Origin of the sequence: Paenibacillus sp. EKM301P (genome assembly GCF_011800295.1) — a bacterium.
In the GTDB taxonomy this organism is placed as follows: Bacteria; Bacillota; Bacilli; order Paenibacillales; family Paenibacillaceae; genus Paenibacillus; species Paenibacillus polymyxa.
The window spans coordinates 115,344-173,014 of sequence record NZ_JAALFM010000004.1 but is presented as its reverse complement, the minus strand read 5'-3'; the positions used below and the strand labels follow the sequence as shown (position 1 = coordinate 173,014).

The 57,671-nt window shown below is 45.3% G+C and carries 58 protein-coding genes and 1 other RNA gene; 17 read left to right on the top strand and 42 right to left on the bottom strand.

The window, feature by feature from the left end; translation table 11 throughout:
- Positions 1 to 31: 31 nt before the first annotated feature.
- Positions 32 to 1,312, bottom strand: coding sequence for a DNA polymerase IV (locus HFD99_RS12215; protein WP_016819741.1), 1,281 nt, complete (start codon positions 1,310 to 1,312; stop codon positions 32 to 34).
- 292 nt (positions 1,313 to 1,604) lie between these two features.
- Between HFD99_RS12215 and cimA the strand changes: the two genes are divergently transcribed.
- Positions 1,605 to 3,221 carry a citramalate synthase gene (gene cimA, locus HFD99_RS12210; protein ID WP_039277020.1) on the top strand — a complete coding sequence of 539 codons (1,617 nt, stop codon included), beginning with the start codon at positions 1,605 to 1,607 and terminating at the stop codon, positions 3,219 to 3,221.
- A 56-nt stretch (positions 3,222 to 3,277) separates the two neighbouring features.
- Here cimA and HFD99_RS12205 read toward each other — a convergent pair whose 3' ends face one another.
- The 4 genes from HFD99_RS12205 to HFD99_RS12190 form a co-directional block, all read right to left on the bottom strand.
- Positions 3,278 to 3,907: a TlpA family protein disulfide reductase gene (locus HFD99_RS12205; RefSeq protein ID WP_031463246.1), complete on the bottom strand. Its 630-nt coding sequence runs from the start codon at positions 3,905 to 3,907 to the stop codon at positions 3,278 to 3,280.
- Positions 3,908 to 4,080: 173 nt separating this feature from the next.
- Positions 4,081 to 4,818 carry an exonuclease domain-containing protein gene (locus HFD99_RS12200; protein ID WP_031463245.1) on the bottom strand — a complete coding sequence of 246 codons (738 nt, stop codon included), beginning with the start codon at positions 4,816 to 4,818 and terminating at the stop codon, positions 4,081 to 4,083.
- Positions 4,815 to 5,897 (bottom strand): DUF294 nucleotidyltransferase-like domain-containing protein, encoded by a 1,083-nt coding sequence (locus tag HFD99_RS12195; protein WP_017425836.1) that lies wholly within the window; start codon positions 5,895 to 5,897, stop codon positions 4,815 to 4,817. The genes HFD99_RS12200 and HFD99_RS12195 overlap by 4 nt, the downstream gene beginning before the upstream one ends.
- 48 nt (positions 5,898 to 5,945) lie before the next feature.
- Positions 5,946 to 7,349, bottom strand: a complete 1,404-nt coding sequence (locus HFD99_RS12190) for an ammonium transporter (RefSeq protein WP_025364563.1) — start codon at positions 7,347 to 7,349, stop codon at positions 5,946 to 5,948.
- Between the two features lie 293 nt (positions 7,350 to 7,642).
- Between HFD99_RS12190 and HFD99_RS12185 the strand changes: the two genes are divergently transcribed.
- Both HFD99_RS12185 and HFD99_RS12180 read left to right on the top strand, forming a co-directional pair.
- Positions 7,643 to 8,074, top strand: a complete 432-nt coding sequence (locus HFD99_RS12185) for a MerR family transcriptional regulator (RefSeq protein WP_043886097.1) — start codon at positions 7,643 to 7,645, stop codon at positions 8,072 to 8,074.
- 42 nt (positions 8,075 to 8,116) lie between these two features.
- Complete coding sequence (locus tag HFD99_RS12180; RefSeq protein ID WP_016819733.1) at positions 8,117 to 8,788, top strand: zinc metallopeptidase; 672 nt, start codon at positions 8,117 to 8,119, stop codon at positions 8,786 to 8,788.
- Positions 8,789 to 8,885: 97 nt separating this feature from the next.
- Here HFD99_RS12180 and HFD99_RS12175 read toward each other — a convergent pair whose 3' ends face one another.
- Both HFD99_RS12175 and HFD99_RS12170 read right to left on the bottom strand, forming a co-directional pair.
- Complete coding sequence (locus HFD99_RS12175) at positions 8,886 to 9,815, bottom strand: LysR family transcriptional regulator (RefSeq protein WP_025364562.1); 930 nt, start codon at positions 9,813 to 9,815, stop codon at positions 8,886 to 8,888.
- 98 nt (positions 9,816 to 9,913) lie between these two features.
- Complete coding sequence (locus HFD99_RS12170) at positions 9,914 to 10,537, bottom strand: rhomboid family intramembrane serine protease (protein WP_123797074.1); 624 nt, start codon at positions 10,535 to 10,537, stop codon at positions 9,914 to 9,916.
- A 121-nt stretch (positions 10,538 to 10,658) separates the two neighbouring features.
- On the opposite strand from HFD99_RS12170, the gene tpx reads away from it, so the two are divergent.
- Positions 10,659 to 11,177, top strand: a complete 519-nt coding sequence (tpx, locus tag HFD99_RS12165; RefSeq protein WP_013370495.1) for a thiol peroxidase — start codon at positions 10,659 to 10,661, stop codon at positions 11,175 to 11,177.
- A gap of 93 nt (positions 11,178 to 11,270) precedes the next feature.
- On the opposite strand, the gene HFD99_RS12160 is transcribed toward tpx, so the two are convergent.
- The 4 genes from HFD99_RS12160 to HFD99_RS12145 all read right to left on the bottom strand — a co-directional run bounded on the left by HFD99_RS12160 (position 11,271) and on the right by HFD99_RS12145 (position 14,688).
- Positions 11,271 to 11,663, bottom strand: coding sequence for a DUF1499 domain-containing protein (locus tag HFD99_RS12160; protein ID WP_039277012.1), 393 nt, complete (start codon positions 11,661 to 11,663; stop codon positions 11,271 to 11,273).
- 215 nt (positions 11,664 to 11,878) lie between these two features.
- Positions 11,879 to 12,073, bottom strand: a non-coding RNA gene (gene ssrS / locus HFD99_RS12155) — 6S RNA.
- Positions 12,074 to 12,131: 58 nt separating this feature from the next.
- On the bottom strand, positions 12,132 to 12,893 hold the full coding sequence (locus HFD99_RS12150; RefSeq protein WP_016819729.1) for a YesL family protein: 762 nt from the start codon (positions 12,891 to 12,893) through the stop codon (positions 12,132 to 12,134).
- Positions 12,894 to 13,110: 217 nt separating this feature from the next.
- Positions 13,111 to 14,688, bottom strand: a complete 1,578-nt coding sequence (locus HFD99_RS12145) for a DEAD/DEAH box helicase (protein WP_013370492.1) — start codon at positions 14,686 to 14,688, stop codon at positions 13,111 to 13,113.
- 326 nt (positions 14,689 to 15,014) lie between these two features.
- Between HFD99_RS12145 and HFD99_RS12140 the strand changes: the two genes are divergently transcribed.
- From HFD99_RS12140 to HFD99_RS12125, 4 genes are all read left to right on the top strand, one after another.
- Positions 15,015 to 15,836 carry a YitT family protein gene (locus HFD99_RS12140; RefSeq protein WP_016819728.1) on the top strand — a complete coding sequence of 274 codons (822 nt, stop codon included), beginning with the start codon at positions 15,015 to 15,017 and terminating at the stop codon, positions 15,834 to 15,836.
- A 172-nt stretch (positions 15,837 to 16,008) separates the two neighbouring features.
- Positions 16,009 to 16,197 (top strand): hypothetical protein, encoded by a 189-nt coding sequence (locus tag HFD99_RS12135; RefSeq protein ID WP_014599634.1) that lies wholly within the window; start codon positions 16,009 to 16,011, stop codon positions 16,195 to 16,197.
- 217 nt (positions 16,198 to 16,414) lie between these two features.
- Positions 16,415 to 17,593 carry a putative glycoside hydrolase gene (locus tag HFD99_RS12130; protein WP_016819727.1) on the top strand — a complete coding sequence of 393 codons (1,179 nt, stop codon included), beginning with the start codon at positions 16,415 to 16,417 and terminating at the stop codon, positions 17,591 to 17,593.
- Positions 17,594 to 17,786: 193 nt separating this feature from the next.
- The gene (locus HFD99_RS12125) at positions 17,787 to 19,157 is read left to right on the top strand and encodes an MATE family efflux transporter (protein WP_019686907.1); all 1,371 of its coding nucleotides are present in this window, start codon (positions 17,787 to 17,789) and stop codon (positions 19,155 to 19,157) included.
- On the opposite strand, the gene HFD99_RS12120 is transcribed toward HFD99_RS12125, so the two are convergent.
- The 5 genes from HFD99_RS12120 to HFD99_RS12100 form a co-directional block, all read right to left on the bottom strand.
- Complete coding sequence (locus tag HFD99_RS12120) at positions 19,154 to 19,363, bottom strand: DUF3906 family protein (protein ID WP_017425844.1); 210 nt, start codon at positions 19,361 to 19,363, stop codon at positions 19,154 to 19,156. The two genes, HFD99_RS12125 and HFD99_RS12120, sit on opposite strands and share 4 nt — an antisense overlap.
- A 117-nt stretch (positions 19,364 to 19,480) precedes the next feature.
- Positions 19,481 to 20,452 carry a 6-phosphofructokinase gene (pfkA, locus tag HFD99_RS12115; RefSeq protein WP_016819724.1) on the bottom strand — a complete coding sequence of 324 codons (972 nt, stop codon included), beginning with the start codon at positions 20,450 to 20,452 and terminating at the stop codon, positions 19,481 to 19,483.
- Positions 20,453 to 20,475: 23 nt separating this feature from the next.
- Positions 20,476 to 21,555: a tetraprenyl-beta-curcumene synthase family protein gene (locus HFD99_RS12110; protein WP_016819723.1), complete on the bottom strand. Its 1,080-nt coding sequence runs from the start codon at positions 21,553 to 21,555 to the stop codon at positions 20,476 to 20,478.
- A 237-nt stretch (positions 21,556 to 21,792) separates the two neighbouring features.
- Positions 21,793 to 23,208 (bottom strand): MATE family efflux transporter, encoded by a 1,416-nt coding sequence (locus HFD99_RS12105; RefSeq protein ID WP_123797073.1) that lies wholly within the window; start codon positions 23,206 to 23,208, stop codon positions 21,793 to 21,795.
- Between the two features lie 208 nt (positions 23,209 to 23,416).
- Complete coding sequence (locus HFD99_RS12100) at positions 23,417 to 23,614, bottom strand: cold shock domain-containing protein (RefSeq protein ID WP_016819721.1); 198 nt, start codon at positions 23,612 to 23,614, stop codon at positions 23,417 to 23,419.
- Positions 23,615 to 23,787: 173 nt separating this feature from the next.
- On the opposite strand from HFD99_RS12100, the gene HFD99_RS12095 reads away from it, so the two are divergent.
- From HFD99_RS12095 to HFD99_RS12075, 5 genes are all read left to right on the top strand, one after another.
- Positions 23,788 to 24,021, top strand: a complete 234-nt coding sequence (locus HFD99_RS12095; RefSeq protein ID WP_014599632.1) for a hypothetical protein — start codon at positions 23,788 to 23,790, stop codon at positions 24,019 to 24,021.
- A gap of 7 nt (positions 24,022 to 24,028) precedes the next feature.
- Positions 24,029 to 24,217, top strand: a complete 189-nt coding sequence (locus HFD99_RS12090; RefSeq protein ID WP_016819720.1) for a hypothetical protein — start codon at positions 24,029 to 24,031, stop codon at positions 24,215 to 24,217.
- Between the two features lie 199 nt (positions 24,218 to 24,416).
- On the top strand, positions 24,417 to 26,213 hold the full coding sequence (gene pepF, locus HFD99_RS12085) for an oligoendopeptidase F (protein WP_123797130.1): 1,797 nt from the start codon (positions 24,417 to 24,419) through the stop codon (positions 26,211 to 26,213).
- Positions 26,214 to 26,269: 56 nt separating this feature from the next.
- Positions 26,270 to 26,692, top strand: coding sequence for a LapA family protein (locus HFD99_RS12080; protein WP_016819718.1), 423 nt, complete (start codon positions 26,270 to 26,272; stop codon positions 26,690 to 26,692).
- A gap of 13 nt (positions 26,693 to 26,705) precedes the next feature.
- Positions 26,706 to 27,743, top strand: coding sequence for a M42 family metallopeptidase (locus tag HFD99_RS12075; RefSeq protein WP_016819717.1), 1,038 nt, complete (start codon positions 26,706 to 26,708; stop codon positions 27,741 to 27,743).
- Between the two features lie 89 nt (positions 27,744 to 27,832).
- Here the strand turns inward: HFD99_RS12075 and HFD99_RS12070 are convergent, their stop codons facing one another.
- From HFD99_RS12070 to hemE, 9 genes are all read right to left on the bottom strand, one after another.
- The gene (locus tag HFD99_RS12070) at positions 27,833 to 29,782 is read right to left on the bottom strand and encodes an ABC-F family ATP-binding cassette domain-containing protein (RefSeq protein WP_016819716.1); all 1,950 of its coding nucleotides are present in this window, start codon (positions 29,780 to 29,782) and stop codon (positions 27,833 to 27,835) included.
- 121 nt (positions 29,783 to 29,903) lie between these two features.
- Positions 29,904 to 30,482, bottom strand: a complete 579-nt coding sequence (locus HFD99_RS12065) for a TetR/AcrR family transcriptional regulator (protein ID WP_123797071.1) — start codon at positions 30,480 to 30,482, stop codon at positions 29,904 to 29,906.
- 65 nt (positions 30,483 to 30,547) lie between these two features.
- Complete coding sequence (locus HFD99_RS12060; RefSeq protein WP_090887375.1) at positions 30,548 to 31,354, bottom strand: DUF92 domain-containing protein; 807 nt, start codon at positions 31,352 to 31,354, stop codon at positions 30,548 to 30,550.
- Positions 31,355 to 31,517: 163 nt separating this feature from the next.
- Entirely contained in the window at positions 31,518 to 32,141 is a 624-nt protein-coding gene (locus HFD99_RS12055) for a fumarylacetoacetate hydrolase family protein (protein WP_090887378.1), read from the bottom strand.
- A gap of 39 nt (positions 32,142 to 32,180) precedes the next feature.
- Entirely contained in the window at positions 32,181 to 32,951 is a 771-nt protein-coding gene (locus HFD99_RS12050; protein WP_090887381.1) for a glycerophosphodiester phosphodiesterase, read from the bottom strand.
- An 81-nt stretch (positions 32,952 to 33,032) separates the two neighbouring features.
- Positions 33,033 to 34,403, bottom strand: a complete 1,371-nt coding sequence (locus HFD99_RS12045) for a CapA family protein (RefSeq protein ID WP_090887384.1) — start codon at positions 34,401 to 34,403, stop codon at positions 33,033 to 33,035.
- A gap of 137 nt (positions 34,404 to 34,540) precedes the next feature.
- Entirely contained in the window at positions 34,541 to 35,986 is a 1,446-nt protein-coding gene (gene hemY, locus HFD99_RS12040) for a protoporphyrinogen oxidase (RefSeq protein WP_039276996.1), read from the bottom strand.
- Between the two features lie 7 nt (positions 35,987 to 35,993).
- Entirely contained in the window at positions 35,994 to 36,935 is a 942-nt protein-coding gene (gene hemH, locus HFD99_RS12035) for a ferrochelatase (RefSeq protein ID WP_016819709.1), read from the bottom strand.
- 32 nt (positions 36,936 to 36,967) lie between these two features.
- The gene (hemE, locus tag HFD99_RS12030; protein WP_025364552.1) at positions 36,968 to 38,014 is read right to left on the bottom strand and encodes a uroporphyrinogen decarboxylase; all 1,047 of its coding nucleotides are present in this window, start codon (positions 38,012 to 38,014) and stop codon (positions 36,968 to 36,970) included.
- Positions 38,015 to 38,245: 231 nt separating this feature from the next.
- On the opposite strand from hemE, the gene HFD99_RS12025 reads away from it, so the two are divergent.
- Positions 38,246 to 39,466 carry an MFS transporter gene (locus HFD99_RS12025; protein ID WP_016819707.1) on the top strand — a complete coding sequence of 407 codons (1,221 nt, stop codon included), beginning with the start codon at positions 38,246 to 38,248 and terminating at the stop codon, positions 39,464 to 39,466.
- Positions 39,467 to 39,571: 105 nt separating this feature from the next.
- Here HFD99_RS12025 and HFD99_RS12020 read toward each other — a convergent pair whose 3' ends face one another.
- Positions 39,572 to 40,216, bottom strand: a complete 645-nt coding sequence (locus HFD99_RS12020; protein WP_016819706.1) for an O-methyltransferase — start codon at positions 40,214 to 40,216, stop codon at positions 39,572 to 39,574.
- 156 nt (positions 40,217 to 40,372) lie between these two features.
- On the opposite strand from HFD99_RS12020, the gene HFD99_RS12015 reads away from it, so the two are divergent.
- Positions 40,373 to 41,533: a THUMP domain-containing class I SAM-dependent RNA methyltransferase gene (locus HFD99_RS12015; protein WP_013370466.1), complete on the top strand. Its 1,161-nt coding sequence runs from the start codon at positions 40,373 to 40,375 to the stop codon at positions 41,531 to 41,533.
- 186 nt (positions 41,534 to 41,719) lie between these two features.
- On the top strand, positions 41,720 to 43,702 hold the full coding sequence (locus tag HFD99_RS12010; protein WP_019686893.1) for an LTA synthase family protein: 1,983 nt from the start codon (positions 41,720 to 41,722) through the stop codon (positions 43,700 to 43,702).
- A gap of 91 nt (positions 43,703 to 43,793) precedes the next feature.
- On the opposite strand, the gene HFD99_RS12005 is transcribed toward HFD99_RS12010, so the two are convergent.
- From HFD99_RS12005 to HFD99_RS11945, 13 genes are all read right to left on the bottom strand, one after another.
- Positions 43,794 to 44,063 (bottom strand): hypothetical protein, encoded by a 270-nt coding sequence (locus HFD99_RS12005; protein ID WP_013370464.1) that lies wholly within the window; start codon positions 44,061 to 44,063, stop codon positions 43,794 to 43,796.
- 92 nt (positions 44,064 to 44,155) lie between these two features.
- Positions 44,156 to 44,377 carry a DUF1450 domain-containing protein gene (locus HFD99_RS12000; protein ID WP_013370463.1) on the bottom strand — a complete coding sequence of 74 codons (222 nt, stop codon included), beginning with the start codon at positions 44,375 to 44,377 and terminating at the stop codon, positions 44,156 to 44,158.
- A 23-nt stretch (positions 44,378 to 44,400) separates the two neighbouring features.
- Positions 44,401 to 44,703, bottom strand: a complete 303-nt coding sequence (locus tag HFD99_RS11995) for a heme biosynthesis protein HemY (protein ID WP_013370462.1) — start codon at positions 44,701 to 44,703, stop codon at positions 44,401 to 44,403.
- A gap of 207 nt (positions 44,704 to 44,910) precedes the next feature.
- Entirely contained in the window at positions 44,911 to 45,177 is a 267-nt protein-coding gene (locus HFD99_RS11990) for a hypothetical protein (RefSeq protein WP_016819701.1), read from the bottom strand.
- Between the two features lie 136 nt (positions 45,178 to 45,313).
- On the bottom strand, positions 45,314 to 46,567 hold the full coding sequence (locus HFD99_RS11985) for a M14 family metallopeptidase (RefSeq protein WP_016819700.1): 1,254 nt from the start codon (positions 46,565 to 46,567) through the stop codon (positions 45,314 to 45,316).
- 119 nt (positions 46,568 to 46,686) lie between these two features.
- On the bottom strand, positions 46,687 to 47,496 hold the full coding sequence (racE, locus tag HFD99_RS11980; protein WP_016819699.1) for a glutamate racemase: 810 nt from the start codon (positions 47,494 to 47,496) through the stop codon (positions 46,687 to 46,689).
- A gap of 210 nt (positions 47,497 to 47,706) precedes the next feature.
- Complete coding sequence (locus tag HFD99_RS11975; protein ID WP_017425863.1) at positions 47,707 to 48,030, bottom strand: YtxH domain-containing protein; 324 nt, start codon at positions 48,028 to 48,030, stop codon at positions 47,707 to 47,709.
- Positions 48,031 to 48,127: 97 nt separating this feature from the next.
- On the bottom strand, positions 48,128 to 48,775 hold the full coding sequence (locus tag HFD99_RS11970) for a helix-turn-helix transcriptional regulator (RefSeq protein WP_016819697.1): 648 nt from the start codon (positions 48,773 to 48,775) through the stop codon (positions 48,128 to 48,130).
- Between the two features lie 8 nt (positions 48,776 to 48,783).
- A complete protein-coding gene (locus tag HFD99_RS11965; RefSeq protein WP_102997816.1) occupies positions 48,784 to 49,218 on the bottom strand; it encodes a DUF86 domain-containing protein in 435 nt (144 codons plus the stop codon).
- A gap of 24 nt (positions 49,219 to 49,242) precedes the next feature.
- Positions 49,243 to 49,530 (bottom strand): Dabb family protein, encoded by a 288-nt coding sequence (locus HFD99_RS11960; protein ID WP_017425864.1) that lies wholly within the window; start codon positions 49,528 to 49,530, stop codon positions 49,243 to 49,245.
- Between the two features lie 81 nt (positions 49,531 to 49,611).
- Complete coding sequence (locus HFD99_RS11955; protein WP_016819695.1) at positions 49,612 to 50,037, bottom strand: phage holin family protein; 426 nt, start codon at positions 50,035 to 50,037, stop codon at positions 49,612 to 49,614.
- A gap of 332 nt (positions 50,038 to 50,369) precedes the next feature.
- Positions 50,370 to 51,506 carry a polysaccharide deacetylase gene (locus HFD99_RS11950; RefSeq protein WP_102997815.1) on the bottom strand — a complete coding sequence of 379 codons (1,137 nt, stop codon included), beginning with the start codon at positions 51,504 to 51,506 and terminating at the stop codon, positions 50,370 to 50,372.
- A gap of 1,019 nt (positions 51,507 to 52,525) precedes the next feature.
- Entirely contained in the window at positions 52,526 to 52,837 is a 312-nt protein-coding gene (locus HFD99_RS11945; protein ID WP_025364546.1) for a hypothetical protein, read from the bottom strand.
- A gap of 983 nt (positions 52,838 to 53,820) precedes the next feature.
- On the opposite strand from HFD99_RS11945, the gene HFD99_RS11940 reads away from it, so the two are divergent.
- Positions 53,821 to 54,405 carry a helix-turn-helix domain-containing protein gene (locus HFD99_RS11940; RefSeq protein WP_013370447.1) on the top strand — a complete coding sequence of 195 codons (585 nt, stop codon included), beginning with the start codon at positions 53,821 to 53,823 and terminating at the stop codon, positions 54,403 to 54,405.
- A 200-nt stretch (positions 54,406 to 54,605) separates the two neighbouring features.
- Here the strand turns inward: HFD99_RS11940 and HFD99_RS11935 are convergent, their stop codons facing one another.
- The 3 genes from HFD99_RS11935 to HFD99_RS11925 form a co-directional block, all read right to left on the bottom strand.
- Positions 54,606 to 54,854 carry a hypothetical protein gene (locus tag HFD99_RS11935; protein WP_225164868.1) on the bottom strand — a complete coding sequence of 83 codons (249 nt, stop codon included), beginning with the start codon at positions 54,852 to 54,854 and terminating at the stop codon, positions 54,606 to 54,608.
- 264 nt (positions 54,855 to 55,118) lie between these two features.
- On the bottom strand, positions 55,119 to 56,204 hold the full coding sequence (locus tag HFD99_RS11930) for a GntR family transcriptional regulator (RefSeq protein WP_123797069.1): 1,086 nt from the start codon (positions 56,202 to 56,204) through the stop codon (positions 55,119 to 55,121).
- 191 nt (positions 56,205 to 56,395) lie between these two features.
- Positions 56,396 to 57,547: a sn-glycerol-1-phosphate dehydrogenase gene (locus HFD99_RS11925; protein WP_123797067.1), complete on the bottom strand. Its 1,152-nt coding sequence runs from the start codon at positions 57,545 to 57,547 to the stop codon at positions 56,396 to 56,398.
- Positions 57,548 to 57,671 lie beyond the last annotated feature (124 nt).

Below are 57,671 nucleotides of genomic sequence, written 5' to 3'. Positions count from 1 at the left end.
TTACTGATACAACAATAACCCTCCCCGAAGTTCACTCTGGAGTGGGTAGATTGTCTTTTTGCAGCGAAGTTCCGCGCAACTTGGAATTACGAAGAAGTACCGAAGGATCATCTCCCAGCATCCCCGCAGTCAAAATCGCATTTTCACCAAACTTATCGCGCAGCGCATCCATCGTTTTCAGTAAACTTTCTTTTTTAGGCTGGTCCTGGTATTCAAATAGATCTAATTGAACAGCCGCTTCCTCCTTAGGGATGAGCTGTTGCAGCGTAATCCCCAACAAACGCACCGGCTTATCCTCTCCCCAATGGCGACGATACAATGCACAAGCTTCCTTATATATGTCTTCTGCACTTTCCGTAGGCGTACTCCTGACTTGAGAACGCGTAAAGGTCTTCATATCTGGGGTCCGAATCGTCAGTTGAATACCTCCTGCCAGCATACCGTGCCGTCGAAGCCGCCGGGCTACCTGATCACTAATGTTAAGCAGTACCCTTTGGGCTTCTTCGAGCTTTACTACATCCATAGGCAAGGTGGTGGTGTGCCCGATGGATTTGTTTGGCTCCCGCTCAGTGCTGACTGGAGAATGATTAATTCCGTTTGCCGCCAATTTTAACCAAGAACCCGTTACACCAAATATGCTAACCAGCATGTGTTCATCTGCCTTAGCCAGTTGCCCAATGGTACGAATGTTCATTTGTAGAAGCTTGTCTGCCGTTTTTCGACCCACACCAAACAACTGCCCACATGGAAGGTTCCACAAAATGTTGGGTACATCACGCAAACGTAGAACAGATATCCCGCGTGGCTTTTTCAGATCAGAGGCCATTTTGGCCAGTAGTTTGTTGGGCGCTACCCCAATTGAACAAGGCAAGCCTAGCTCTTCTTCTACTCTACGCTGGATTTCCTCGGCAATATCCAAAGGTGTTCCAAACTGCTTGGAACCGGAAATATCTAGATAACATTCATCAATTGAAGTTGCTTCCAGCATAGGCGTATACGAGTAAGCAATACTCATAAATGCTTTGGAATAACGACGGTATAAATGAAAATCAGGCTGTATTACGATGAGCTGCGGACAAATCCGGCGAGCCTGCTGAACAACCATCCCTGTTGAAATGCCCAATCGTCGTGCTTCATAAGAGCAGGTTACAATTACACCCTTGCGAAGCTCACTGCTGCCTGCCACTGCGGTAGGCAATCCTTTATATTTTTCCGGCTCCTCCGCTGCATGAACGGAACAATAAAATGCGTTCATATCCACATGCAGAATAACTCGTCCACCAACCGGATAATAAGCACTGACATCTTTCATGCTCAACCCTTCTTTTTAACTGTAATTCACTCGTTAGATCAGGAATATGTCCTTTGATTTTATACTTGGGTTACCCTTGAATGCTATTCCTATTTTACATAAAAAATATAGGTTTTGTGTTCAAAAAAGATAATTATATATTACATTTGAAGTCATTAGTTGTTATAATCGACTATCATACGAACACGACAAACTAACGCTTTCCTGTTTTTAAGCGTTAAACAACTAAATTAATGTGCTTAAAAAAGCAGAGCATCACCAATCTGAGCAATCCGCGAAGGAGGAGTCCCTCATGTCCACCGCTATTTCTATCTTTGACACAACGCTGCGAGACGGCACTCAAGGAGAAGGAATTAGCTTGTCTGCTGATGACAAATTGAAAATCGCCAAAAAACTCGATGATCTCGGTGTTCACTATATTGAAGGCGGGATTCCCGGGAGCAACAGCAAGGATATCGAATTTTTCAAAAGGGTACAAGAGCTGGGGCTTCAGGCAAAAATTGTCGCCTTCGGCAGCACGCGCCGCAAAGATAGCATCGCAGCGCAAGATGTCAATCTGCAACGGATTCTGGAATCCGGCGCTCAGGCCGCTACTCTAGTCGGTAAATCATGGGATTTTCATGTACACACTGCTTTACAGACAACATTGGAGGAAAATCTGTCTATGATTTACGACTCCATCGCCTTTTTAAAGCAAGGGGGCATGGAGGTTATTTTTGATGCCGAGCATTTTTTTGACGGATATAAAAACAACCCCGAGTATGCACTCGCCGTTATGAAAAAAGCTGAGGAAGCAGGCGCGGATTGGCTCGTGATGTGTGATACCAACGGCGGTACCCTGCCACATGAAATACAGGAAATTGTTAGTACACTGCAAAGCCAGGTAACGAAGTCACAGTTGGGCATTCATACACACAATGACTGCGAATTGGCAGTAGCCAACACACTAAGTGCAATTCAAGCAGGTGCAAGGCAGGTCCAAGGCACCATCAACGGCTACGGTGAACGATGTGGTAACGCCAACCTCTGCTCGGTCATTCCGAACTTGCAGCTCAAACTGGGCTACGACTGTCTAGATCCCGAGAAGCTAAAACAACTCCACAATACAGCTCGCTTTGTGAGCGAAGTCGCCAACGTTAATCTGCCTGTAAACCAGCCTTATGTTGGCAATGCTGCTTTTGCCCATAAGGGAGGCATTCACGTGTCAGCTATTCTGCGCGACTCACGAACCTATGAGCACATCGCTCCCGAACTGGTGGGGAACAAGCAGCGGGTCTTGGTCTCCGAATTGGCCGGACAAAGCAACGTTGTATCCAAGGCGCAGGAACTGGGCATCACCCTCGATCCGTCCAGTGATGAGGCACGTGGCGTCATTAGTCGCATCAAAGAACTTGAGCATCAGGGATATCAGTTTGAAGGCGCAGATGCTTCGCTGGAATTGCTTATTCGTGAAGCTGGCGGTGAAGTAAAGGAAATGTTCTCATTTGAATCCTTTAAAGTGCTAGTGGAAAAAACAGCGGGCCGATCGGTCGTCTCCGAGGCCTTCTTAAAGTTGAATGTTGCAGGGACAAGTGTCTATACCGCAGCTGAAGGGAATGGTCCTGTCAATGCACTTGATAACGCACTCCGCAAGGCTCTTTCTCAATATTTCCCAGCCTTGCGGGACATGCATTTGGCTGACTATAAGGTGCGTGTGCTTGACGAAAAAGACGCCACTGCCGCCAAGGTACGCGTGCTCATTGAGTCCAAAAATTACGAGGACGTCTGGAGTAACGTAGGTGTATCTGAAAATGTTATTGAAGCGAGCTGGGAAGCTCTCTTGGACAGCTTCCGTTACGCATTGCTGGAAGCACCAACTCCAAAAAATGAACAAACAGAGCTTACTCATCACGGTTTAGTTAACCACTAATCAAGTACAAGCATGAGCTAATAAAGTGACTTTGGCGGTCTAATCGGCCCCTAAAGTCACTTTATTTTTTGAAGAGCTTCTATTTTACCCTCCAATTCCCGTTCACTGAGCATGCCGATTATGATTTCTCGTACATGTCCATGATGGTCAATCGTAACATGAGTTGGGAAAGCCGCTCCTCCAAATTGTTCAAAAAATGCTCCTTGTTCATCCAGTAAAATGGGGAATCGGAGGGCCAAAGAACGGGAAAACTTCTGCACATCCTCTAATCGATCATAACGGGTTACATTGATGCCATACACATCTACAGCATGTTTGTATTTACTATACAATTCATTCAGCATAGGCGCTTCTAATCGGCACGGATCGCACCACGAAGCCCAAAAGCTAATGATCATCGCTTTATTTCGCGGAGCCCCTACATCGTAGGACTTGCCGTTTAATCCCTTTAAAATCATAGAAGGAAGCTGTTGTCCAAGTTTGATTCTTTTCATTACCTCTGCCGCATCTGATTCAGTCCCTACATTCTTCTCTATTTCAAGCTCTTTTTCACCCTTGTATTTTTCTTCCAACCGTGCATTTCTCACGGGAAGGCTTGCTGCATTGACTGTGTTTGCAATAATTCCCCATGAAGCCCCGACCATAACCAATACCATTATTGCTCTGATGAAAAGAAATCTTTTCAAAGTCTTATCACCTATCTTTCATCTAAATGACCTTTATCCTTCCCCATAGGATGCCCATACTGCTCCCACCTCTAACCTTCTAAAATCTGAACAGGACACAAAAAAACAGCAAACCCACGAAAATCGCGAACTTGCTGTTATTATGTGAGGTCAGATGTTATGCCTTGTACTGATCAGGCATGGCTTAAATGCGCGTAGATATCTGCCAAATTGGTCACATTACGCTTCAGCATTTCCTGAACATACGCCACCCATAGCTTAGCGGTCATCTTCGCATCCTCTAACGCATGATGCCGCCCTTCAATCGGAATGGATTGATAGGCCAACAATTCATCCAAACTATAGGTTTGGTGTTGCTGTGGCTCCAGCCATTTGGCGAGCATCATTGTGTCTAGTACACGGTGAGTTAACTGAACTTTAGATGTTTTCCATAGCGCAGCATTTAAAAAGGCCTTATCATGAGCGCTAGCATGCGCTACAAGCACCCGTCCACCTACAAAGGACATAAAGTCATGCAGTCCATTCATAAGCGGCGGAGCTTCATCCGTCATTTCCCGGGTAATCCCAGTTAGCTCAGTAATGTGTTTAGGAATCTCAGTCCGCGGATTAACAAGCGTATAAAACTGCTCTTTTTCCATAATCACATCCCCGACTACCCGAATCGCTCCGAACGATAAAATCTCATCTCCATGCTGTGCCGAAAATCCTGTTGTCTCCAGATCAAAAACTACCGTCTCCAAACGCTCCAGCGGGGTACGCAATACTTCAGAACGCCGTTGTTCTCGTGTTAAGGACCGAATAAACGCCATCTGCTGAGCCGTAGGAGCCCCCATTACAGATGCGATTGCCGAAGGTACCCCTCCTCTGCGGAGGGCACTCCAGAAGCCACCTCCCTGCGCTGGTTCCTTCATGACCTTCTCCCTTCCATAAATCGCAGCTGCCTTTGCAACGCACGATGCAGCCGTCGTACTGTCGAAAGAGCCTCGCGCAGCTCATGCCAGCCTTTCCCTTGCTTCAGCGGCTTGACGGCCAAATAGCCATTACTGAGAAGCAATCCACCCTTCTCCTTTACCGGAGTAGCCATTCGAAGCTGAAGTGCATTCCGAAAAGCTCGCTCGCAAGCATCAAGTAAAGGCAACGGTGCCGCTTCAAGTGATGCGAGACGCCTGAGCCTTTTCAAGGTAGAAGTTTCCTCTACACCATGTTGCAATGCCAAAAAACGGACGGCGTTCACCAACGGAATGTATAACCCATATTTCACATCAAAATCACCTGCATGCTCACCGAATCGCTCGGTAACGATCTGACCTAAAATATTAAGTGTCGCTTTATGCCTTACCGTGTTCCTAAGTACGGCTGAAGGTAAATCGGGATGTTTTCGGAACAACTTATAAAAACTTCGCTTCCATTCTGCAGACAATTGCTGATCGCCTGCGATATGTCTCATATCAGACGAGATAATAAGATAACGAATCGGCTCCCAAGCAAAATCTTCCGACCATTTGGATAGCTGTTCTTGCCATCCAGACAATGTATGGCGCCACAATGGCTCTGAACACATCACTTTCCCCTCGCATTTGGGATATCCCAAATACTCTAGCATCGCAGACACTCTGCGACCAAACTCGCTGAAATACAATTCTTTGTCAGCAGACACAAGGTCACTGATAATCATACCGTTATCCTGGTCACTCCACAGCGTCGATTCCGAGCGCCCCATGCTTCCGAAGGCTATAAATGCGTAAGGGACGGGAGGAGGCCCAAAGCCATCCTCAACCATCCCTTTTTCGCACATTTGTACAGCTCTGGCCGCGATGCGGTCATGCATTTCATTCGCCGTTCGTAACCAGTCTGATAACGGAGCGGAGGCTTGGGAAGCCAGCAGCCATTTCTGAGAATCGATCCTGGCCTGCCTTAACGACTCAGGTGTGTCAGCATGATCAATCGCTTCGGCGGAACTCACCCAAGGGGCCATATTTTGCAGTTCCATACTTCCATCTCCTCCGCTCACCCATACTGGCTCTTTATATTTTACATATTAGCTGACAATTCCAGAACGCTTTTCAGCTTCGGTAACTAACTTCATTTGCTCTGGATAGCCGTACGTACCGTGTTCACTGATATCAAGTCCCATCGTTTCTTCCTCTTCCGTAACGCGAATCCCCATAATTGCTTTCATCGCACCCAGAATAATGAAGGAAATGACGAATACGAATGCCAAAGTGCCAATCAGTCCAAGCAACTGTACTCCTAATTGCGTAAAACCACCACCATAGAACAGACCCGCTTGACCTACACCTGTTATTTTTACAAGCTCAGGAGTAGCGAAAAACCCTGTGGATACCGCGCCCCACATCCCTGCAACCCCATGTACGGAGAAAGCATATACCGGGTCATCTATTCTCGCACGCTCAAACCATTGCGCTGTAAAGAAAGTGACGATTCCTGCAACTGCGCCAATGACCAATGCCGCCCAAGGTGCTACAAAGGCACAAGAACCTGTGATGGCAACCAAGGCTGCCAGTACACCGTTTAGCATAGCTGGAATATCTGCTTTTCCGTATACCATCCAAGATACGAGCAATGCGAAAACTCCGCCTGCCGCCGCAGCAATATTTGTAGTCAGGGCTACATATCCAAAGAATCCGTCATTCATCGCAGAAACAGCACTACCTGGGTTAAATCCAAACCAGCCAAACCAGAGAATAATAACACCCAAGATAGAGTACACCTGATTATGACCAGGGATAATGTTCGGCTTGCCATCTTTATTAAACTTGCCCAGACGCGGTTTGAGCAGCAGCGTAGCGACGAGTGCTGCCGTAGCACCTGTCAGATGGACTACTGTTGAACCAGCGTAATCCTGCATTCCCAACTTGCCAAGCCAGCCACCGCCCCATACCCAGTGAGCTACAACTGGATAGATCACGATGGAGAACAAAATACCGAAAATAATGTATACACTTAATTTTGCACGCTCTGCCATCCCCCCGCATGCGATCGAAAGAGATACCGCAGCAAAAGCAAAGTGAAACAAAAACATAATCGTAATTGGAACATCCAAACCTGAAAGAGTATCAAACGATGCAGCAGCATCTGTCCCGCTCATGAAGAAACCCGTCAGCCCCATAAATCCGTTACCACCATCATTGCCGAAGCCGAAGCCAAATCCGAGAGCCCAGAAGGACAAAGCCGCAACACCCGTCGTGAGAATCGTTTTACCAGCGACATGACCCGCGTTCTTCATTCGTGTCGAGCCTGCCTCCAGTAATGCAAATCCCGCTTGCATGAAAAACACAAGTATAAATGCCAAGAACGTAAAGGCCGTGTTTAGTCCAGCTTGAAGTTGGATATTTGTGGGCCCGTCAGCAGCGAACGCACCTACAGGAAAAGCCAGAACCGTCAGCATGGCCAATAATACAACTAACCACTTTTTTCTCATGAAGACCACTCCCTCGAATGTTAGGTTTCTTTACATTTCGTGAAATTCTTATTGTCATTATAAGCAGAATACATGAAAGTTGACAAGATTTTTTTTATTATGTTAAAAAAATAAGCCTTTAAAGCTTTCATGTCATATTTTCTAACTATATAAATAGCTCGTTTGTGTTCATCAAAAGCATAACGTTTGACTGTATGGTTGAGGATCATGTAAAATATCCTTTATAAACTCTCGGTTTAAGATGTTATTATTGAAGATTGAACGAAGAGCGCGAGGTGAAGACAGATGGGGATATGAAGCTATATCGAATTGGTGAACTAGCCAAAGCGGCTGGTGTCAGCGAACGAACGATTGATTATTACACTAAACTCGGTTTGATCACACCTGAAGAACGATCATTGAAAAATTATCGGCTTTATAATGGTGAAACCTTAAACAGGCTTGAACGTATTAACCAAATGAAACAAGAGAAGTATAGCCTCGAGGAAATCAGACAGACACTGATTAAATGGAACTCCGTTGCAGGAGAAGAGCACGTCACTGACAAACTAACGAGTCTAGAAATGCACATGCAGCGTCTAGAGCGTGAAGTCAATGAACTACAACCTCTTCTCGGACAGCTCAAGCCCGTCCAAGCTCGCAAGCTGCTTACCGGTCTTTTGCCACAAAGCGCTGCTTGTATTGAGGCTTTGAAGTATCTGTTGGAGCATAGTTCTATGATGTAGATACCCGAGCTAGTAGTATGAACAATAATGGAGGGTTGCTTTATGATGGGTATGTATATATTGATTATTCTTGCGTTCGGATTATCCTTATGGGCGCAATTTCGTGTAAAAGGTACGTTTAACAAATGGTCTGATGTTCCAAACGAAAATGGACTGACTGGTTATGATGCAGCTCGGCACATGCTGGATCGCAATGGCTTGCACGATGTGCCTATTGAGCCAGTACCTGGCGCGCTATCTGACCATTATGATCCGATACAACGAGTGGTGCGCTTGTCTGAGCCCGTTTATTACGAAAAATCCATTTCTGCGGTTGCTGTGGCTTGCCATGAAGTCGGTCATGCCATCCAACATAAAGAGCATTATCCTATGCTGGCACTTCGCCACCGGATTTTTCCGATTGTAAACTTTGCTTCCGGGATTGCACCATTTCTGCTGATTGCCGGTTTCTTATTTAGCTTTACGAACCTGATCGGTCTGGGTATTATCTTCTTCTCGGCTACTGTTGCTTTTCAATTAATTACATTGCCTGTTGAGTTTAATGCTTCTAATCGCGCACGGGAAATCATGGTTTCTGAAGGATTTATCCGTAGTGATGAAGAACGTGGTATAGCTAAAGTTTTAAATGCTGCTGCATTGACCTATGTGGCTGCAGCTCTCGTTTCCTTGCTGGAACTGATCCGCCTAATCGGTATCTTTAATAGCCGGGATTAATCACTTGTATTGCAAAAAAGGTTGTTCCTCCACCAATGACGGTAGAGAAACAACCTTTTTTTCTTGATCTTAAGCCAATAAACTATACTTCGTAGTCTCAATCTGCTTTTGCCGTTTTGTTCGAAGTAGCAGCATTACCATGAAGGCCAAAATATTGCAATAGAAAAGTTCGGAACGATTTAGCAACTAATGGAAGCTTGTCATCTCTGCGATGAATCAAGCCAATCGTTCTTGTCACCTCTGGATCAACAATCGACACCCTTGCAGGTTGCAACGGGTTAGTCTGAAACAGCGCCATTTCAGGCAGAAGACTAACCCCCATACCTGCAGCTACTAATCCGCGAATCGTATCAGTCTCTTCGCCTTCAAAAGCAATATCCGGTGTAAATCCAGCCTCCAGACAGGCCTGCCAGACAATCGGGCGTAACGAATATCCATCTCTGAACAAGATGAATTTTTCTCCCTTAAGCTGGCTCAATGTGATGTGTTCGGCTGAAGCCAAAGGATGATTGGGCGGCAAAACTGCAAATAACTCCTCGGTTAACACCACATCCCCCTCGACATGGTCATGTCGATCTGGAAAAGGAGATACAAAAGCCAAATCCACCTCACCCGCTAACACATCACGAATTAAACTCGGGTACATCCCTTGTTTAAATCTGAATTTAACATTGGGATACCGCTTACGGAATTCAGCCACCACTGTAGGAATAAGATGAATCCCCAAACTGTGCGGAAAACCGATACGGATTTCGCCCCCCTCAGGGTCTAAAAACTCATGCACTTCCAAAACAGCCCGCTCCAGGTCTTTCATGATCGTTTCCACCCGTTTGCAAAATAGCTGTCCCACTGGCGTAAGCTGCAGATTGCGACCCTTTTGCATAAAAAGATTAACTCCCAGCTCTTCTTCAAGCTGATGAATTTGCCGACTTACCGCAGATTGCGCCACATGTAGCTCCTCGGCTGCCTGAGTGACATGTTCTTTTTGCGCTACTTTCATGAAGTATTGCAACTGTCGTAATTCCACTCCGATATTCGCTCCAATCTGTTTTTCAACATCCGAAAGAAGATGTCCATCGAACATCATCCTCTTTCTTACCCTGATAACTTACGATAAAGCTGTCTTTAGTGACGTTTGCGCTGGCCAGTTAATCTAATCAATAATCCATAAAAGAAAAACCCACTGAGCAATCCCCCAAAGTGAGCGGTCCAGTTAATGTTCGCTACAGCAAAAGAAAACAGAATACCAAACCCAAGCAGCGTGTACAGCGTTTTGCGCGAAGCATCATCCATCAAGGAACGATGGAATAAGGCAACGTACAGAAACGCCCCATAGATGCCATAAATCGCTCCTGAGGCTCCTACAGAGACTGTCGTTTCCGCCAGCATGTTGTAATGTGCAATGGACAGTATATTCCCTACAATGCCCGTGACTAGATACAATAACACATATCGTAAGGACCCGAGCAAACGCTCCAGCGGAGGAGCGAATACAAGTATTGCAAAGGAATTAAACAGAAGATGATCAAAGCCTGCATGTAAAAACATAGCTGACACATACCGCCACAGCTGGTCAGTGAATGGCGCCTCATTAATCAAAGCCCCATACCGGATCAGCGTCAAACTATTTTCCGATCCACCTTGCACGGTCAGTACAATAAACATCACAATATTGATAAGCAAAATCAGACAGGTTACCGGGTAAAACCGCAAATAACTTTTCCAGTTCTCATAACGTAAAAAAATCAAGGCAATCCTTCCTTCATGGGGTGTCTCCACCTTATTCAAATTGGACAATGTCTTTTATAAAAGATTATAATAGATTTCGGCAACGATAACCAATGCCAAAAACCAAAGGAGGCTATTACATATGGCACAAGAACGTACAGGAGTTGCTACTTTTAAAGGCAATCCTTTGACTCTCATAGGTCCTGAACTGAAAATTGGAGATCAGGCGCCTGATTTCAAATTACAGAAAGACTTATTGGAAGCAGCTACGCTTCAAGACTTTGCAGGCAAAGTCAAACTGATTAGCGTTGTCCCTTCTCTAGATACAGGCGTGTGTGACGCACAGACGCGACGTTTCAACCAGGAAGCAGACTCCCTGGGGGACCAAGTTGTGGTACTGACGGTCAGCGTGGATTTGCCTTTCGCTCAAGCTCGTTGGTGCGGTGCGGCTGGTATTGATCGCGTATTGACACTGTCCGACTACAAAGATCATTCCTTTGGTGAAGCTTATGGTGTATTCATTAAGGAATTCCATTTGGATCATAGAGCTATTTTTGTCATTGACCAAAATGACAAAATCGCTTACGTAGAATACTTGAGCGAAATGGCCGAGCATCCTGACTATGATCAAGCGATTGCAGCCGTAAAAAAACTGGTCTAAATCAGGACCGAATATTAAAAAAGCGAGTGAAGGATTGCCTTCCTCGCTTTTTTTGATGTTTGTCTACCACATCACTGCTCCCACAACCTGCTACTACTGTACGACCTTATAAGCAGACAGCTTCTTGTCGATCATAGTGAACAGTTGCAAAATAATGCGGTAATTGGCACCCAAGTCCCCTAACGATCCACGTGAAGCAGAATAAATATCCACCGCACTTCGAACTGGCGAGACAGATAAAATCGAAACGGTAATGTCGACGGTTCTGCCGAACGCCGTTCGCTTCTCCAACGTAATCTCACCTACAGATGCTACCTCATGGAGCACCTTGTAGCCAGGAATCTTTTTTAGGATAGATGATACTTCTTCCCAAGCCTTGTCTCTCGATAAGTTATAATAGCGTGTCTTCATTTGGGGGTCCTTGACCCGGTCGCTTGTACCTTCTTGGCTGCGCACAATCCCTACCAGAGTCCTCTTCAACGACAAGACATTTCCTCCTTCACGATAATCGCTACCTATCATACGACACATCGGCTTCCTCTGCTGCAAGCGCTTTATAAAACACGATAAACAACCGAAATTGAGTCCGATCATGCCTGTGGTATGCGACCTTAGTACCTCATGTCTTAGTTTAACATTGTTGCATACAAAAAACACCCTGTTTCTGCATAAGCAGTACCAGAGTGTGTTCATTACATTATGGAGTACCCGCCGATGCCGTCCGACCATAGCGTCTTCTGAACCTGCTTTAGCAGGTGGGTGACCGCAGAATAAACTTTTGAAGTCCCCTTGTCAGCAATTGACAGGGCTTTTCAGCTATTCATTCGTATAGATCTCCCTAGACATTGTCATTGGTTCAAAACAACAAATGACCGTAACGTGCATCGCAGGATGTGACCTTATTATAGCGCTTCTCACTCAGAAAGTAAATGCTAGGAGAAATATGTTTTATTTTTAGAGGTTATCACTTTTCTTGTCTTCAATGGTTGCCTTTTCTTCGTCTTTCTGTTTCATTTTCTCCATTTGATCCTGCATTTTGAGGAAGGTTCCGTAAAAATTAAAAAAAGCGAACCAGGCAACTACACTGCCGATGAAGAATAAGAAAAGCACGGGATATTTAACTCCAATGTATATAACAACGGCGCTGCCGAGCATGGTGGAAAATACACGGAATGGTCGAATCAGCGTCAATAAAACCGCATTTTTAATAATTTGTCCGGTAGACATATGATAATGAGCTACCATCGAAAAGAAGTTAAACATAGACACAAGCAAAATAATGATGAGGATCAGCATGATAACACCCACGATTTGCAAGTTGCTGAGCTGTGTCATATATACAGTGTAATCCACATACATGACGACAAACAGTAACGTGTAAAAGATACCCCCAATCAGACTCTGCTTATAGTTCTCTTTATATCCTTTAAAGAAGGTACGAAACACGCCTGTATCGGTATCGCCCATCACCCATTTGCGAACCACTGAGAACAAAGCCGATGTTGCTGGAAATAAAGTAAGCGGTGCCAAAATAGCCATCGCCCAGTTCATTTGTAACGATTCATTCGCCAAATTCTGATTCATAACCAGTAATTTCAGTATGAGGCAGAATACAAAAGGCGATGAACATAACACCCACAACAAATTGCTAGCCGCCAGCCGGGTAATCCACTCGGTTAGGCGGTAAATCCCCCCCATAGCTCCTTTAAATTCCAATGTTAGTCTCTCCCTCCGCAAGCCTTGGCAGTTCCAAGACTTATGTTGCTATGCCTGTTAATTCCGGCTCTTGACTATATCATACCGTATTTCATCCCTAAAGCGCTAGTGAAATCCATACGTGGTCCATTAAAGCAAATCCCATAAAATTCATACTTACCGATCAAAAAAAGCCGAAGCTAGCATTAGCTTCGACTTTTTAATCACTTATTTCTTATTATTCAGAAGAGGAATCTTCACGTCTTGCAGGACGGCGAGTTTCGCCATTGCTGCTCGGGCGTGGTTTGCGATCTCCACTATAGCGGCTTCCGGAATCACGGTTGTAGCCACCGCCTTCTTTGCCACGGTTGTAACCGCCGTATCCACCTTTACTGCCGCTACCGCCACGGTTGGAATTGTAGCCACCGTTGCTGCGTCCACTATAGTTGGAAGGCTTGCGTCCGCCAGAACGCACGTCTGGTTTACGACGTTTTGCACGGATCGGATCTTCCGGAGTCAGTTCAATAGATGCCTCTCTCTTCTCACCAGTCATCAGCTTCAGAGCAGCAGAGAGTAGTTGTACAGAATCATATTGCTCCAGCATTTGAATAGCCAAACCTTTGTACTCATTCAGCTCGCCTTTTTCTACAACCTCTAGAAGGCGTTCTGCGATGATACGTTGTTTGCCTTCCAGAGCTTCTGCCAACGTTGGAAGAGGCTTACGTGGAATGCGGTGACGGGTTACACGCTCAATGAAATGCAAATGGTCAATTTCACGAGGCGTTACGAATGACCAAGCTTCCCCTTCTTTACCTGCACGTCCCGTACGTCCGATACGGTGAACATAGCTCTCTGGATCTTGCGGAAGGTCAAAGTTCACAACGTGAGTTACGCCAGAAACGTCCAAACCACGGGCAGCAACGTCAGTCGCTACGAGTACGTCAATACTTCCGTCACGGAATTTACGCATAACAGCATCACGCTGGTTTTGAGACAAGTCACCATGCAAACCGTCTGCGGAATAACCACGTTTTTGCAGAGCTTCAGCCAGCTCGTCTACCCGGCGCTTAGTGCGACCGAATACGATAGCAAGTTCTGGGGATTCCATGTCGATCAAACGGCTTAATGCTTCAAATTTTTGACGCTCAGGAACTTCAATATAGGCTTGATCAATCAGCGGAGCACTAACTTGTTTAGGAATAACGGATACATGCTCAGGATCTTTAAGGAATTGCTCAGCCAATCTTTTAATGTTAGGAGGCATTGTAGCCGAGAACAGCATCGTTTGACGCTCGTCTGGAACCTGCTTCAGAATGGACTGAATATCTTCCATGAAGCCCATATCCAGCATTTCATCTGCTTCATCCAAAACAACGGTGTTCACGTCTTCTAGCTTAATGGTTTTACGATTAATATGATCAAGCAAACGTCCTGGTGTACCGATAATAATTTGAGGTTTCTTTTTCAAAGCGCGAATCTGGCGTACGATATCTTGTCCACCATAGATCGGCAAAGTGCGAAGACCTTTAAAGCGGGAGAGTTTTTCGATTTCTTCAGCCACCTGAATAGCAAGCTCACGTGTTGGAGCCATTATCAGGGCTCTGATTTTTTCATCGTTTTTAGAAATTTTATTGATCATCGGAATACCAAACGCAGCGGTTTTACCCGTACCCGTTTGGGCTTGACCAATCATGTCTTTCCCTTGCAATGCAATCGGGATGGATTTGGATTGAATAGGTGTTGCTTCTTCAAACCCCAGCTCCGTAATCGCCTGAATTACCTTCGGTTCAAGATCAAATTCTGCAAATGTCGTCAAATTTATTCAAACTCCTTCATAATGGTGGATGTGGTGGACAATCCACAATGTTGTCTGTATTCTTAAGTAGCGATATTATTGTATAAGTTTTCCCCAATACAGTGACAGTTTATTTAACTCTATAACTGCATCTTTCTGTAATGAATTCGGGGAACCCTATCCGATACATCTTAAACGAATTTATCCTTTTTAAAACAGTTTAAATTTTAAGTGTTTCTCTGGACATAGGTCCCTACTCAAGAATATCCACATCGCATTATAGCACAGAACAATTCATGAATACCAGTAAGTTGCTTTCTGTATAATTAAAATGAGGTGAAAAAAAGTTGTTAAAAATAGTGTTAAACTGCTTAACTGTTATTCTTGGAGCCGCTGCCATAGCATGCGGTTTTAATCTGTTTCTCGTCCCACATCACTTACTGAGCGGGGGAGTAGCCGGACTTTCCATGCTAATTGGCTATTTCACAAAATTCGATATCAGCACCATGTATTTTATCATCAATATCCCAATGCTTATTGCAGGCTGGTTTATTTTAGGCAAGCGTTTTATTAGTCTGAGCATTCTATCGGTTATCGTTACCACGTGGATTTTGGCCTGGGTACCCGTACAATCTGTTGTGTCTGATCCCCTGCTGGCCTCTGTCTTTGGTGGGGTAATGGTCGGCGTTGGGGCGGGTATTTCCTTTCGGGTAGGAGGGTCTACGGGCGGTTTTGACATTATCGGCTCCATCGTTACCACATATCGTGACTTCCCCGTCGGAACTGTACTTGTGGGCATGAATGGACTGGTCATTCTCGCAGCAGGATATTTGAACGATGATTGGAATATTGCACTGGCTTCTATGTTATCCATTTTTGTGACTGGTAAAGTGTTGGATCAAATCTATGTAAGTCATACGAAGATCACCGTCTACATCATTACAGAGCATACTGACCAGTTACTCAGCCGAATGTTGACCACGCCACGAGGTGTCAGCAAAATAAAAATTGAAGGTGCATTTTCACATACCGAAAAGGACATGCTGATGACTGTTACGACACGCTACGAGCTTGTTGAATTAAAACGCATCATTAAGGAAGTAGACCCTTCTGCTTTTGTCAATATTGTGGAAACGGTTGGAGTAATGGGTTCATTCCGCCGAAGATAAGCACAAACCCAAGTGTCAAAATACTGTTTTTGTGGTACACTATATGTGCGCTGTTCCCATAGTATATAAAGACCAGCTTTACCTGCTATTTCACAGGCACTTTGCTTTTCCGAATCGTATTGAATGATTCTTTTGGAATGATTCCGAGCAGGAAAGGGTGATTTTTGTGGAAATGGAAACGGTAAAACTGTCCGACATTGTCTTAAGATGGTACCCGGAAATGCTCCCTTCTCTCAAAAAGAATGAGTTAAACTCGATGATTGTGCTTCGAGACGGGTTGTCCATACTCAAGCCAACGGATGCGCTTGAAATTATTCAGTACAGTATTTGTGAGCACCAAGACAATAACTATCTTCAATAAATTTTTTTGCCAAGTGCCGCTTCTTCCGGTTGCATCCACAACCGTGAAGAGAGCGGCATTATTTATGCCTATTTACGGATTCATCGAGCGATAGTTAGGTTAATCATGTAAGACTATGCCTGATGATACCAGTATTGGTTACAAGCGTGTTGTTTTTTCGATCCATAACTTTACGTATAATCAGGTAAGCGCCATACATAAGGGAGAGAGTTAGGAAATGAATATGATTTGGGCAATTATGCTATTGGCAATGGGAATAGGCGGAAACGGGGGCCAGTCAGCCAACGCTCCAAATGTAAAAGATACGGTGGCAACGACAATCAGCAGTGCCATGATCCAGGCACAACACAGTAATACAAAGGTAGATGCCTCCAATCCGCCGGTTAAAATTGACCCACAGCCGACCACGCCAGCTATTAAAGGTATCTATGTCACAGCCTATAGCGCAGGCGGTTCACGTATGACTCAGCTACTCGAATTACTGGACAAGACAGAGCTCAATTCCATGGTTATCGATATTAAGGACGATGCAGGTTACATCACTTATCCAACGACCAACCCCGAGCTTCTGAAATTGGGCAAGCCGCAAAAATTCATTAAAGATATTTCCGGTTTGATGGACCGTTTGAAAAAACATAATGTCTATCCGATTGCTCGTATTGTTGTATTTAAGGATACGGTATTGGCCAACAAAAATCCTGAGATGTCCTTCCGCAATGCTGACGGCTCTGTTTGGAAAAACGGCAAGGGAGATGGGTTCGTCAATCCCTATAATAAAGAAGTATGGGATTATAATATCGCCATTGCCAAGGAAGCAGCAAAACTCGGGTTTAAGGAAATCCAATTTGACTATGTACGTTTCCCTGAAGGTTTTGAAAAAAGAGCAGACAAACTAAAATATACCAAATCCGATCAATCCCGCTCGGATACGGTCGCTGAATTCGTACAATATGCCCGTAAAGAGCTTGCTCCACTAGGTGTGAGGGTATCGGTAGATATTTTCGGATATGCCGCATCCGTTCCTGCTGCCGAGGGTATCGGACAGGATTTCACTAAAATTTCTGAAAATGTGGATGTCATTTCACCGATGGTTTATCCAAGTCACTATACAACAGGCTGGTTTGGTGTGAAGGACCCAGATAAGAACCCCTACCAGACGATCAAAGGCTCCATGGCCGATACACACAAAAAACTCGATCCTACAGGCAAGCTAAAGCCAATTATTCGTCCGTGGATTCAGGATTTTACCGCAAGTTGGTTAGGAAGCGGACATTATGCCAAATATGGGAAAACACAAGTCGAGGACCAAATTCGCGCGCTTAAGGACATGAAGGTGGACGAATATTTACTCTGGAATGCCACTAACCGCTATACAAGCGGAGTAACCTACAAATAACTATCCTTCTGACTCCTCTTTTTTTATACGAATTTTAGAACTTATATCTTTATTATCGAAGACTGCCCCGTTGTTTGACGAACGGATGCAGTCTTTTTTATGGCTGTTCAATTGTTGCAGTATCCCTTACAATAAAATTTACATGTTATGATATGTACAAATAATCAAACCCTAGTAAATGAGGATAACAAAAATGCAATTGACTCTAACCATGGGACAGAAATGGAAGCAGCTTTTTTACATTTTGCTCCCTATTCTGATTACCCAGCTTGCACTATCTGCCATGACTTTTTTCGACACGAATATGTCGGGACACTTTTCCCCTGCCGATCTAGCTGGAGTAGCTATCGGAGTAAGCCTATGGGTCCCTGTACAAACAGGCCTTAATGGCATACTTATGGCTATTACCCCCATTGTATCCCAATTGGTGGGTGCACAACGCAAAGATAAAGTCTCCTACTATGTCATTCAGGCTCTTTGGCTGTCTCTCGTCCTATCCATCGTCGTTTTAATTGCTGGCATCATTTTGGTAAAGCCTATATTAAACGGTATGAATCTGGAATTGAGAGTTCATAATGTGGCTCTGTACTATCTTTGTGCGATGGCCTTTGGTGTTGTCCCTCTATTTGCCTACACTGTGCTCCGAAGCTTTATGGATGCATTAGGACAAACCCGTTTTACGATGTTAATCACGCTCATGTCATTGCCCATCAATGTTTTATTGAACTATCTACTTATTTATGGTAACTGGGGTTTTCCCCGTTTGGGGGGTGTAGGCTCCGGGGTAGCAACGGCTACCACCTACTGGATTATTATGCTGGTCGCTGGTATTACTGCGCACCGAGGAAAAATATTTGCCGAATACCGAATCTTTAGCAAAATATACGGGATTGCGGCCAGTGCTTTAAAAGAGCTTATCAAAATCGGGGTACCTATTGGATTTGCTATATTTTTTGAGACTGCCGTCTTTTCAGCTGTCACGCTCTTCATGAGCAGCTATAACACAGCTACCATAGCCGCTCATCAGGCAGCCATGAACTTTGCATCTACGCTGTATATGATTCCACTCAGTATTTGCATGGCACTTACGATTTTGGTCGGCTTTGAAACAGGAGCTTCCCGTCCACGAGATGCCAAAACGTATAGCGTAATGGGCATTAGCAGCGCAGTAGGCCTATCATTGATTACAGCTATTATACTGCTTATCTGGGGTGAACAGGTCGCTCGACTTTACTCTACCGACCTGCAGGTCATTCAATTGGCCCAGCACTTTTTAATCTATGCGATTTTCTTTCAGATCTCTGATGCTGTCGCTACACCAACACAAGGGGCGCTACGCGGGTATAAAGATGTCAATCCGGCCTTTTTACTCACATTCCTGTCCTATTGGGTGATTGGGCTTCCTGTAGGGTATATACTCGCACGCTGGACCACGTGGGGGCCTTACGGCTACTGGATTGGCTTGATTACAGGTCTGGCCGTAGGCGCCATTTTACTTCTCTGGCGTTTGGTAAGAGTGCAACATCGTTTTGCCGAACAAAAACAACACGCAAAGGCTACTTAGTCTTTGCGTGTTTCGATTACATATGCTACACCAGCAGTAATTCGTTTCTTCTCTACGATAGCCACTTCCTTTAGCTCGGGGGGATATAAAAAGTGTCTCTCCACATGTTGGTCCATTTCCTCAAATGCCTGTTCCTCATTCTCAGCAGCAAGAATGACGGTCAGTGCTCCTTCCGAGCTGTCCACTTCCATTTTGAATAAATACATGCTTGATTACCTCCTGACCCCTATTCAAAGCTAAAAAAATAGCGGATGACTCAGGTCATCCGCATAATTTTAATTTTCCCCATATCAGAGCCCATCTACTAAACGTAAAGGTTCTTATTATTGGGACAAACGCAGAGCCAACTCATAAAGCTCCATGTTGAAATCTTTTTTGGTGCTTACAACCTTGCCAATATCTGTAGCTACCAGCTTACCGTCGATCGTTCCGCAAGCTTTGTCAGATACACCCTCAATCAATTGACGAACAGCAAAGTCACCCAAACGGCTTGCCAGGTTGCGGTCAAACGCGGTTGGTGTACCTCCACGTTGAATGTGTCCAAGCACTGTAACACGAGGCTCATAATCCGGACAGTTTTCTTGGATTACTTTGGCTACTGTTTCGCCTTTGCCTACACCCTCAGCAACGATAATGATACTGTGGCGTTTGCCATGTTTGAAGTTTTGTTTCATCCGATCGGATACTTCATTCAGGTCAAATTCTACCTCAGGTACCAAGATCGTTTCTGCACCGGAAGCCAGACCCGCATGGAGAGCAATATCTCCACAATGGCGTCCCATAACTTCCACGATGGAAGAACGTTCATGGGAAGACATTGTATCACGCAGCTTGTTGATTGCGTCCACTACAATACTTACCGCCGTATCAAAACCAATGGTGTAGTCTGTGAAGGAAATATCATTGTCAATTGTTCCTGGAAGACACATGGTTTTAATGCCTTGCTTGGTCAGCTTGTTAGCCCCTTGATAAGAACCGTCGCCACCGATGACGACTACGCCGTCAATTCCACGATTACGCAAAATTTCAGCGCCACGCTTCTGACCTTCTTCAGTCGTAAATTCCAGACATCTTGCAGATTGAAGTACAGTACCCCCACGTTGGATAATATCTCCGACGCTTCTCAGGTCCATTGGAAAAATATCATCGTTCAAAAGGCCTTGATATCCACGTTGAATCCCGAATACTTCCAGTCCAAAATACAATCCGCTACGCACGACGGCGCGAACTGCCGCGTTCATCCCTTGTGAATCTCCACCACTTGTTAATACTGCAATTTTCTTAACTGCTGTCATGATTTATGACCTCCTCAAAATAATCATATAAGCCTTCTTATCCATCGACTGTTTAATAAGAAAAACAAACGCATGAGCGGACTATTTTTCATTAAACGTCTCGAAACAGCGCGAACATCCTGCTGCTCACTAACTTTAGGGTCGGATAAATATAAAGCCAGCAATCCCTCGATAATCATCCGGTGAAAGGAGCTGGCAGGGACATCTGCAATATCAGCCCGCGCCCGATTCACAACGTAGGCGATCCGGTCCAGCATCATGTCGGTATCTTCATAATAATTGCAAAAGTTAAGATCTCCGCCCTTCCGGTCTTCGTCTTGATCGATTAGATAATCCAGCAAAATATGAAGACTGCACACATGTGGAAAATACGATGCATGTATTGAGGCAGCCCCCGCATCTGTGAGATGCCGGTCGCTGGCAGCAAGAAACAGCATAAAGACCCCCAGGGTTGAGCCAGTAGCCGCAGCAAACTCGTTCCAGCGCAGCTCGGGTGTACGATCTTTATGAATCGACCACCAGTCCAAAAGCGCTTGTTCCCGCAGCTCGGGTTTAATATGCTTGTATACTTGCAAATCCGTGTATAATCGCGCCAAATCCTGAACGTAAGGCATTGCCGCCTCATAGCCCGGAAGCCTGCTTACACAAGACTGACAGGTTGTCACCAGCCCGGTCAAATAACCGCCATCCTCCTGCTCACGACGCAACTCATAATAATTCACTGGCCTAGCCGTCGGATTAACCGCATCCAGCATCGACTGATGCAGCAACCTGAAATCATCCGGGTCCATCGACGTACTGCGATCACACAGGTTGTCCAGATAATCGCTAATCGTCTGGTACGCCACAATCAGTGGAATTAGCGTCTGCCGGTCAGACATATTGGCTGCAGCATAAACCGCTCCCCCCACGCAGTGAAACGTCTTCTCTGCTATGCTCGCAAGCGCCTGACTTCTCAGCTCAGGGTCCGGAATTTGTTCGGCCTTGCTCTTCCAGTTACTCAATTCTTGTTTCGTTTCAGGGAGAATGTGCTTGTACATTCGGCTCATTAGACCTATGGGGCCTCTCGGTACTTGATAACGTCCTTGCTCAACATAACTCAAATGACGGTGCCTCCACATTGTTGTCTACGTAATTATACCTATCCAAACCATATTCATTATAATATGATCGACCTTTTAGCACAAATGAACAACCTCACTTTTTTCTTTACTATTCAAGAAAAATGAGCTCTTCTCACAAAAACGCTTTGTAGCCGTGCCACTGAATTAGCCAAAAATAACAGTCAAACTAGATCCACCCTTATAAAACTTTAATCGCAAATAGTAGAATTGTCCTATCTATCCCTTGTCCTCGGCCAGCTTCATGCCTTGGTTTCCCTCTCCCATGCTAGCCTGCTTCCATTTTCCGAAAACGTAATAGAAAATAACTGCCACGGCGGAGATCGTAAAACCAATAGGAAAGCTCCACCATACAGCATCCAGCCCATACTCATCGACAAATGCATAGGCCAAAGGTATACGAATGCCCCATAATGAAATAATGGTAATGAACAGCGGCACCATTACAGAGCCCGTAGATCGAACAACCCCTGTAATGACATTGGTAATACCGAATATAACAAAAGACCACAAGGTGATCAGATTAATCTGCATACCCAGTTCCAATGCCCCTCCCGTAGAAGGAAGAAACATCAGTAAGGCTTGACGGTTAAATACGTAAATGAATATTACAGCCCCACCAGTCAATACAAAATTATACACAATCCCAATCCAGGTTGTCCTGCGCACTCGATCCCAGCGTCCGGCTCCGATATTTTGAGCGGCGAAGGAAGATACGGCTGCACCTAACGCCATGGCCGGCATCTGCACATAGCTGGACAAATTGTTAGCTGCTGTATAGGCTGCCGCTGCGACTGTCCCGTAGCCGTTGATCAGGTTCATTAAAGCAATCGCACTGGTGGAGACAGCAATCATCTGCAGTCCCATCGGGACTCCTTTACGAATAAGAGTCCAAATAATCTTCCAATCAAATTGAAGTAAGTGAAGCTCTGAAGATGTAATGCGCAGAAAGTATTTTACACGATATAGGTAAATGAGAATCAATACAAAGCTGATCCCTTGAGCAATCAGGGTAGCTGTGGCGGAGCCTCCGATGCCCATAGCAGGGATCGGCCCCCATCCGAATATGAGTAGTGGGTTGAGTAAAACATCCAGTACGACGGAAACGAGCAGAAAATAAAATGGTGTTTTGGAATCTCCAGCCCCTCTCATTACGGTCATGATGTAGTTATATCCGTACAAAAAGGGCATACCCGCGAAAATAATGCGCGTATAGGTGATCGCCATATCGACTGATTCGGCAGGCGTATTGAGCACATGAAGAATCCAAGGTGAGCCCAAAAACCCAATAATACCTATAGCAAAAGCAAGCACCAGGAAAAAGACAGCGCTTGTACCTACTACACGCTTCGTTTCTGCTATGTCACCCGCTCCGATATGTTGTCCAATCAGAATAGTGGCCGCCATGGTGACTCCAAAAATCGAGCTGATCAGAAAGAACATTATAATATTTCCATTCGAAGCGGCAGTCAATGCGGCTTCTCCCAGAAACTTCCCAACCCAGATTGAATTAATCGTTCCATTCAAGGATTGCAAAATGTTTCCGAACAGCATCGGCAAAGAGAACATAAACAGTGTTTTGGCAATAGGGCCTTCAATCAGGGAAGGATTACGATCAGCCTCTGCTGCACTCATTTTCTCAGCTCCCTCAATTTAAAATAACTCATGCTTAGTTTTATTACGTATAATACCCTATTCCGGCCCAACCTTCTCATATCATAAACGTTTTTACGCAAAAAAGCGCAGCTCCTTAAATGTAAGGAACTGCGCTCTCAATTCATCGTTTAACCGTAATATATAAGACATCCGTAAAAACGGAACATTTCTTACAATTCAGTTACACTTACAGTTTGATTACGTTAGCTGCTTGTGGTCCACGGTTGCCTTCAGTAATTTCGAATTCAACATCTTGACCTTCTTCCAAAGTTTTAAAACCGTCGCCTTGGATTGCGGAGAAATGTACAAATACATCCTCGCCACCATCCACTTGGATGAAGCCATAACCTTTTTCTGCGTTAAACCATTTAACTGTACCTTTCAAGTGAACAACCTCCTAAAAATACCGCCATCTATGGCGAATATCCATATTATACTTCATGCTTTTTCACATTGCAATTGGTGTTTTTCCGGGTTTTACGGTCTGGAATGATTTGCTTTTGCGGCAGAAACTGCGGTATCATGAACCAAAACATCTATAAAATCGGAGACATGCATATGATGAAAAAACACGAAATATACAAAAAAGACAAGTGGAATATGATGACTGTCGAGGTGCAGGGCCGTTACATCGTTCTGCGGGAAATATCTGATGATTGGGGCGAGGAAGCTCACACGTTTTTGAGCCGTCCGGCGCTGATGCATTGGGCTGAAAATCGTTTCCCCAAGCAGTCCTTTCAAGATAATGAGGAAGAGTGGCAGCGGATCATGAACGCTTTCAAACAGGTGTAGCCTATTCATGGTGTCCAACAGCTATCTCATCTTCATTATTCTGGCCTTCACGCTGGGCGGAGTGCTGATCATGAAGCGTGAAACGATACCGACTCCTCTCAAAAAGTGGATGGCCCTCACTGCCGTAATCATGATTTGCCTTGCCTTTTATCTTATTGTATACAGCTTATTAAATATAGGTTCCAACCCACAGTAAGGAAAATTATACTTTCAGGGGCAAAAGGTCATACTATGGCATAACAAGCCATGGTATAAGGAGGATATGCCGTTACATGCATCCTGTAAAACCTCTTGCCCTGCTGCTTACGGTAAGCGTGGCGGTTTCTTCGTTTTGGCATCCGTCCCTTACCGCCGCAGCCCTATCCCACATTACGTTCGATCAGAGGAGGCTCTCCATGAATGAAATTGTAAAACGCGCTGATGCGCCAGTGGAAAATACATGGAAACTGGAAGACCTGTTCCCCAACCGCAAGGCATGGGATCAAGAATACGAAGAAGTCAAACAATTGGCCAAAAAGGCTGCTCAATTCCAAGGCAAGCTCAATTCAGCCGAAGCGATTGGCAACTGCTTCAAACTCGAAGATGAGCTGTCACTTAAAACCGAGCGTGTATATGTGTATGCCCATCTTCACCATGATGAAGATACGGCTGAACCTACATATCAGGGTCTTTCGCAAAAAGCTAAAAAACTAGGCGTGGAAGTCAGCGAGTCTCTTTCATTCGTGACACCTGAAATTTTGGCGCTGCCCGATCATCAGCTTGATGCCTTCATTGAAGATCCGAAGCTTTCGGATTATAAGTTTACACTTCAAGAAATGAAGCGGGAAAAAGCTCATATTTTGGGCAAAACAGAAGAAGCACTGCTCGCTCAGGTTGGCAATCTGGCTCAAGCCCCGCAAACAATTTTCGGGATGCTTAACAACGCGGATCTGAAGTTTCCGAAAATCAAGGATGAGCATGGCAAAGAGGTCGAGCTGACTCATGGTAGCTACATCCAATTTCTCGAAAGTCCACACCGCGAAGTACGTGAACGTGCTTTTAAAGCGGTTTATGACACATATGCCAAAAATAAAAATACGATTGCCTCTACATTGAGTGCTAATGTGAACAAAAATATTTTTTATTCTCGTGTTCGCAAATACCCTTCCGTACTGGAAATGTCACTATACGGTGATAATATTCCGAAAGAAGTGTATACGAATCTTATTGATACGATTCATGAAAGCTTGCCCCTGCTTCACCGTTATATCAAGCTGCGTAAGAAGCTGTTAGGTGTGGATGAGCTTCATATGTATGATTTATTCGCTCCGCTTGTGGACGAATACAAGATGGACATTACGTATGAAGACGCCAAAAAGCAAACCAAAGAAGGCCTTAAGCCTCTGGGCGAGGACTATCTGGCTTCATTGCAAAAAGGCTACGATGAGCGCTGGATTGACGTATACGAAAATGAAAATAAGCGTACAGGCGCCTATAGCTGGGGAGCTTATGGCACCCACCCTTATGTGCTCCTGAACCATAAAGATAACCTGAACAGCATGTTCACGCTTGCGCATGAAATGGGGCATGCGTTGCATTCGTACTATTCAGACAACGCATTGAAGTACCGAGATGCACAGTATACCATTTTCCTGGCTGAAGTGGCTTCCACTACTAATGAAGCCTTGCTGATGGATTATTTGCTGAACAAGTCTACCGATCCAAAAGAGAAAATGTACCTTCTCACCTACTATGCGGACCAATTCCGTACAACAGTATTCCGTCAAACGATGTTTGCGGAATTTGAGAAGATTGTACATGAGCGTGCTGAACAGGGAGAATCCCTTACACCGCAGCTTTTGTCGGAGATTTACTATGATTTGAATGTGAAATATCACGGACCTGGCATGAAGGTAGACAAAGACATAGAAATGGAATGGGCACGAATCCCTCATTTCTATAACAGCTTCTATGTCTACAAATATGCTACTGGCTTCTCGGCAGCAACCAGTTTTTCGAAACAGATTCTGGAAGAAGGCCAGCCAGCCGTTGACCGTTACTTAGGCTTCCTAAAGAGCGGTGGCAGTGATTATTCAATCAATATTTTGAAGAAAGCTGGCGTTGACATGTCCTCTCCGCAGCCGATTCGCGAAGCCATGAGCGTATTTGAAGAAGTCATTACGGAAATGGAAAAGCTAACTGAAGGAAAGTAAAACCGTGCACACTTCGAATCCCGCATTAAAAAGATGCACGGATAAATCCCTTGTCCATGGAGGACAAGGGATTTTATAATGTAACGGGAGGAGGTGGCATTTTGAAAACACAATGGTCTTTGATTGCAGCACTTGTTATAGCTTTGTTAACAGCTGTTTTTGCTGTTATTAATGTCAATTCGGTTCAAGTGAACCTTCTGTTTAGCAGGGTCAGCATTCCTTTGATTCTGCTTATTCTCGGTTGCACTCTTTTAGGTGGACTTATTGTCGGTTCTTTCGGAATCTTCCGTCAATATAGGCTTCAGAGAGAGATCAAGCGTCTGACTAATCAGCTTCATACACTACAAGAAGAGCACACATCGGCAGTGGAAGCATACGCGAATGTGTCCAATGACACGACTGGTTCTTCCAGCACGGTGTCTACATCCGACCCAGGTATAGAGCAACCGTCCTCTAACCCTGATCGGTTGTCCAAATGAGGAGGAGCAACAAATGACAATTCAATTCAATGAAAACTATATCATGAGCTTTTTAAATCAGCTTTTGAACACGCCCAGTCCTAGCGGATATACACATCATGTGATGGAGCTGATTCGTAAGGAAGCCGAAAAGCTAGGGGTACCCATCGAATGGAATGCAAAAGGTGGTGCTATCCTGACTCTGGAAGGTGAAGAAACGGACCATACAGTGGCGCTTAGCGCGCATGTGGATACATTGGGGGCGATGGTTCGTTCGATTACAGCGCAAGGTACCCTACGCCTGACATCTGTGGGTGGCTTCATGATGAACAGCATTGAGAACGAATACTGCCTTATTCATACCAGAAGCGGACAAACGTATACGGGCACTATTCTGTCCAGCCACCCATCCGTACACGTCTATGATGATGCACGAAGCTTTGAGCGCAAGGAGAGCCATATGGAGGTACGGATTGACGAGCTTGTCGAGTCGAAAGAAGACGTGCTTCAGCTCGGTATTTCGGTGGGCGATTTTATTTCGTTCGAAGCGCGCCCAGTCGTAACGCCCAGTGGCTTTATCAAGTCGCGGCACTTGGATGATAAAGCCAGCGTAGCGGCACTGTTTGGTTTATTAGAATCATCTGTACATGGAGGCTGGAAGCCTCGACATACTGTTAAATTGCTCATTTCCAACTATGAGGAAGTGGGGCACGGGGCGGCCTACATACCTGAAGGAATCAGTGAGATGATTGCTGTCGACATGGGCTGCATAGGTGAAGATCTGAGCTGCAAGGAAACGGACGTTTCCATCTGTGCCAAAGACTCCTCAGGCCCTTACGACTATAACATGACGACCCGTCTGATTGAGCTGGCCAAGGAGCTGAATATTCCGTATGCGGTAGATATTTATCCGCACTATGGTTCAGACGCTTCGGCTGCGCTTAAAGCAGGCAATAACATTCGTGCCGCACTGATCGGACCTGGCGTACACGCCTCTCACGCAATGGAGCGCACGCATAAGCAGGCCGTATTAAACACTGCCCGTCTGCTCGTGGCTTATGTAACAGCCTAACCATTTTATGCTGCATGGAAAACAGGTGCACATACTTCTACTTCTACAAAAAAGCAAGCCTCCATCTAAATGGAGACTTGCTTTTATTTTTAAGATTTACTTTGTTCAATTTGCTCGGCTAGCTCATTCAAATAGGTCCAACGTTCCATTTGGTACTCTAGATGCTGTTCAGCCTTCGCTTGCTCAGCCATCAGCTCCTGCAACCGTGCCGAATCGCTGAAAGATTCCTCCATCTGTCGCTGAATGTCGACCAATTTCTGTTCGGCTTGTTCAATCAGCTCATCAATCTGCTCATATTCCCGCTGTTCCTTAAAGGTAAATTTAAGCTTGGGTTTATTTGCCCCATTGACTGATTCGGAAGGACCCGCAGACTTAGGTGCAGAAGACCGATTCGAGGAAGCTGTGCCCGGCGAGACAGACGTATTCGCAGAAAGCTGTGCATTTTTACTGATCCATTCTGCATACTCGCTATAGTCGCCTACATGTACACGTACCTGTCCATTCCCTTCGAATGCCAGTATTTTGTCCACGGTCCGATCCAGGAAATAACGATCATGGGAAACGATAAAAACTACGCCTGGGAATTCATCCAGATAGTCTTCCAAAACGGAAAGAGTCTGAATATCGAGATCATTTGTCGGTTCATCCAGCAATAGTACATTTGGTGCGGACATAAGGACACGCAGCAGATACAAGCGACGTTTTTCGCCCCCGGACAAACGAGAAATAACCGTCCATTGCGCACTTGGTGCAAACAGAAAACGCTCCAGCATCTGCGCAGCTGTAATCGTCGAACCATCTGCCGTACGAATCACTTCCGCTTCTTCCTTAATATATTCAATGACACGCAAGGATTCGTCCATTTCCTGATGTTCTTGAGTAAAATAACCGAGCTTCACAGTTGGTCCCAATACAACACTGCCGGAATCTGGTTCTACACGCTGGGCAATCATTTGGAGCAGAGTGGATTTTCCACTCCCGTTAGGTCCCAGGATGCCCACACGATCACCAGGAACCGCAATGTAACTCAAATCCTGAATCAGCTTACGGGAATCTACCGATTTGGACAAATGCTCGATCTCCAATATCTTTTTACCCAGACGTGTGGAGGCCACGGACATATCTACAGATCCAGAACGAGCTTCCGGTTGCTGATCCCTAAGCTGCTCATATCGGTCAATACGCGCTTTCTGCTTGGTCGAACGTGCCTTTGCTCCTCGACGAATCCAGGCCAGCTCATTACGCAGCAGGTTCTTCCTTTTTTGTTCCGAAGATGCTTCCCGCTCCTCGCGTTCTGCCTTCAGCTCCAGAAAACGGGTATAGTTAGCCTCATAACGGAAAAGGCGACCATGATCCAGCTCTAACATGACATTAGCAACTCTATCCAGAAAATAGCGATCATGCGTGATCATTAACAACGCACCACGTCTCTTTTGCAAATATTGCTCCAACCACGCAACGGAATCATTATCAATATGGTTGGTAGGCTCGTCCAAAATGAGCAGCTCACAAGGTTGGATCAAAGCCGCAGCCAAAGCAACCCGTTTACGCTGACCACCAGAGAGAACGCCCATACGAGACTCAAACTGAGTGATTCCCAGTCGGGTAAGTATATTTTTGGCCTCGCTCTCCAGCTGCCATGCTTGGAACGTATCCATTTGCTGACTTGCTCGCAGCAGGCGGTTTTGGAGCTCCTCGCTACCCGGATTCAATTCCAGTAATTCCATCGTTTCTGTATATTCACGCACTGCTTTCATTTCAGGCTGGTTGCCATGAAAAATATGCTGGAGTACCTTCATTTCAGGATCAAACTCCGGATTTTGTGCCAGATACTGAATTCGCACATCGTTGTTCACTGCAATATTACCGTCATCTGGCGGCTCTAGGCCGGAAATTACACGTAAAAACGTTGATTTGCCAGTACCATTTACACCAACAACCCCTATTTTGTCGCGCTCATCCATACCAAAGGAAACATCCTCGAACAACATTTTCTCGCCGTAGCTTTTGGTTATATGTTCAACGGTCATAATATTCATTACAGATTCCCTACTCTTCCCCGATTTTGTGATGCATCTTGTTTATTTTAACACAGACACAGCCAATGATTAAAAAAACCGTTAGCTGAACAAAGCCAGTACGGTTTTAAAAGACCACATGTCAGAATTTTTGTACTCCGGCCTCACAGCCATGCATAAATAAATTAGCTGCCAATGCAGCCGTCTGATCCACGTCACATGCACGGAAATTTTGGTTCAACAAAATATCCATTTTTAGGCGTTCCATCATACCAATGAATGCCTTGGCATGAAATTCGGGCTGCGGCACACCCTCTGACGCCAGTTTATTTTTGACCAGATCGGTATAGTCCTGAATAAATCCCCGCATAAACTCCATAAGATCAGGGTCACTATTCGGAGTCATAAAAAATAATTTAGTATGCTGCTTGCGTTTGTAATAATAGTGGAGATGCAAATTCGCCATCCGCAGCAGTCCCTCTCCCAAAGTATGATTGACCAATGCACCTTGCATTTCGGATAGATATTGTTCGCAATCTCTACGTGTGACTGCTGTAAATAACTGCTCTTTACTTTTAAAGTACAAGTATACCGTGCCTTTAGCAACACCCGCTTGTTCTGCAATTTCGGAAATTTTGCTTTCATAAAAGCCTTTGGTGCCGAAGACAGTGTAAGCGGCGTCCAAAATAGCTTCATATTTATCTCCGTGCATATCCCCCATCTTTGCACCTCCTGAAACAATGATTGAAGCACGCAGTTATTCTCTAGAACGATCTCCAGCCTGGCTCATAGCATAAAGAAGATACCTGCAAGAGCGACCAATCCTCCAAAAATAGAGCTGATGCTATTCACCCGATCATTGCTCATCCAATGCCAGCCTCGTAGATAGACTGTCGTTTGCCCACAATGCGAGTCTACCTCTACTTCCCGTTTGCAAACTGGGCAGAAACGCATCAACTGCACTGTAGCACCAAGATAGGAATCAGCGAAGGCTCCAGCACTGCCAGATAACCCTCCGATCAGTGCCCACAGCCATATTGGCAATTCCGGCATACCTACGGCGTATCCAAAGCCCCATGCGCCTATACCGATCAGTATGCCACCGGCCAAGGCCGCAGCCGTTCCCAATACAGATACTCCTCCCGAGGTTCCGGGTGCCAGCACCTTCCCGGTAAGCACCGAACGAGGCGGCTTACGACTCAGGCTTCCAAATTCCGTTGCCCACGTATCAGCTGTGACTGTAGCCATAACACCGACAAATGCCAGTTGCCAAGCAACATGAGGCCATATCGCATGACCTAGACATAGCAGCATGCCTAATCCCCCATTGGCCCACACTTGTCCTGCATCCCGGTTACCGGTTTTGGCATATGACTTTTCGAGCTCAGCCTTGCGCTCCTTTTTGAACTTCGACAATAGAGTGGACGTGATAAAAAATAAGAGCAATGTGCCGAACCAAAACAGGTTGCCCGCCCCATAATACACAGTTCCCATCAGTACAGCCGCAGCAAAGCCGGATAAGGTTAAGGATTTTTTATAAAATGCAGCCCCCGCCACTACAGCAGCGGAAAGCAACCCAATGATCCAGTCCATGATATACCCCCGCATTTGAGATGAATCTCTGTTTTTCGCTTTTAGTTCTGTATATCATTGTACAATGCTATACGCTTATATAAAAGCCGTGCCCCATGCTTTCGCACAGGACACGGCCTTCACAAGGCTTTTTAAATCATCTTCATTAATGCCGTCTGTAGATTTAGCCGATGATGAAGCTTCCCTGACGGTCACTCCCCCAATAAAGCTCAAAGCGGTCCCCGCTCGCTGTAGGACCTACACCCGCCGGAGTACCTGTAAAAATAATGTCACCCTCACCCAGTCCATATTGAGTCGCTATATATTCAACGATGTTCTGGATGGAAAAGATCATGTCCTTGATATGCCCACGCTGCACCTCTTGTCCATTTTTGAGCAAGGAAAAATCCTGCTGTTCCAGCATGTCCAAGCTCTCTAAAGGCAAGAACGGTGTCACAGGTGCAGACGATTTAAAGCCTTTGGCAGCAGTCCATGGATGACCTTTTTTCTTGAGCGTACTTTGTACATCACGCAGGGTAAAATCAATGCCAAACGCAAAAGCGTTCAGACACGCATCTGCGGTCATGCCTGGTTCGTAGTTACGTCCTACAGCCACCACCAGTTCAGTCTCAAAATGAATATCTCCCTTACCCTGAGGAAGCTCCAGCTTAGCACCATCCAATGGCACAACCGCATGAGATGGTTTCAAGAAAATCATCGGTTCTGTGGGAACATCATTCCCCAGTTCCTCCGCATGCAACTTATAATTGCGTCCGACACAATAAACATTACGAATTTCCACATTCATTACGATCCGTCACCCTTTCTGCGTATGTAGTCCAATTGATTAACGAATAAGTTTACGTATATAGTGCCACAACCGGGGCTTGGAAAGCAAAAAAACCTGCTCCCAGCGATCCGGCCAGTTGGTGCAAATCATCAATTCAGGATGTAATGAGGACAATCTCCGCATGATACGCCGGTCATCCACCGTCCACGCCATGACCGTAATCCCCCGCCCGATCAAATCTTTCAAGAGCTTTCGATCTAACCGTGGATAGCCAATAGACAAAAAAGAACATTGTAAATTTTCTAATTGCTTTGCCAAATCGTCTGGACGGGCATCGATAATCAGTCCGGTACGGATTTCGGGTGCCAGTTCTTTTGCTCGGCGCAAGGCCGCACGCTCAAAAGAGGTTAAAACCACCTCACCCTCCATCCCCCTCATTATAATTTCACGAAGGACGGCTTTCTCTAGTCCCGGATACATATCACCAGCAGTTTTGAGCTCAATATTGAGCGATACACGTCCCTGGCACAAATCAAGCACTTGGGCGAGGGACGGAATAGGTTCCCCGTGATATTGTGCATTTTTCCAGCTACCTGCATCGAGTCGTTGTAAGTCTTTCCAGTCTGCATCCTTTACTCGTCCCGTACCGTTCGTCGTTCGCTCCAGCGTAAAATCATGAAAGACCACCGGAACACCGTCCTTTGACAGCTGTACATCCAGTTCAATCCAGTGCACAAAAGGCTGTTCCAGCGCAAGCTTAAAGGCTGCCATCGTGTTCTCGGGAGCAATCCCCGAGAAACCGCGGTGAGCCACGCACATATGATTCATCCCGTTATGACCTCCATTCACAAAGGAGTCGCTCATACGATCGTTCCGTCCATGTCCATATTAACAATTTCTTTCTTACTGCTACTGAACGCTTACCGTACCATCCACACCTATCGAGACATTGCTTGGTGACAGTGCCGCTACTTTTTGCAAAATTTTGCTGGCCTCCGCATCCTTCAATGGAATCGGTTGACCCAGGTCCGCTCGGTAAGGGGTCAGCTTCATCTTACAGTCCCCGTTCCGGGTACAGGTGGCCTGAAATATCGCTGTATCCCAGGTGACTGGCACCGTTGATTTAGAAAAAATAAAATTGCCTGTGCTGTATGCAATCCATTTGCCTTTATATTGCTCCATCCCTTGTAGCACATGAGGATGACCGCCAACGACAAGATCAGCCCCAGCGTCAATAAAAGCGTGAGATAACTCAGTTTGATGGGGCTCAAGTGCAGTGGCTCGCTCCTTGCCCCAATGGGCAACCACAATCACCAAATCAGCCTGATTTCGTGCCTCACGAATGGACTTTACGATAGCGGTCGAATCATAAGCCCCCGCTACACCGGGCTGCTGGGCACCTGCATTCCAGTTGGCTTCAGGCATGACACGTGTAGCCCCCAACAACGCAATTTTAATCCCGTTACGTTCAAAATAATGCGGCGCATACGCTTCTTTGGCATTGCGTCCAGCTCCAGCATGGGCTATACCCTTTTCATCCAAATAGTTCAGTGTATCCAGTAATCCGCTTGTCCCCTGATCCAAAATATGATTGTTGGCCAAATTTACAGCATCGATCCCTGCCGCTGCCATTGCAGTTAGCGCCTTGGGCGAAGATTTATACACATACGTTTTATTTAACGCTCCAACGCCATTAGTGGTCACCGGTGTTTCCAGATTGGCAATCGTTAGATCGTCTTTATGGAACAAGCTCCCGAGATATTGGTATGGAAAATCAAACCCATTCTGCTCCAACCTCTGCTCAACTTTACCAGAGAACTGCACATCCCCTATGAAGTGAAGTGTAACGGCTGGAGAATTGCCATCATCGTTGTTTGCATCCTTCTTTGGCGAATTCTCCTGTGCTTGCCTGTCTTTCTCCGAAGATGATTTTGCTCCTGAAGAGCTGCCTTCGGAGGCATTGGTGTCGGGCGTTGTCACGGGAGAACTGCTTGTGTCTGGAACGGTTGATTCCTTCGTTTCATTAACTTCTTCACTTCCTGAGGGAGTAGGGTACTCATCATCATTAGCAGCCCCCGTTTGGATGTTCTTTTCAGTTTGCGAATACTGGGCGTTTTCCGCAAGAGAATCACTACTATCGCGTTCAAATATGTAATAATAACCGGAAAGACCTACGATCATTAGCAGCAAGACTAGATTCGTAATGATCCAAGCCTTGCCTATTTTTGGTTTTCTTGCTTTCTTTCGACCTTCATTTCTCTGTGACCTGGGAGGGTACATTCTTCACTCCTTCTATGCTACTACATATGCATAAATTCCTTATTAGCTGGCGAATTTTACACCTTCTCCATTATATATCAAATTTCTATATAAATAGAACCCCTCGCCTGGATCGCGAAGGGTTCATAATCGAACATTTATACCTGTACCTTAACGGCTTCCTGCTGTGCCGCTTGAACAGCATGGGAAGCCCATTCCTTGGCCTGACGGATACAGTCCGGCAAACCGATCGCATCATAGCCAGCGCCTAAAACGTACACCCCTGGCATCGCACTGCGCAGCTCTTCCCGCAGATCAGCTATAGCCTGTGGGTGCCCCACCGGATATTGCGGCATGGAATGACGAAGACGCGTAATTTCTGTGAATAGCGGAGTTGCTGTAACTCCCATCATCTCTTTCAAATCCTTGCGTACCACCGCAATCAGCTCATTATCCGGTAATTCTACTGTTTCTTCAGCACCTGCTCGCCCTACATAACAACGCAACAGTACCTTATCGTCCGGGCTGGTATGTAGCCATTTGGCGGACGTCCACGTACATGCAGTCACGCTACGTCCTTCCTTGCGAGGAACCAGGAAACCGGAGCCGTCAAAGACGTTTTCAATATCTGTTTTATCAAAGGCCATGACTACGTTCGCTACGGATACATATTTTACAGCTTCCAGTGCAGTCACATTTACATGATCTCGCAGTAGCGGCGCAGCAGCGAAGTTAGGAGTCGTTACAAAAATATCGTCTGCCTCCAGCGTCTCTCCATTGTCCAACATAACGCGATAGGAACTTCCTTCATTTTCAGTCGTCTTTGTGAATTCGGTAACAGCAATTCCGGTGCGTAAATCACAGTCATACAAATCATTCAGCAATGCATGCACCAAACTTTGCAAGCCTTGACGGAAGGTCAAAAAAGCGCTTTTCTTGGTACCTGTATGCGTTTCAGCAGGTTTTCGACCTGTCATCATTCCGTGAATGAGGCTTCCATATTGCTGCTCCACCTCAGCAAACTGTGGAAAAGTAGCCTGCAGACTTAGCGTCTTCATGTTGGCAGCATAGATTCCCGCCAGCAGTGGCTCGGTTACATTCTCCAGCACTTCTTTGCCCAGTCGGCGTTCAATAAAATCACCCAGCGCCTCATCTCCCGGTTCACGACGAGGCGGAATGACAAAATCCATCATAGCCCGCATTTTTCCACCTAAAGAGATCAAGCCGCTGCGTAAAAAGGGTTTCAGCTCTGTTGGAATGCCCAGCACCAGCCCAGGAGGCATCGGATGAAGCCGACCTTCATGCAAAATATATGTCTTTTTAGCCTCAGGGTTCGTGCTTACAAGCTCATGATCCAGCTCCAACTCTTTTGCCAGATCTATCATAGCCGTTTTCCGGGCCAAAAAGGAATCTGGCCCCTTTTCAATGACAAAACCATCTTTATGCAATGTTTCAATTTTTCCGCCCAGCACAGAAGCTTTCTCCACCAGCGTAATTCGAGGTGTGTAGCCAGCTTCTTTGTACATTTTCCGTGTATAAAAAGCAGTGCTAAGCCCGGTCAAGCCTCCGCCTACAATTACAATATTACGTACCTTTTGCTCCATTATGTCCTCATCCCTTTTTCCATTGGTCTATGATGACATCACTAAGCGTCTCCATATACAGTGGGTCACTGTTGAGTGAATCAATACGCTGAAAACGCATATCCAGTTCCTTTGCCAATGCCTGTGCTTCAATATCCAGGTCGTATAACACCTCTAAGTGATCAGAAACAAAGCCGACTGGAGCAGCCAGCACATACTCCACTTGCTCTTCCTTCAGACTGTGCATGGTATCCAAAATATCTGGTCCTAGCCATGGTTCTGCTGTACGGCCGGCACTTTGCCACGTAAACTGCCAGTTGGTAATTCCCGCCTTATCCGCAACAGCCTGCGAAGTAGCCATTAATTGCTCCACATAAGGATCACCCATAGCCAAAATCCGCTCAGGCAAGCTGTGCGCACTGAACAGAACACGAACTTCGTCCCGCTTGGCTCCCGCTTCTTCAAAAAGCGCCAGTTTCGCATTCACACGCTCAGTCAGCGTCTTGATTAGCTTTGGATGAAGATAATAGCTCTCCACAAAGGATATGGCCAGATCCAGTTCCTGTGCCTTAGCCTGTGCACGCTTGATGTAAGAGCCTACACTCATAACGGAATAATGCGGAGCCAGCACGACACCCACCGCCGTACGAATGCCATCTTGCACCATCGCTTCGACACCGTCCTCAATAAACGGCTTGGCGTGTTTGAGCCCCTGATAACAGACAAATTCTATGTCCGGGTTGCGATTTTCCTGGTTTAAGGTTTCCTGCAGGTTGTGAACCTGTCGATCTGTATTCTGACGCAACGGAAACACGCCGCCCACAATGGCTTCGTAGCGATCTTTTAATTCTTTCAACTGCTCCGGTGAGGGAGCATGACCACGGCGAATATGTGTATAATACGCTTCAACTTGGTCCAGACTCTCCGGCGTCCCGTAGGACATGACCAGTACACCCACTTTGGTTTTCATTGGCAGATCCCTCTTATCTTTTCTAGTTGTATTTAGTTCTTTGACAAAACAGAGCGAGAATACTCATGTACATAATCGGTAAGCTCTCTTAGCTTATCTAGCGAGGCTTCAGGAAATAAGCCGTGACCAAGATTAAAAATGTAGCCCGGCTCCAGTATGCCTTCATCTACAATGGTTTTTGCATACTGCTTGATCACATTCATCGGCGCAGTAAGTACATAAGGGTCCAAATTCCCCTGTACTCCAAAATTGTTACCCAAGCGGCGACGGCCTTCAGGTATACTTACCCGCCAGTCCAGTCCAATCACATCGGCTTTTACCCCGCTCAAATGCGGAAGCAATTCACCGGAGCTTACGCCTGGAAAATAAATTTTAGGCACATTCAGATCAGATAACTCATGGAAAATACGTACAATGGTCGGCAACACAAAAGTTTGAAAATCATAAGGCGAGAGTGCACCTACCCAGCTATCAAACAATTGAAAAGCCTTACCGCCGTTAGCGATATGGGCCCGCACGTATGTAATAACCATATCCCCTAGCTTATCCATCAAACGATGCCATAGTTCAGGCTCTCCATACATCATCGCTTTGGTGCGAATATATCCCTTGGAGGGTCTTCCTTCTATTAAATAGCTTGCAATAGTAAAAGGCGCTCCAGCAAACGTGATCAATGGCACGTTCAACTCACGGTCTAAAATACGGATGGTTTCCAAAATATGACCCAAATCGCGTTCTACATCAATCGGACGCAAGTTGTCTACGTCTGCAGCTGACCGGATCGGATTATCAATAACCGGGCCAATATTTTTGACAATATCAAAATCAACCCCTAGCGAGGCTACCGGATTCATAATATCAGAATATAAAATTGCAGCGTCCACCCCAAGCTTGCGGACGGGCATCAACGTCACTTCTGCGGCCAACTCGGGCTGGCGACAAATTTCAAGCAGCGTATATTTTTCCTTAATTTTGCGATACTCCGGGTCATACCTTCCGGCCTGCCGCATGTACCATACGGGAATATGATCCACAGCTTGCTTGCGGCAAGCGCGGATAAAAGTATCATTGTAGGTCATGACTTCAGCCTCCAGTTCGAATCATAAATACTATATTTTATTATGCCCTTTTTCAAGAGTCGTAACAACCGCCGCTCTCAAACAAACCATGACAAACCCATGACATTTGGATAAAGTTTCAATGAAGTGTGCTATACTAGAGAAATGGCTTTTTTAAAGCTCCGGGTAAGTTATACATGAATAAGTACCTTTACAACAGGATGAGAATGGCAGAAAGGAAGTGAAAGCACATTGAAAACGTGGGAGACGTGGAAAATCAATCTCATTGTGCTTTGGTTCGGTCAGTTTCTGGTCAATGCGGGAATTACAATGATTACTCCGTTCCTTGCCCTGTATTTGGCTCAAGACCTCCATGTGAAGGGCGAGCACGATATAGGACTGTGGGCAGGAGTTATTTTTGCAGCTAACTTTTTGACCTCGTTTATATTTCAGCCATTATGGGGCAAGCTGGCCGACCGATATGGACGTAAAGTCATGCTGCTTCGCTCAGGCTTTGGTATGGCTCTGGTCATCGGGTGTATGGGTTTGGTCACCCACCCATGGCAACTGCTGGCGCTTCGCCTGCTAAACGGTACAATTTCGGGTTTCAACCCGGCTTCTATTTCCCTAGTGTCGGGTACCACTCCCAAAGAGCGAACCGGATTTGCTATGGGAATTATGCAATCCGGTCAAATGGCTGGCACGATTCTCGGCCCTTTGCTAGGTGGATTTTTGGCTGACTGGGTGGGATTCAGACCGATCTTTTACATTACAGGAGCTCTTATTTTCCTAGCCTCTCTAATGGCAATGTTTTTGGTTAAAGAAAATTTCAGCAAAGCGGAAGCCGCACGAATTCCACAAATTTCGGTTCTTGCCGGATTAAAGGAGCTAAGCCATACGCCCCAGCTTCCGGCTTTGTTCACCGTAACGTTCTTACTCCAGTTTGCTATGATCAGTACCGTTTCTCTGCTACCTTTGTATGTGCAAAAGCTATATGGCTCGGCAGAAGGAATTGCACTGGTTGCCGGATTCGTTACCGCTATTACAGGCGTATCCAATATGGTAGCCGCACCGCTCCTTGGACGATTAAGTGACAAAATAGGAGCACACAAGATCTTGACAATCGCACTGCTTGGAACGGCAGTTATGCTCATTCCGCAAGCTTTTGTCAATGAAGTATGGCAGCTTGTCATTATCCGTTTTTTCATGGGTGTGTTTATGGGCGGTCTGCTACCAAGCGTAAATGCGCTGATTCGCACCTATACACCTGAAGGAATGGAAAGCCGCTCTTTCGGATTCAATACCAGTTCGCTGGCGCTCGGGAATATGCTGGGTGCGGTCATTGGCGGAGTGCTTTCCGGATTTATCGGCATCGAAGGACTGTTCATTATGTCTGGTGTGCTGCTGATCGTCAATATCATCTGGGTACGTATGAAGCTTTTTGATCGTAAGGCTACGCCTCATTTCAGGTAAGACAATCTTCAGGTAGGACAGCCTGCCTTAACAGACAAGAACCTCCGCTCCACGTTACTGTGGATAAGGAGGTTCTTTTGGTATAGCTTCACTTAGGGACGCCCGTTACTTCACTCGTGCCAATGCCAATCCATCATAAGCTGGCAAAAGCGTACTGACTAGTCGTGTATCCGTCGCTATCGTTTCGTTAAAACGTCTCACGGCCTGCACGGCAGGTCCGTTCTTGTCTGTGTTCAGTGTCCGTCCCCGAAGAAAACAGTTATCTCCGGCAATTATAGCGCCTGGATTGGCCAGTGCAATCGCATACTCTAGATACACTGGGTAATTTTCCTTATCCGCATCAATGAAGAAAAAATCAAAAGTCTTTCCTTCTTCCTGAAGCTTCTTCAGGCTGTCCACTGCGGGTCCAATACGATACTCGACACGATCACCGTAGCCATTGTTTTTCAGATGTTGATGAGCCAGCGCTGCATACGCCTCTTTTAGCTCCAGAGACACGATGCGACCTTTCTCTCCCAGCCCACGGGCTAGGCATAATCCACTGTATCCTCCTAATGCTCCGATCTCCAGTACCTGCTGTGCACCAGAGACTTCAATGAGAAAGGTCAACAACTTTCCATAGGGATGAGCAACCGATACCTCCGGCATCCCTTCTTTAACAATAGCCTCCCTAATGTTGCGCAGCGCTTCATCTTCCTGTACCAGCTGGTCTACATATTGTTCAGGTGTCATATTAGGTGTGATTTCCACGTTTCATCTCTCCTTCTTGCTTTATCATAACGCAGGTTGGACGCGGTGTCCTTCGTAAATTATTTGCCTTAACGATTTGTCTCTTCGAGTACAATGACCTATACTATAGGGATTGAACCAAGCTTACATGATTATGAGACGGAGTGAATACGTTTAATGACTCAACTGCAACTAATTGCAACTGCGCCGATGGGACTGGAAGCCGTTGTGGCCCGAGAACTCAGAGAACTGGGGTACACGGATCTGACCGTCGAGAATGGCCGCGTCGTTTTTTCCGGAGATTATAAGGATATATGCCGATGCAACCTGTGGCTTCGCACATCTGACCGCGTTCTTATTAAAATGGGCGAATTTGCTGCTACTACCTTCGACGAGCTGTTCGAGGGTACCAAAGCATTGCCTTGGCAGGATTGGATTCCTGTAGATGGTGAATTTCCTGTAGAGGGACGTTCACACAAATCACAGCTTAGTAGCGTACCAGCCAGTCAAGGAATCGTCAAGAAGGCGATTGTAGAAAAGCTCAAGGAAACCTACCATACAGACTGGTTTGCTGAAGATGGTCCTCGTTACGTCATTGAGGTCATCCTATTGAATGACCGTGCGCTGATAACGCTGGACACAACTGGTCCAGGACTTCACAAACGAGGCTACCGCAAGCTTGTTACAGAGGCGCCTCTCAAAGAAACAATGGCTTCCGCTCTTATTCAGCTTAGTCGCTGGAGCCCGGATCGACCCTTCTATGACCCATGCTGCGGTTCCGGTACTTTATTGGTCGAAGCTGCTATGCAAGCCTGGAACATTGCTCCAGGCCTGAGACGTACCTTTAACTCGGAAGACTGGCCTGTCATTGGCAGAGAATTATGGAATCAGGCTCGCGACGAGGCGATGGATCTGACTCGTGATGACATTCCTTTTGAGATTGCAGGTAGCGATATCGACCCTAGCGCTATACAAGTTGCTGAAGCAGCTGTAAAAGCAGCAGGCTTTGCTAAAGACATCTCACTAAAGGTACTGCCTGCCAGCAAGGTTAGGCTTGAGGGCCAGTATGGTGTGATGATTACAAATCCACCTTACGGCGAAAGACTGAGCGAGCAAGCCGAGGTGGAAAAGCTGATCCGTACACTTGCACGCACGGCAGCCGAAATGAAGACTTGGTCCTTCTTTGCCATCAGCTCCACCAAGCAATTTGAGCATTATTGGGGCCGCAAAGCCGACAAGCGCCGTAAGCTGTTTAACGGCCGAATTGAATGCCAATACTATCAGTATCTGGGTCCTCTGCCTCCGCGCCGCAAAGATACTTCGCCGTTGCAGTCCTAAATGTTCGAGCTATAGGCCAGGAAACGAACCCTTTGTTCGTTGTCCTGGCCTCATTTGTGCCGTGTTTCTTTACTTAATCATTGAAATGCGCAGGATGAGCGCTATAATAATTAAAGGCATTTCGGTTTTAACATTACGTTAATGTGTAGTTTATACTAGCCGAACATTTCTGCCGGAGGGGGTAAAGTGTTGGTTATTCGCACGACCAGTGCAAGACGCACTGGTAACATGTTCAGCAGACTGCTGCTGTCTCAATATTTCGGTTTAGTTCTGTTTTTTGTACTTATGATTGGCAAGCTTGTACTGATTCACTATAACCTGCATGCCCAAAATATCGACATGAATCCGCTGGATTATGTCATTGCTATTGGGTCGCTGTTGCTTGTAAGCTTCTGGACCTTGTGGCTGCCACGTCGCGGACGTTTGATTGCTCTTGTGGTGCTCGATATATTGCTCACCGCGCTCATTTATTCCGACATGGTTTATTATCGGTATTTCCAGGATTTCATTACGATTCCCGTTTTGCTTCAAGCTGGACAAGTTGATTCTCTGGGTGGAAGCATCGCATCCCTTATGTACTGGTGGGATATTTTCTTTTTTGCAGACTGGATTTTATTCATTCCGTATGTCATATTCGTGGCTTCGTTACGGCGTCGGTTTACAACGAATGATCATTACTTGGAAGCATCACGAAGCTCTTTCACAAAAAAATTTCTGTTTCGCTTCTCCAAGGGGGCATTGGCTTTCCTGATTGGCTATGTTTTGACATTTGGACCGATTAAAATATATACCTCTACTTGGGCAACCGGCATATTTGTCGGCAACTGGTGGTCAATGGCCTTGTACAACGTAACCGGATTGATCGGATTTCATGGATATGATATCTACCGCTACGGTCAGGACCATCTTGGGCCACAGCCTACATTGGCTCAGGTGGAATCCGATAAAGATAAAGAATGGTTCAATCAACACCAGAAATTACTTCAGGTAAAAAATGACCTCTACGGCAAGTATAAGGGCAAAAATGTGATGGTCATCCAAGCTGAAGCGTTCATGAACTTTTTTATCGGCAAACAGATCAACGGTCAAGCAATTACGCCTAACTTTGACAAACTGACGAAAGAAAGTATGTATTTCAATAATTATTTCCATCAAACTGCACAGGGTCGTACATCGGACGCAGACTTCTCTACCCACGCTTCGCTGCATCCGCTCCCTACGGGTTCTGTATTTATCCGTTATGCGGACCATAAATTCGATACGTTGCCTTCCATCTTGAAGGATACAGGTTATAGTCCTAATGCGTTTCACGTGTACGACAGCAGCTTCTGGAACCGTTACACAATGTATAAGGCGATGAACTATGACAAGTTCTACAGTAAAAAGGATTTTAAAATAGATGAGCCCCTCGGCTGGTCCCTGGGAGACAAATCCTTTTTTAGACAAACGCTCAACGATCTCACAACCGAAGTGAAGCAGCCGTTCTACGCCTATATGGTCGGTATTTCCAGCCATCATCCGTACAACCTGTCACCTGACGCTGTAGATTTGGATGTTGGTGAATTTGAAGGTACGATGTTCGGAGACTATCTGAAATCCGTCCATTATGTGGATGAGGCTTTGGGTGAATTGGTAGATCAGATGAAGAAAGACGGATTGTGGGATAATACGATCCTGATGTTCTACGGGGATCACGACAATTCCATTAAAGACAAAGCACTATATGAAAAGTTTTTAGGCAAGCCACTTACAGATCTGGACATGCAGAAAATCATGAATCAGGTGCCATTACTTGTGCATCTTCCTGACGGAAGTCAGGCGGGCACGTATACAGAACCGGCAGGACAGCTAGATCTAACGCCTTCTGTAATGCATCTACTTGGGATTTCTACAAAACCATATCATTTTATGGGTAATGATTTGTTTAGCGGAAAGCCTCGTATGGTTGTGCTGCGTACTGGTGCTTTCACGGATGGACGAGTGTATTACATTCCATCTGAGGATGGTACATTCTCCAAGGGAACCTGTTACAATCTGAGTACAGGTCAACCTACAGATGTGAATGCCTGCGGGCCGGGCTATACTGAGGCTCTCAATCGATTGAACATATCCGATCAGGTCATCACATATGATCTTATTCGCGAATGGGAGACTGAAGCCAAGAAATAACAAAAATCCCGATCCATCAGCTTGTTAGGGCTGTGGATCGGGATTTTTGTATTGACAGTCATTGGACTACGCTCGTTACCATTAAAATTATTCAGGAACGCAGCGTCTTTTTAGCCTGATCAAGACGTTGTACCTCTTCACCAAGCATTTCCTCAGCAACTTCTACTGCATCGTCACCAAGGCTATCCTTTGCCTGCTGTATAGCATGCTCTGCATGAGTGCGAGATTGCTCCGCCTGCTCAATCAGTTGCTCAGCCGGATGTGACAATGCCTGAGACACGGCATTATGGAGCTTGTCCACCGAGTTTTGTGTTTGAGCCTCGACACTGTGATTGTCGAGATTGGAATCATATTGGGCCATGATTCACTCCTCCTTCTGGGCATGGTCTACATCCATTAGCATGGATCAGAAGGAGGGGAACTATTCAAAAGATAAAACGCTGCGCACTCTAACTATTTTATAAAGCGTGCAGCCTTCTCTAATACTTCATCCTCTGTGGCCGCACTCACATAACGTCCATTTACATACACAAACGCCCGTTTTCCACAAGGACCGCAATACGATTTGCAACCGATCTTGATCTCGGCATCGGGTGCCATCTTTTTCAACTTAGGCAAGATCGTTTTTAAGCGGATATGATTGCACTCATCACATACGCGAATATCATTGGCCATCTGTCATCCCTCCGAACTCCGGCTTAGTGGTCGCCGTGATTACCTTGGGAAGGGTTAGTAATAACAAATCCTTCTTCGGGGAAGTACAAGTAATCAATTTTCACACCATCCAGCAACGGCTGACCGCTTTCCAAAATTACATCAATGCCTTTATCTGTAGATACAACAGTATCTGTTTCCTTAGGCGTGTCCAAATCTAGCCCGTAATGAGCATGATCTCCATGAGCATGAGTAATAACAACGCGCAGACTCTTCCCTTGGTTCTCTTCTTTATCCAATTCAAGCTTCAATACTTTAGCTGCATTACGAGTAATTTTGCAGTTCATTAAACTTCATCTCCTTCATATTCATTAAATGAAATGTGGTTCAATGGATACATATCCACACCACACAACCTAGCGGTTAAAATCAACAATTCTAATAAATAGCCCCTCTCCTTGATGAAAAGAAGTTGTGCAGCATAGCACAAGGCAATATTCCTATTGTAAAGAAAATCGCAAAAAATCGCAATCATGAAAATCATAAGTTTACATCTATCGAACACGTACGTGCTGTTTTTCAATCACATTAGGATATTTTCGTTCAGCACGGGTGACGAACCAATTCATAAGCAATAACGTCACACCAATGTCATCGATGGGCATAAAAGGCATGACATCAGGCAGTATCCAATAGAGCAATACAGGCACCGCAAAAAGTAATTTTTCACCCAAAGGAATCCTCGAAGAGGTAATCAATCGGGGAATACGACGAAATACATGTGACCACTGACGGAGAGATAGTAGTTTTTTCCACTTCATAGGTTGTTCACTCCATTTCCAATGCTCCTAAGTATATATACCCTATGGAAGGGACAAGTAAAGAGGAACACGTGTAAAAAACGTGCTCCTCCTAATACGCGCAAATGATGCAATACGTTTCAGCAGGTCCGATCTGTTACCATGACAGCACCGTCGCCATTAACATGCCAACTTCTGCTGCAATATCCTCATAATCACGCATAGGCAGCGGATTTACGCCCAGACCAACTTCAACGGTAAATCCCGGTTTACCAAACCGTTGTATAAACCAATCCTTATACCCTGCATCGCTTCCCCCCAGCTTTACCGCCCGATACCCTGTTGCGGCAGCCAGCTGCAATGCCCAATCTCGGCTCTCCTTAGGCTCTAGATCCCGATAATTCCAATAGATTTCCTGTCCCTGGCTGTGTATGGACAATACCATGTCGAACTGTTCGCGCTCCGTTAGATCGGCAAGGGCCTTGGACTCTGGCTCAGACAAAGGTGCAGGTCCTGCATAGTCTCGTCGAGACGGACCTGTTTTACCGCGTCTGCGCACCTCCTCCTCCCAATACGCCGGAAACTGATCGTTGAGGTCAACACCGCGAATATTGGCCTTCCAGCCACGAAAATCAGCACGTCCTTCATTCCATTTTCTGAGTTCATGATACAGCGGATGAGTTGGGAGTACACCCTGTTGCACCAGCTCCACTCCATCTGGATTGACCATTGGTACCACCCATAAGGATGTATGCTCCATTAAATCCTGCGGAGAGCCTCCATACACCCATGGATTTCCTGTCGGTTTCCCCCATTCATCGTGAAGTTGCTCAGCATCCCGTCCTTCAGCCCCATCAATCCCTCGTGCATATTGTTCTATAAAACGCAGCAAACAAGGTGTCGTCAACCATTCGTTAGCATGTACAGAAGCGTTGGCATGAATTTTCCTCGTACCCTGCCCAATCCGTATATAAGGGATATCCTTCCCCATGACACTGGTGCCAATGCTGCCAACTTCAATAAACGGAAATCTGTGGACCAATGCCTTCAGGTCTTCCATTAAATCTTCATAGCTATACTCTCCACGTAACCGTACAATCTGATCCCGATGGTCTTCAGGAATGATAATTATCTTTCCTTCCACGAAGTTATGCTCCGCAAGTCCCGAATTAGCGAGCCGCAGCTCATCAAGCTCTACACCGAACTGTTTGGCAATCTGTCTTGCATTCTCCCCAGACTGAATAACGTATTTACGATCCGTAGACGGACGAATATATAGCAATTGACCACAAATCAGATAGGGTTGCGTGGCGGCCCACGGATTATCTGCGATCAAAGTATCCGCCGATAGTTTAAAAGCCGAGGCGACCCGGTGCAATGTATCTCCTTTTTGAACGATATATTCCCTCATCTTACTACGCCCCTTCCATCTGCCTTACTGCATGTTATGCAGACGCTGCGTGTCTTGATGTAGCGAAAAGCAAAACAACCAACTTCTTTTGTCCAATGACAAAAAAGTTGGTTGTCTCGTTAATCCAGATGAGTGACTTGCCAGACAACAGGCGTTTGCCGAATCTGCTCCCCAAGCCACTGTGCGGCAATGCGCTGGAACAACTCTGGATCGCCGGAACAAAAAAGCTGATGCACTGGCGTTTCGTCCCCGGCCTCCAATTTGCCCTTGTTATACAAAATGGTACTTGTCTCGCGCGCTGTTTCATCTGCCGAGCTAATGAGCTTCACCGCAGGACCCATGACTTCCTGAATCGTTTCCTTCAAAAAAGGATAATGCGTACAACCAAGAATCAGACAATCAATCGGATACGTTTGAATAGGTCTCAATGATTCCTCCACAACCTGCGATGTCGTTTTGGAGCGGAACAACCCTTGTTCCACCAAAGGCACAAGCGCAGGGCAAGCGTGGCTCACCACGTCTACATAGGGAGACAACTGCTTGAGCGCAGCTGTATATGCTCCGCTTCGAATCGTACCGACAGTTCCAATCACCCCGACATACCCGGTAGCGGTCGCACTGATCGCAGCACGAGCCCCAGGGTGGATAACTCCGATCACCGGAATGGATACCTTTTGGCTTATATACTCTAATGCCGCAGCCGTTGCTGTGTTACAAGCAATAATAATGACTTTCGGATTAAACTGAATCAGAAAATCAACCATTTGCTCTGTAAATTTTTTAACCTCTTCCGATGGCCGGGGACCGTACGGGGTGCGCGCAGTGTCTCCAAAATAAATGATTTTTTCCCGCGGAAGCTGACGCATGACTTCTTTAACAACCGTCAAACCTCCTACACCGGAATCCAATATTGCAATCGCTTGCTGCACGTACACACCGCTTCCTTTTTTTGTTTAAATATGAGTTGTTTCATCTCAGAAATCTATCCGTTGCTACATAACTTATGTCGTATTAGCGTAAAAGGTACCCCCAAAGATTACCCTAAAACGAGGAAGCGATCAACAAAAAGGCTTCACCCCAACGGGAGAAGCCACAAACTCAAGCTATAGCCAGTTGTTTCACCTACGACATACGGACAGTTACAAAGCATCCTCTTCCTTATTCTCTTGATCAGGCACGGATGAAATGCTAACCTCTGGAACAATATTACTCTTTTTACGCCATTGACCTATTTCGTGAATGACGGCTGAGGCTGTTTCCTTAATTTTGTCAGTATACTCCATGGAGGTGTCTGATATTTTCCCTACAAGCTCCTGCCCCTTGTCACTCACGTGACGTGCCTGGTCTGTAATATCCTGACGCAGCTCGCGACCTGACTTAGGAGCAAATAACAACGCAGCAACCGAACCAGCAATGCTGCCTGCCAACGCGCCACGGATAAAGCTTTTGTAGTTCTCCTTCATATTCATCTCTCCCTTGTGCCCGGGCGAATGCCCATCTGTTAATGCATTATAAGCATGGAGAGCCTGTCATGATACAGAGAACAAGCCAGAAAAATTTCTACTTATTTTTGGAGCGGATACGATACAAGCAGCAACGGCCTCCATCCGCCAAACAATCCTCACGGACAACCTCGGCATCAAGCAGCTCCTCAAACATTTGCTGTTCGCACTCACAAGCCTTACGGTAACGATTGGCAATCTGAGAGATAGGACAATTGTACTCCATAATAGAGTAACTTCCATCCTCTTCCTCACGCCACTCTGCCATATAACCTGAAGCGTTCTGGATGCCCGAAAGCTTTTCTACACGTGAAGCTAGTGTAGACTCACTCTCGATGTGAGGGGCGTAGCGCTTCATCATTTTACGTTTTCTACCATCAAATAACGAGTGTACAGCTTCCATTCCCTGCTCTTCATCCAGCTCCTCTAACAGTTCCAGTAATAGATGATCATAATTACGAGGAAACTGCTCGCTTCCCTGATCGCTCAGGCTGTACAAAAACGTCGGACGTCCCATCGCCTGTCTCAGGATCGTAGCCACAATCAGACCATCCTGCTCCATTAATTTGAGATGCCTGCGCACCCCCATTTCGGTAATGCCCAATTGAGCTGCCAAGCTTCCGACGCCCACAGGTCCCTGGGTTTTCAATAGTGTCAAGATCATGCGCCTAGTGGGCATTTCGGGTACGATATACTTATCCGTCACTTTTGCCTTTACACTCCCTCAGGACCCAATTCCTTATTTAAATAATCGTGCACGCTAGATACAAAAAGCTCCAGCAACCCAGGCAGCTTAGGTGTGAGTGGGTGAAGGCTTGTCCGGTCCCAATGAAAATACTCCTGTACTAAGGGTTTGCGCAAGGCTACCAGCTCTAATAGTGAATGAAATACGGTATCATCCAATACACCTTCCTCATGAATGATACCGATAATGTCCTCATAGCTACTGGCGTCACGCATAATAAAACCGTCGATGATATAGCTCCCTACGTCCGTTACCGTCTCAATGGCCAGATGAAGACACCGCTCCTGCACTAGCCCCTGCAACAGATCGCCTTTCCAGGCGGCGGATGTCTGGCGAAGGCCGTCGACAATGTCGGGAACAGCCCCTAGTCGAAGCTCAATTTGTTCCCGGTTGACATAATACAAAGTTCTGCACCTCCAGTAACCGCTTTAGATTTCATAATCAACTGCGATAGATACATCCTTCACTTCATTCATGTGTACAATAATTTCCTGATGAACAGGGTGTACCTGATACGTTTGCAAGTCTTCCAGTGTTTCTACCACAGCGGTAAGGGAAATATCATAAGAACGTTCCGAACGAATCACATCCGTACCTACTTCAAGTGACAGCAGCTCCTTGATCTTGCCAGTCATGCTGCGCAAAATAGATGCCGTATGTTCAATGCTTTCAGGGGAGCGGTCTTTCAATTTGAACAAAACAATATGTTTAATCATGCGTATAGGCTCCTTATCTTAAAAATGTTCTCTTGAAAATTTTATCATAACGCCCCACATACGGAAAGAAACTTTGTAATCTTAGCGATCTTTTCCACCATTTTTACCATCAGACTCCTTGTCCTTTAGTAGGGCAAAAAAATTCTTAAGCTTCGGTGGCAGCGGCAGACCCATTCGTGAACAGTTTTCCGTAATCGAGATCAATTCGTTGGATAAATAAAAATACGTTGCCGCCCCCTTCATGATTTCCGTACCCATCAGAAGATCCATATGATGCGCCAAAGAAATCACCATGAGCATTAAAGCCTTTCTCGCCAACCCCCAAAAGCCAGCTTTACTGCTTAACCCTTGTCCAGTCTTCACGGCAGCAGCGACTCCAGTTACATAATCAACAGCCATGGCAACCGTGAATAGCACCATAAGCTGATTCCAGCCGCCAAAGGCAAACGTAATAATGGCTCCTGCGGTGGCACAAATCATACTAAACATACTCGGATTAATATTCATACCTGCTCCTCCTCTCGGGGCGGTTATTGTAATATATGCAGCGACGTCGTCACCCGTAAAGTCATATGACCTGTGCATAGATATCAATTCATAGATTCATATAAAACAAGCTGTGAAATTCACCATTTCCGAGCAATACAATAAAAGCACCTTCAAAGCCCCTATAAAGGAGCGATAAAGGTGCCTTACTTATTTTTTGAGGGAATATAACAATTGTGCATCTACTTTATCCATGACGCTTGGTTTCTGCTTATCGTTTATATAAAAAAACAGGCTACCCCCTCTCAAAAAATTGAAGTAGGGCAGCCTGCTTTCCTTTCAAGTTTATTCTATTAACGGTGATCGTTCCAAAAATTAAGCGGAGTCAGGTTATCATTCAACGGCTCGAACGAATATCCTTCTTTCTGCAAGGCCGCCATGATTTGTGGAAGCACCTTGATCGTAGATGGCTTATCATGCATAAGAACGACTGGTGTTCTACCTTGCTTTTTCAGTCTCTTAATATCACTGAGGACCGTCTGTACAAAATGCTGCGGATTTTTAGTATAACGCCAATCATTGGAATCTATGTTCCAGTCCCAAATATGATAGCCTGCACCCGTCAGTTGATCACGGTATGCTTTCTTCAAATAGGGTTTGCTGCCATAAGGTGTACGAATCAAAGAAGTGCGTTTCCCTGTGGCCTTAAATAAAATCTCATTATCCTGATTCATCTCTGCCAGTGCTGCTGCCGGGGATGCATAGATCTTTTTCACCTGGTGTGTCATCCCATGCAGGCCCAAACCATGCCCTGCGTCTACCATTCTCTTCATCACTGCGCTATGTTGACGAATTTCAGGTCCCAACATGAAGAACGTAGCCTTGGCATTATATTTGTCCAGAATATCCAGCAGCTGCGACGTGTGCGCCGTTGGACCATCATCAAAGCTCAAATAGATTGTACGGCTGGAAGGCTTGGCATTTCCCGTGCTGCCTGTATTGCTAGTTTTGCCTGGCTTAACAGCTGCATACTGTTTAATTTCTGCCGCAAATGTATTCAAGAACTGAGCATCAGACAAACTAGCGTTTGCATTCTGAATTCGATACACATTACTCGTAGGAATCGTAATAGTGAAGCCAAACGCATCGGTCAAAGTGCGGATTGGCACCATCGTACGTCCTCCACGTTCAAACACATCACCCTTGTTCAAATCCAGCGTAAAGCTGCGATTATGCCCAGTCAGCACCAATGTATTTCCATTGGCCGAAGTAGAAATGCCCATCTTTTGCCCCAGTGTCACGATAGGAACATACAACTTATCATTTTCCATTACGGGCTTAATTGTATTCGAATCTAGCAACACATCATTGACCCCAAGTAAAGGAGCCTTCGCTTGTGCACTCGCTGTATTCGTATGTATACCCAGCAACCCCAAACAACAGATTGCCATCAAGCATACAGCCATCCATTTTACTTTTAAAAGCTTCATCATTACACCATCCTGTGCTGTATTTTATAATGTGCGGGAGCTATCTCTAGCTTGTCTATGAAGTTATACAGACATGACGATATAGACATGGCAATATAGACATTCACTCAACATATAGAACATAAACGCATCTCGACCGACTGAACCGGACGTCTTTTGGCCCCCTATACATATTAATAGATTACCAGACTATAGTAGGTAAATATAGTAAAACAATTTGAAAACAATCTCGCAATCCATCTTACCAAATAAGTTACAAAGTTGTGAATAAATCGACCGTATTTAGAAGAATAAAAGTGGAATGGATTGTATGCCTCCTCCTGTGTAGAAGCTATATACCTCAAATGTCATAGTTATGTTACTAGATTTATAGAATTATACGAACACAAATAAAAGCACCTGAAATCACCATAAGGAATTTCAAGTGCTTTATAATTTTGTTTTAAGTTACTCGTATAGTCGTCCTTTGCAGCTTTGATAATGACATCATATACACGCGTTTTTCCTTATTATTTGGCATCAGGAAAATTATCCTTGATTGGTGGGGTAGAGTCCCAACTTATCAGTTTAATATGCTACTTAGCAAGTAATTCATTTGTATTGGAAAATTGAGTGTTAATAGTCCTTCCATCATTTTCAAAAACCCTTCCATCTTTTTTAATAATAAAGCCTTCTTGTTCAATAAATATAAAGTCAGCAGATCCATTTTTTCATTACATTTGAGAATTAATTAGCAGCTTCTTTACCGAATGTATTCTGAAGACCAATACAAGTATCTCTTATAATCCATGCTTGCACACAGTTAGTGTTATGGACCCAAATATTAGAGGTTAGTGATGTGATAAAGAGATATAATTATCAACCTCATACATGTGGTAGAGGCATATAAGAGGATCTTCATGCGGATCTTTCGTAGTATACCGCCCGATTCATTGGGCATTTGGTGGGGGTAAAAGTAAAGACCTTGAGAATGGTATATTTTCAAAGTCTTTCTCTTGCCCAAACTTTTTTAAATGCTGTTACTTACCATTCATATTCATTAGCCTTCTCTTCTCATCTAGCCATTCTTCTTCTCTTCTCACCCATTCTTCAGGGCTTAATTTTTCGTCCGTCCAGAACGTAGAAGAGTCTGCAGCATTACCATCTTTATCTATTGCAATAACAGATGTCCTACTTTTACCAAAAACCAGATTGGGACAAATTTGGTGACCATCTTGGTTGTAAGTTAAACAATGAACACCTATATTTCCCTTACAACATTTTGAATCATGATTCTCTTCATTATCTTCATAGAAACAATTTGCCTCTAGAATAATATGTTTCCATCCCATAAGACTCCTCTTTAAACTTAATAAGCAGCATTTAATTCCCTAAGGTCGGTCTTGTAGTCGTGTTGATCATTCCAAGTCACTCAATTATACCGTTCTCAAATTACTATAAGCCCGGTAAGAACCATAAACTCAGGCAGACACATACTTTCTACCATTTGGGGCACCATCTAGATACTCGAAATTCAGACTTGGATGGTCCGGATTCTCCTTGAAATTGCTTAAAAGCTGTATCCGCTTTTTCTTGTATATTTTTTTAGAATTTTATTATATGTTTGTTGAATTACCACTATTAATATTCCACACGTACCTATACTGTGCACCAAATACTAAGGTCGCTTACGAGGTGCGTTTGGAACTATCGACTGTCATGTTGTAAACCGTTGCCTGCTTGTGTAATAATTTAATACTGTCTTTCTTAAGTGCATTCCCGTCACTCTGAATAAGCAAGTCTCAACCTTGAAATTTTTAACAAACGTCCATCCCTTGTCCTATCCCCCCAAAACAGATGGCTATCGGTAGATTCAATCATCTGACCGCTCAAATGAATTTTGTAAATCTAATCCGCTTCGTAATTGAGCGTAGCCATAACCTCTTTATAAGCTATCTCGCCAGTCGTTTCATCCTTAGAGAGAACCTTAACTCCGATCTTAATTACATTTACCATACCATTTCCTTTTCACAAATCATCTAGCTGTATAACCTCCCTTTTTCTCGTCAAAAAATTGCATGTTGGGCTGTAAAAACCCACTGTTCTCTCTGTACAACCTTACAATCATAAGAGAAGAACATATTACCTCCATTTCCATAAAAAATGTCACATTTTAATATATCGACACCTTAAACTTCCATTTTTATAGGCCAAATGGACCTTATTTTCCATAAACCGGTTAAGCCCATGGGATTAAAAGAAAATCAGGAGAAGAGTCACTTGCAAAGCCCCCTTCGGGTATAGTAGTATGTGTTTAAAAAAAATCGGAGGGTATATGCCTAAACAACAAGACAAACATTCCATTCAGGCGTGGTCTCTGATCAATCGCAAATATTTGGGAAAAGGCGTGCGTGTCAAACGTTTTCGCAAACCAACACGCTGTCAAGTACGCAATCGCGTTTTGCTTGCCGTTTTGATGGCTAATGACATTAAACTGTCCCAACTTGCCGAGGAGCTTTCCATCTCCTCTCGCAGCGTCAGCGCGTGGGTATATGAAGGTCGCATTCCCGGCAACACTAATCTGGAAAAGACGTGTAATACACTTGGTTATCCGCACCATATTCTATTTAATGAAGAGGTTGTCCGGCGTTCACCGCTCATTTGTCAACCATCACCGTCCCGTTTCATGAAACGGACTGTAACTCGTTCTCCAGTTAAAAACCGGATTTTGGCGGGTTTGTGCATGGTACATGATATTTCGGTGACTGATGTCAGTCATTGGATTGGCGTTCACCCGGGTACATTTCGGAAATGGTTGCATCAGGGTACCGTTCCTTCGCAAACCTTCCAGGATCAGGCGGAACAGTTTTTCCGTATTCCAAAATCCATTTTGTTTGCTGATGCCATGCTGAAAAAGTAACAATGTCCTTTAAAACGAAACGATTGAAATTTTCATGAAAGTCTTTGAAAGGAACGCATTACCATCTTTCATTCAATGAGACTTTCACATCATGTGATTTACAGAATATAAAAGCAAAAAAGCACAGTCTGCCGATTCTGGCGTACTGTGCTTTTTAGATAGTAAAATTTAAATGCTTCTTGCTTATAATTTGTAACTTCTTAGGAATGAGTGCTTGCCGCTTCAGTTGAACGTCCAGCTTCTGCCTTGGTGGCCTTCAGCCTTTTCATAACCGGGTTGCCCCCACATCCAAAGTAGTCGTGAAGACGGCTGTATTCCTCATAGAGCTTATTATAGATGTCCACGTTCTCAGGGATTGGCTTGAAGCTCTCTTCACGCATACGTGCCATATGACGCGCTGTTTCGGCGATTGTCATATCCTCCGCCCCAACTTCAGCTCCCATAGCCATGGCTGCCAGTTGACCTCCCAAACGTCCTTATTTAATGTTTCTAACATACATAGGTCACTCTTCTTACTTTCATTTCTGGCACCACTCTCATCGCACACTTGTACGTACAACTAACTAATCAACCTTTTTTATATATCTTTTTGATAGATTTATGTACACATTTTCAAAATGTATAGAAAAACAGCCCCTTTTCTGCAATCCAGAAAACAGGCTGCTCCGTGTATCCAGTAACATACCATCAACTTAAAATTAACTAAATATTTCCTAAGCTGGCCCCGTGGATTCGCGTACAATTAACTCTGGGGGTATAATCCATTGACGCTCTTCTTCACGATATCCCTTTTCTTCAATCATCGATAGCATGGTATCGGCGGCACGTAACCCCAATTCTTCCTTGGGGTGCCGAATGGTTGTAAGTTTGACTTCCGTGGCTGTCGCCAAAAATGAATCATCAAACCCAACCAGTGATAGATCCTGGGGAATACTGAGGCCCGCCGAACGTACAATATCCAGCAGCCGCACCGCCAATTCATCATTATAGGTCACCCATCCGGTCGGACGTTCCCTTGTCTCCATCGCCAACAGCTGTGATGCGCGTTGTAACGGAAGCTCATTTTTTTCTTCAGTCCGGTACGTCGTTACTGCGTTTGGATGTAACGTCACTCCATATTTACGGTGAGCGGCTACAAATCCCTTCATCCGCAGAATTCCTTGCATATCATCGGTTTTGAAAAATCCGGCCAATCGCCGGTGCCCCAGCTTGATCAAATGCTCTGCCGCCAAAAAACCACCCTTTTCATCATCCAAACGCAAACAAGGTGCATCCATCTCCTCATAACGCGCATTGATCATTAAATAAGGGATTTGGCGATTCTCCACGGTTAAATAATAGTTCAAATTGGGATTACGTTCCCCGCTTTTGGTCGGCTCAATAATAATTCCGCTCAGTGGTTGACTCAGCAGCATTTCCAAGCACTGACGTTCTTGTTCAGGGTCATTGCCTGTGCTTGATAGCAGCAGCTTGTAGCCCTGCCGGCTTAGCTTGGATTCAATTCCCTGTACAATGGATGGAAAAATATAATCCGATATATAAGTTGTCACAACTCCAATCGTCCTTGGATTTTCAGGCTGCTTATGATCCCGTACCGCGACAAAGGTTCCTTTGCCCTGTATGCGAAGCAGCCAACCTTCCTGTACCAGCTCACCCAGCGCCTGACGCACCGTTTGCCGACTAACTGCAAATTGTTCAGACATTTCATGTTCAGAAGGAAGCTGGCTTTGCGGCTCCAGTCTAGATGAATGAATCCATGATAAAATCTCCTGTTTAACTTGTATATATTTGGGCGCCATAATGTCCTCCGTACTTGCCATATCATGTACCTATTCGTATTCCGATTATAGCATATCGTCCATTTGTACATACAAATGTAACAAGAGCAGGTTATTGTTGTATAGCTGCCGGAGGCGTAAACCCACTCACAAATCACTTCCTCATGCTTAAACTGAGTATCTAAAGGACTCTAGTGTAGGTGTAACACACATTACGAACGAAGTAACTGGTGTTCATTCATATACTTGAGTCCGGTATAGCGATCACGCAAAGTATGTGCCGTGCGCAAAGCACGAGCAAGTTGTTCCTGTGTAACCCCCAGCTCGGCAATGGTAGACGGACCTCCCACCTGAGCTAGCCATGCACGCATCTGTTCCGATGTAGGCAAAGTCCGATATACTTCAAATGCCTCCACATCCTGAGTGGCAGCCAATTCCCTATACATGTCAGACAGCAAAGCGGAGGCAACGCCCACCTTGGCACCATGCAAAACTTGCTTGCGCCCCTCTGCAATAAAATCCATTTCAATTCGGTGAGAAATATGATGTTCTCCCCCTGAGGCAGGACGGGAATGATCAATCATCAACATCGAAATACCGGATGCAATCAGCGCATTCATCAACACCTCGACCCCTGCCTTACTGCCGGTCGCGATCTCATCGACATGCTCTACACAAGCACGTAAAGCCTCCTCGGTAATTCGATTAGCTACAGGTGAATACGGCTCGTTTCCCAAATCTCTGGACACATGCCAGTCCGCTAATGAGGTAAACTTACCGAGCATATCGCCAAAACCCGCGGCAGTCATCACTTGAGGGGCACTTGCCAGTACGGACAAGTCAGCGAAGATCGCCTCCGGCGGAACGGCTTGGAACGTCTGCTTGCTGCCATCCACAATTAATGGGGCCCCAGCTGAGGTAAAACCATCTACAGATGCAGCCGTTGGGACTGACAAGAACGGACGATTCATTTTATAGCACACAAAGCGAACCAGATCATGAATCGTACCTGACCCTACAGCAAGCACAGCCTGACTTTGATCCGCCACACCCAGCAGAACCTTCATGATATAAGTTTCATCAGCAATAACATCCCCTACCGCATTCGGAGGCAGCCGAACTACATCAACTGTCAAACCTGCTTCACGGATTAATTCAGCTACTTTCTTCCCTGCTGCCGCTGAAGTATGCTCATCCTCTACTAGAGTAACATGCTTATAATTCTGTTGATTCAAATAAGAAGCAATGGATTCAAGTGCTCCATCCCGTACCTCGATAAACAATTCAACCTTTCGGTGAGGATGATCAGTGTTACTAGCCTGCGCCTCTTCGTTCCACAGCTTAATCTGCTCATTCATATTCATTTCATCAGCCTCCTGAAAAAGGAATAATTTGTACAAGAATGATCCATACTAATAATAGATTCCGTTTGAAAACGATTACTATTTAATTGTACGCACAAGTGTGGGTACAAGTCCAGAAAAAACG

What these genes read in the sequence shown, in the direction of transcription:
- hemE (WP_025364552.1), bottom strand. Translation starts at nt 38,014, where the DNA reads ATGACCTACAATGATACTTTTATCCGCGCTTGCCGCAAGCAAGCTGTG.
- HFD99_RS12190 (WP_025364563.1), bottom strand. Translation starts at nt 7,349, where the DNA reads ATGAGAAAAAAGTGGTTAGTTGTATTATTGGCCATGCTGACGGTTCTG.
- HFD99_RS12045 (WP_090887384.1), bottom strand. Translation starts at nt 34,403, where the DNA reads ATGTACCCTCCCAGGTCACAGAGAAATGAAGGTCGAAAGAAAGCAAGA.
- HFD99_RS12050 (WP_090887381.1), bottom strand. Translation starts at nt 32,951, where the DNA reads ATGAATCATATGTGCGTGGCTCACCGCGGTTTCTCGGGGATTGCTCCC.
- HFD99_RS12095 (WP_014599632.1), top strand. Translation starts at nt 23,788, where the DNA reads ATGATGAAAAAACACGAAATATACAAAAAAGACAAGTGGAATATGATG.
- HFD99_RS12055 (WP_090887378.1), bottom strand. Translation starts at nt 32,141, where the DNA reads ATGAATGTGGAAATTCGTAATGTTTATTGTGTCGGACGCAATTATAAG.
- hemY (WP_039276996.1), bottom strand. Translation starts at nt 35,986, where the DNA reads ATGGAGCAAAAGGTACGTAATATTGTAATTGTAGGCGGAGGCTTGACC.
- cimA (WP_039277020.1), top strand. Translation starts at nt 1,605, where the DNA reads ATGTCCACCGCTATTTCTATCTTTGACACAACGCTGCGAGACGGCACT.
- HFD99_RS12180 (WP_016819733.1), top strand. Translation starts at nt 8,117, where the DNA reads ATGATGGGTATGTATATATTGATTATTCTTGCGTTCGGATTATCCTTA.
- HFD99_RS11940 (WP_013370447.1), top strand. Translation starts at nt 53,821, where the DNA reads ATGCCTAAACAACAAGACAAACATTCCATTCAGGCGTGGTCTCTGATC.
- HFD99_RS12015 (WP_013370466.1), top strand. Translation starts at nt 40,373, where the DNA reads ATGACTCAACTGCAACTAATTGCAACTGCGCCGATGGGACTGGAAGCC.
- HFD99_RS12065 (WP_123797071.1), bottom strand. Translation starts at nt 30,482, where the DNA reads ATGGGGGATATGCACGGAGATAAATATGAAGCTATTTTGGACGCCGCT.
- HFD99_RS12080 (WP_016819718.1), top strand. Translation starts at nt 26,270, where the DNA reads ATGGAGGACAAGGGATTTTATAATGTAACGGGAGGAGGTGGCATTTTG.
- pfkA (WP_016819724.1), bottom strand. Translation starts at nt 20,452, where the DNA reads ATGACAGCAGTTAAGAAAATTGCAGTATTAACAAGTGGTGGAGATTCA.
- HFD99_RS12005 (WP_013370464.1), bottom strand. Translation starts at nt 44,063, where the DNA reads ATGGCCCAATATGATTCCAATCTCGACAATCACAGTGTCGAGGCTCAA.
- HFD99_RS12130 (WP_016819727.1), top strand. Translation starts at nt 16,415, where the DNA reads ATGAATATGATTTGGGCAATTATGCTATTGGCAATGGGAATAGGCGGA.
- HFD99_RS11950 (WP_102997815.1), bottom strand. Translation starts at nt 51,506, where the DNA reads ATGAAGCTTTTAAAAGTAAAATGGATGGCTGTATGCTTGATGGCAATC.
- HFD99_RS11960 (WP_017425864.1), bottom strand. Translation starts at nt 49,530, where the DNA reads ATGATTAAACATATTGTTTTGTTCAAATTGAAAGACCGCTCCCCTGAA.
- HFD99_RS12185 (WP_043886097.1), top strand. Translation starts at nt 7,643, where the DNA reads ATGAAGCTATATCGAATTGGTGAACTAGCCAAAGCGGCTGGTGTCAGC.
- HFD99_RS11990 (WP_016819701.1), bottom strand. Translation starts at nt 45,177, where the DNA reads ATGAAGTGGAAAAAACTACTATCTCTCCGTCAGTGGTCACATGTATTT.
- HFD99_RS11935 (WP_225164868.1), bottom strand. Translation starts at nt 54,854, where the DNA reads ATGGCTATGGGAGCTGAAGTTGGGGCGGAGGATATGACAATCGCCGAA.
- HFD99_RS11985 (WP_016819700.1), bottom strand. Translation starts at nt 46,567, where the DNA reads ATGAGGGAATATATCGTTCAAAAAGGAGATACATTGCACCGGGTCGCC.
- HFD99_RS12075 (WP_016819717.1), top strand. Translation starts at nt 26,706, where the DNA reads ATGACAATTCAATTCAATGAAAACTATATCATGAGCTTTTTAAATCAG.
- HFD99_RS12090 (WP_016819720.1), top strand. Translation starts at nt 24,029, where the DNA reads ATGGTGTCCAACAGCTATCTCATCTTCATTATTCTGGCCTTCACGCTG.
- HFD99_RS11925 (WP_123797067.1), bottom strand. Translation starts at nt 57,547, where the DNA reads ATGAATATGAATGAGCAGATTAAGCTGTGGAACGAAGAGGCGCAGGCT.
- HFD99_RS12200 (WP_031463245.1), bottom strand. Translation starts at nt 4,818, where the DNA reads ATGAAGGAACCAGCGCAGGGAGGTGGCTTCTGGAGTGCCCTCCGCAGA.
- tpx (WP_013370495.1), top strand. Translation starts at nt 10,659, where the DNA reads ATGGCACAAGAACGTACAGGAGTTGCTACTTTTAAAGGCAATCCTTTG.
- HFD99_RS12120 (WP_017425844.1), bottom strand. Translation starts at nt 19,363, where the DNA reads ATGTATTTATTCAAAATGGAAGTGGACAGCTCGGAAGGAGCACTGACC.
- HFD99_RS12070 (WP_016819716.1), bottom strand. Translation starts at nt 29,782, where the DNA reads ATGAATATTATGACCGTTGAACATATAACCAAAAGCTACGGCGAGAAA.
- pepF (WP_123797130.1), top strand. Translation starts at nt 24,417, where the DNA reads ATGAATGAAATTGTAAAACGCGCTGATGCGCCAGTGGAAAATACATGG.
- HFD99_RS11995 (WP_013370462.1), bottom strand. Translation starts at nt 44,703, where the DNA reads ATGAACTGCAAAATTACTCGTAATGCAGCTAAAGTATTGAAGCTTGAA.
- HFD99_RS12135 (WP_014599634.1), top strand. Translation starts at nt 16,009, where the DNA reads ATGGAAACGGTAAAACTGTCCGACATTGTCTTAAGATGGTACCCGGAA.
- HFD99_RS12060 (WP_090887375.1), bottom strand. Translation starts at nt 31,354, where the DNA reads ATGGACTGGATCATTGGGTTGCTTTCCGCTGCTGTAGTGGCGGGGGCT.
- HFD99_RS12195 (WP_017425836.1), bottom strand. Translation starts at nt 5,897, where the DNA reads ATGGAACTGCAAAATATGGCCCCTTGGGTGAGTTCCGCCGAAGCGATT.
- HFD99_RS12215 (WP_016819741.1), bottom strand. Translation starts at nt 1,312, where the DNA reads ATGAAAGATGTCAGTGCTTATTATCCGGTTGGTGGACGAGTTATTCTG.
- HFD99_RS11975 (WP_017425863.1), bottom strand. Translation starts at nt 48,030, where the DNA reads ATGAAGGAGAACTACAAAAGCTTTATCCGTGGCGCGTTGGCAGGCAGC.
- HFD99_RS11930 (WP_123797069.1), bottom strand. Translation starts at nt 56,204, where the DNA reads ATGGCGCCCAAATATATACAAGTTAAACAGGAGATTTTATCATGGATT.
- HFD99_RS12000 (WP_013370463.1), bottom strand. Translation starts at nt 44,377, where the DNA reads ATGGCCAATGATATTCGCGTATGTGATGAGTGCAATCATATCCGCTTA.
- hemH (WP_016819709.1), bottom strand. Translation starts at nt 36,935, where the DNA reads ATGAAAACCAAAGTGGGTGTACTGGTCATGTCCTACGGGACGCCGGAG.
- HFD99_RS12125 (WP_019686907.1), top strand. Translation starts at nt 17,787, where the DNA reads ATGCAATTGACTCTAACCATGGGACAGAAATGGAAGCAGCTTTTTTAC.
- HFD99_RS12105 (WP_123797073.1), bottom strand. Translation starts at nt 23,208, where the DNA reads ATGAGTGCAGCAGAGGCTGATCGTAATCCTTCCCTGATTGAAGGCCCT.
- HFD99_RS11955 (WP_016819695.1), bottom strand. Translation starts at nt 50,037, where the DNA reads ATGAATATTAATCCGAGTATGTTTAGTATGATTTGTGCCACCGCAGGA.
- HFD99_RS11945 (WP_025364546.1), bottom strand. Translation starts at nt 52,837, where the DNA reads ATGGGATGGAAACATATTATTCTAGAGGCAAATTGTTTCTATGAAGAT.